The following is a 57,671-nucleotide window of genomic DNA, read 5'->3' on the forward strand; positions in this document are numbered from 1 at the left end:
CGATGCGAAAGCGCGCCTGGTGGCGCTGGGGGCCAAAGTGGCGGGCAGCGTGTCGAAGAAAACCGACCTGGTGATCGCCGGGGAAGCGGCGGGTTCGAAGCTGGCAAAAGCCCAGGAGCTCGGCATTGAGGTTATCGACGAAGCGGAAATGATGCGTCTGTTAGGAGAGTAACGTGGAGAAAGAACAGCTCGTTGAAATAGCCAATACGGAGATGCCGTTCGGTAAATACAAGGGCCGCAGGCTGATTGATTTGCCGGAGGAGTATCTGCTGTGGTTTGCCCGTAAGGATGAATTCCCGGCAGGGCGACTGGGCGAGCTGATGGCTATCACGTTACTGATCAAAACTGAGGGGCTGACCCAGCTGGTTCAGCCCCTGAAACGTCCTTAAGCCTTCGCGGCGCGGGTCTCTTCCTGCGCCAGCTTTTCGGTCTGGCGCTTGTAGCGACGCGCCAGCACCGCGCAGACCATCAGCTGGATCTGGTGGAAAATCATCAGCGGCAGCACCATCATCCCAATCACCGAGGTCGGGAACAAAATATTGGCCATCGGGATACCGTTTGCCAGGCTCTTTTTGGAACCGCAGAAGACAATGGTGATTTCATCCGCTTTGCTGAAGCCGCACCTGCGTGACACAAAGACGTTTACCGCAATCACAATCGCCAGCAGGACGATGCTGACCACCACGATAAACAGCAGCGAGCCTGCGCCCACCTTATGCCAGATCCCGTTCACAACCGCTTCGCTGAAGGCGGAATAGACCACCAGCAGAATCGACGACTGGTCGGTTTTTGAGATCCATTTCTTGTGCTTCGTCACGAACGCCCCGGTCCATGGACGGGATAGATGCCCCAGGACAAACGGCAGCAGCAGCTGCAGGCAAATTTTTCCAACCTGCTCGAGATTGCCTTCCGCGCCGTGCATGTTCATCAGCAGGCCCACCAGCAGCGGGGAAACGAAAATCCCTAACAGGCTGGATGCCGATGCCGAGCAAACCGCGGCCGCAACGTTTCCTCCCGCGAGAGAGGTAAAGGCAATGGCGGACTGCACGGTAGCCGGCAGAATACAGAGATACAGGAAACCGGTGTAGAGCGCCGGGTCGACGTTAACCGGCGCCCACCAGGCAAACAGCACTCCGAGGATTGGGAACAGAATGAACGTGCTGCACATCACCCAGAGATGCAGCCGCCAGTGGCTACCGCCGGCAATAATCGCTTCGCGCGAGAGCTTTGCGCCGTGCATAAAGAACAGCAGCGCGATGGCGGCCGTCGTCAGCCCTTCAAAAAACGGGACGAAGCCCCCGCGGGCGGGGAAGAACGAGGCCAGTAAAACGGTAACCACCAGGGTGAGCGTAAACGGATCAACAATACGAAATAGTTTCATAATGACTCCTGAAAACAGATGTCGCTATTGTGCTTTTTTCCATTTGAGAAATAAAATTGATTTATTGCATCCATTCATGAATAAAACAGATGAATTATTCCTTACGCCAGCTTCGTATTTTCGTCACCGTCGCTCACGCCCGCAGCTTTAGCCGGGCAGGGGAGATGATTGGCCTGAGCCAGTCGGCGGTCAGCCACAGCGTGAAAGAGCTTGAGAATCAGACCGGGGTGAAGTTGCTTGACCGCACAACCCGTGAAGTGGTGCTGACCGAAGCGGGGCAGCAGCTCGCCCTGCGTCTTGAACGATTGCTGGATGAGCTGAACAGCACGCTCAGAGACGTGGGGAGGCTGGGGCAGCAGCTTTCGGGGACCGTGCGCGTCGCGGCCAGCCAGACAATCTCTGCGCACCTTATCCCGCAATGTATTGCCGAGGGAAGTCATCGCTACCCGGACATTGATTTTGTCCTGCATGACAGGCCGCAGCAGTGGGTGCTGGAGAGCATCCGCCAGGGAGATGTGGATTTTGGTATTGTTATCGATCCCGGCCAGGCGAGCGATCTGGCGTGTGAAAGCGTACTTTCCGAGCCATTCTTGCTGCTCTGCCGTGACGACGACCCGCTGGCAGAGTTGCCGGAAGTCAGCTGGCAGTCCCTGCAGGGCGCGAACCTGGTTTTACAGGATTATGCCTCGGGCAGCCGTCCGCTGATTGATTCCGCGCTGGTGAATCAGGGCGTAAAGGCAACGATCGTGCAGGAGATTGGTCACCCGGCGACGCTTTTTCCCATGGTAGAAGCCGGCATTGGCATCAGCGTGTTGCCCGCCCTGGCGCTTCCCCTGCCGCAGGGAAGCCGGTTAGCCGTCAAGCGATTAACGCCCGTTGTTGAGCGAAAGCTGATGCTGGTGCGGCGAAAAAATCGCTCACTCTCGGGAGCGGCGCAGGCTATCTGGGAAGTGGTGCGTATCCAGGCACAACGATTAACCGAAGCCCGCATACGCGACCCACTGTTTAACGCATCAGAAGATTAGATGTAAATATCAATCTGATTATTGTCTGAAGGGGTATTCACACCTTCCACTTTGCCCAGCTTTTGATCCTGCTTCTTTTGGGCCTCTTCTGCCTGCTGGCGCTGCAGCGCGGCGAGCTGTGCCTGCAGCACTTTGAGCTGGGTCTGAATAAGTTCCTGCTGCTTTTTCTTCTCATCGGTGCTGACGGGACTGTTTGCCAGCTCTTTTAACTGCTGAGTCAGCTTTTTGATCTTGTCGAGAATGCGGGTGATTTGCGTAGCGATATCGTTACTGCTGGAAGTTCCACTCGCGCCGCTGGTTTGAATCTGTTGGGTTGAAGCCTGAATGGTCGTCATACTTTTTCCTCGCGTTATAAAACAGAGGTATCGGCACCAACGGGATTAGCTTGAGCAAAACTGCCATATCTGGCAGGGAGTTACATTGATACACAATCAGTAATGATGATGCGGTGAAAGCGTACTGGAAGGCGGAAGTAGACAAACTTCAGATAGCAAAAAGGCGCCTTTAGGGCGCCTTTCTACATTGGTGGGTCGTGCAGGATTCGAACCTGCGACCAATTGATTAAAAGTCAACTGCTCTACCAACTGAGCTAACGACCCGAAATGGTGGGCGATGACGGGCTCGAACCGCCGACCCCCTCCGTGTAAAGGAGATGCTCTACCAACTGAGCTAATCGCCCATTTCGGAACTGCTGCGATAAGGTGAGAATGGTGGGCGATGACGGGCTCGAACCGCCGACCCCCTCCGTGTAAAGGAGATGCTCTACCAACTGAGCTAATCGCCCAATCTCAATTCTTATCTACACTGCGGGTCTACCGAAGTAGATGGTGGGTGATGACGGGCTCGAACCGCCGACCCCCTCCGTGTAAAGGAGATGCTCTACCAACTGAGCTAATCACCCCCGCTGTGTGGAGTCGCATTATAGGGAGAGTTGAAAATGAGTCAACGCATTTTCTAAAGTTTTTATTCGTTCGTCGTAAAATTAAACAAAACGATCGCGAAACGGGCAATGACGCATGATTTCTAAACAAAAATCGCAATCTAGGTCACGATAAAGGGATCAACATTGAGGAATCCCCCCACAGTGATAGAATATTGCCCATCGTTTTTTCCCCAGGATTTGCCGATTGCCGGCATCTTTATAACGTAAGGCCATTTCATGAAAATCAAAACTCGCTTCGCGCCGAGCCCGACAGGCTATCTGCACGTCGGTGGTGCACGTACCGCTCTCTATTCCTGGCTTTTCGCACGCCACAACAAAGGTGAGTTCGTGCTGCGTATTGAAGACACCGATCTTGAGCGCTCCACGCCAGAAGCAATTGAAGCCATTATGGATGGGATGAACTGGCTGAATCTGGAATGGGATGAAGGTCCTTACTTCCAGACCAAACGCTTTGACCGCTATAACGCCGTCATTGATGAGATGCTGGTCGCGGGCACGGCGTATAAGTGCTACTGCTCTAAAGAGCGTCTGGATGAACTGCGTGAAGCGCAGATGGCGAACGGTGAAAAGCCGCGTTATGACGGCCGCTGCCGCCACGACCATAGCGAGCATGCTGCAGATGAGCCTTGCGTGGTGCGTTTTGCTAACCCGCAAGAGGGATCGGTAATCTTTGACGACCAGATCCGTGGCCCAATTGAATTCAGCAACCAGGAGCTGGACGATCTGATCATCCGTCGTACCGACGGTTCTCCAACCTACAACTTCTGCGTTGTGGTTGACGACTGGGATATGGAAATTACCCACGTTGTCCGTGGTGAAGACCATATCAACAATACGCCACGTCAGATCAACATCCTGAAGGCGCTGAACGCTCCTGTGCCAGTTTATGCGCACGTCTCCATGATCAACGGTGATGACGGGAAAAAACTGTCTAAACGTCACGGTGCGGTAAGCGTTATGCAGTATCGCGACGACGGCTATCTGCCGGAAGCGCTGCTGAACTATCTGGTGCGTCTGGGCTGGGCCCACGGTGACCAGGAGATCTTTAGCCGCGAAGAGATGATCGAACTATTCTCTCTGAGCTCTGTAAGCAAATCAGCGAGCGCCTTTAATACCGACAAGCTCCTGTGGCTGAACCATCACTACATCAACACCATGCAGCCAGAATATGTGGCGACGTATCTGCAGTGGCATATTGAGCAGGCAAATATTGATACCCGCACTGGCCCTGAGCTGGCGGACCTGGTGAAACTCCTCGGCGAGCGCTGCAAAACGCTGAAAGAGATTGCCGAAAGCTGCCGCTACTTCTATGAAGAGTTTGAAGAGTTCGACGCGGACGCCGCGAAGAAACACCTCCGTCCGGTTGCGCGTCAGCCGCTGGAAGTGGTGCGCGACAAGCTGGCGGCCCTTACCGAGTGGACCGCTGAGAATGTGCATCACGCCATTCAGGCGACGGCAGACGAACTGGAAGTCGGTATGGGTAAAGTCGGCATGCCACTGCGCGTTGCGGTGACCGGGGCGGGTCAGTCTCCGGCACTGGATGTGACGGTTCACGCCATCGGCAAGTCACGCAGCGTGGCGCGCATTAACAGGGCGCTGGACTTTATTGCTGAACGCGAAAACCAGCAGTAATTAGGCCTCAGATAAAAAACGGCAGGGTAACCTGCCGTTTTTTTTATGCCTTTTATTCCGTGAGACCGAGCCGCGTCAGAAAGCCGTGTATGCCTTCGCGTTTCAATAAGGCGTCCAGACGCCTCTGCTCTGGCTGAGTCATACTCTCCAGCGTCTCAATAATGCCCGGAGACAGGTTTGAAGAGGGTTCACTGTATGAAGCGGTGACCTCAGCGAGATGGTAAACCGCCTGACGGTTACGGATCGCCGGAAGGCTCATAATATGTTCCTTCACGCGCGCATCAATATGAATGAGCCGCGCGCGACCACCCTTCACGCCGTTGAGGCCTTCGGTTTTCCATCCCTGCTGGCGTATCCAGCGATTAACCGTTTGTCTGGCAACGCCCAAACTCTCCGCCAGCTCTTCCGTGGTCATTTTGCTGCGTAATTTTTTCATATCAGTTCTGATCGCGAATCCCTAAACGTTGCAACAAGCCGGTAATCCCTTCCCGCATTAACAGCGATGTCATCTGCTTCTGCTCTTCCGGCGTCATTTCATTGGCCAGCGTCAGGAGCAGCGTGTGGAGCGAACTATCATGACTGACGCCTTCTGGCAGTTCGGGCGTTTCACTTGCCCGACGTGCGCTGCGGATAAAGTCACGGACTTTTTCGTTCACATGTACCAGGCGAGCTTTCCCGCCCTGGACGCCTGGTTTTGGTGATGTAATCCAACCCTCTTTGCGTACCCATTTATTGATGGTCTGGCGGCTATAGCCAGTGAGGAGGGCTAACTCTTCTGGCGTCATTCGTTCCTTGATCATACAATTTCCTGAATATCAGTAGGGTTAATTAACGGCTCATTTTATAGCACCGTTTTACGTGAAAACGTGACAGGCTTAACTCCTGACTGCGAGCAGGCTCGCAAAGTGATTCATTTGCATGAATTTTCGGCGATTGAATTGCTGGGATTGATTTTGCCGTTGACACTCCGCGGTGGAATTCATATTATGCCGCCCGTCAACATGACAGCTTTACGATGGGGCTATAGCTCAGCTGGGAGAGCGCTTGCATGGCATGCAAGAGGTCAGCGGTTCGATCCCGCTTAGCTCCACCAAACTCTGAACCCAACAGAGTGCGGTCAGTAAAGTTACATGTGGGGCTATAGCTCAGCTGGGAGAGCGCTTGCATGGCATGCAAGAGGTCAGCGGTTCGATCCCGCTTAGCTCCACCAAAATTGTAAACCCTCGTCGAAAGACGAGGGTTTTTTTTATGTGTTTGTAACACTCGCCACCGTATTTTGTTATCAAAAAGAAGGTATTCCCGTACCTCACCTCAATCGACATCAATAAACCAGTCTAAAAATAGACTTGAACTTGATTCGCGCAATTAATAAACCTATTATCCATCCGGTCAATAATTCTCTCGGAAAATAACGCCCAGGTTAATGAATAGAAAAACTTACAATAATGTAAAGATATTTATGATTGCTCTGGCTTTATGCCTGATTGCGGTACCTGTCTCCCGTTATCTCTCTCCCCGCGCAATTGTTAATGGTCACGACGTTTATTTAGCATGGTTACCTTTAAGCGTAATGCTGGCGGTAATTCTGCTATTTGGGCGCAGGGCTATTCTTCCCATTTTGTTAGGTTTTACTGTCACTAATTTATTCTATGTAAATTTAGCACCGCTACAATATTCAGTATTACTGTTCTGTCAGACCTTTGCGTTGTTCGCGGCGTGCGGCCTTCTGCGCATCATGCTGGGTAAGCGTTGGCGCCACTCCATCCCTAACAAGCACATCGGATTGCGGATATTCTGGCTCGGTTTTATGGTGCCAATAGGGATTAAGCTGTCGATGTATTTGGCGGGCTATTTGTTTGATTTTCCGGTGACAATTTCGACCTTTTTCGGCGAAGGGACGGTAATTTATAACGTTGTGGATATACAAAGCCTGATATGTGCGGCATTGATTTTTACCATGATGTTCTATTACCCGTTAAGAATGATAATTAATCCTCGTTATGCAATAAATTTCTGGCGACGAAGCGTGAAGCCCGTGTTTTTTCACAAGAATTCATTATATATTTTTGCCTGGCTGGTGCTTTTAAGTTTCATTCTCGTCATTTTATGTGGTCCTTTTGAATCTCCCGTCATTGCGGGCTATTTGATGCCGCTGATTTTTATTCTTTTTACCTTAGCGATAAGCCGACTGACCTATGCGTTGATTTCTCTGCTGTGGGCTGTATCTGCGCTGCTGCTGTTGACCTACAACTACAACTTCCTTAACGGGGTGGAATCGGGCCATTCGCTCTCTTTTATTCTGTCAGTGCTTATCTCGTTCGCGATCTGCCTGCTTTACATGTCGCGTATTTACCAGCGCAGCGAGTGGCTTAAGCGAGGCTGGCAGGGCAGGGCGCTCACCGATCCGCTGACCGGATTGCCCAATATTCGTGCGCTGGAGGATTATCTTGAGATTCACCCGGATGCAAAAGTGAGCATTCTGCGTATGGATAACCTGGAATTTTTGAGCCGCCACTATGGGATCCTCATGCGGGTCCATTGCAAACGTACGATCGCCACGTCGCTGCAGCCTCTCCTGCAAAAAGATGAGACGCTCTTCCAGCTCCCCGGAAGCGAACTTGTGCTGGTATTACTGGGTCCGGGAACCGCTGAGCGCCTCCAGCATATGGTTGATCGGCTGAACAGCCGTAAGATTTTCTGGAACAACACCGGGCTGGATATTGAATTCGGTGCGTCCTGGGGAATGGTCGAAAACGGCGAAAAATTGCACCACACGCTGGGGCAACTGAGCTGGCTGGCCGAGCAATCCTGCGGAACAACAAACAACGTGCTTGCGCTCACGAATAGCCTCGAGGCGGCATCAGGGCAAACGACAGAACGTGTCCTGATGCTGGCGCGGATTAAGCATGCCCTGGAGGCGGGCCAGTTCCATTTATACGCGCAACCGATCCAGAAGGCGGACGGGAGCGGCTACTACGAAATTCTGGCGCGTATGGAGAGCGAGGGCGAGATCTTCACTCCTGACCGCTTTATTCCGTTGATTGCCCAGTTCAACCTTAGCCACCGGTTTGATATGTGCGTCATGGAGAAATTACTGCTGTGGCTGCGCGATCACCCTTCAACGCAGGCTGGCGTTCGTTTCTCCGTTAATCTGATGCCGCTTACGCTGATGCAAAAAGAGGTGGCGTCCGAGATTTGTGCGCTCTTTGAACGCTACGGCGTTGCGCCTCAGTCCGTCGTGATTGAGATTACCGAAGAGCAGGCCTTCTCAAATTCAGGCAGCAGCATCCACAATATTCAGCAACTGCGGGATTACGGTTTCCGGATTGCTATAGATGATTTTGGTACCGGCTACGCCAACTACGAGCGCCTCAGACGCCTGCAGGCAGACATCATTAAAATTGACGGCTGCTTTATTAAAGACATTTGTACCGATGATATGGATGCGATGATCGTGCAGTCGATGTGTAATCTGGCGAAGACGAAATCGCTGTGCGTCGTAGCGGAATACGTCGAAACACCGGCGCAGCGCGAGATGCTGCTTCGCTTCGGCGTGGATTACCTGCAGGGCTACCTGATAGGCAAACCCAAACCGCTGGAAGAATTGCGGGCATAAAAAAACCGGGAGCCAGGCTCCCGGTTTTTGTTTAACGCTAAACGTTAGAGTACCAGTGCCGCGATAGAAGCAGACAGGACGCTCACCAGCGTAGAGCCGTAAACCAGCTTCAGGCCAAAGCGAGAAACCACGTTGCCCTGTTCTTCGTTCAGACCTTTAATCGCGCCCGCGATAATCCCGATGGACGAGAAGTTCGCGAAGGAGACCAGGAACACGGACAGAATGCCTTCCGCGCGCGGAGAAAGCGTGCTGGCAATTTTCTGCAGATCCATCATCGCAACGAATTCGTTAGAAACCAGTTTGGTTGCCATGATACTGCCCACCTGCAGCGCTTCGTGAGCCGGAACACCCATCACCCAGGCAACCGGGTAGAAGATGTAGCCCAGAATACCCTGGAAGGAGATACCCAGCACCGCGGCGAACAGGGCGTTCAGTGCAGAAATCAGCGCAATGAAGCCGATCAGCATGGCGGCAACGATAATCGCTACTTTGAAGCCCGCCAGAATGTACTCACCCAGCATTTCGAAGAAGCTCTGGCCTTCGTGCAGGTTTGACATCTGAATGTTCTCTTCGCTTGCGTCAACGCGGTACGGGTTGATCAGCGACAGAACGATAAAGGTGCTGAACATGTTCAGAACCAGCGCTGCAACAACATACTTTGGCTCCAGCATGGTCATATACGCGCCCACGATAGACATGGAAACGGTAGACATTGCGGTTGCCGCCATGGTGTACATGCGGTTGCGGGACATTTTGCCGAGAATATCTTTATACGCGATGAAGTTCTCAGACTGACCGAGGATCAGGGAACTGACGGCGTTGAAGGATTCCAGCTTGCCCATGCCGTTCACTTTGGATAACAGGAAACCAATTCCACGAATAACGAACGGCAGAACGCGGATGTGCTGCAGGATACCGATCAGCGCGGAGATGAAGACGATAGGGCAGAGAACCTTCAGGAAGAAGAACGCCAGACCTTCGTCGTTCATTTTACCGAAGACAAAGTTGGTCCCTTCATTGGCGAATCCGAGCAGTTTTTCGAACATTTCGGAGAAGCCTTTCACGAAGCCGAGGCCTACGTTTGAGTTCAGGAAGAACCACGCAAGTAAAACTTCAATGACCAGCAGTTGGACAACATAACGGATACGAATTTTTTTGCGGTCTGTGCTGACCAGCAATGCAAGTGCAGTAACGACAACAAGTGCCAGGACAAAATGAAGGACGCGGTCCATATTTGCTCCAAATATGAGGCAGGTTTAATTTTCGTGCACATTCTATGTAACAAGCGAAAAGAAAACGAGATCGAGGACACACTATAGTTACATCCTGTGACGAGTCTCAAAAATAGTGATCCACAATACATTTTTGTTATGTTAGGTAAATGAGTGAAAAGTTAAGTTTGTGTGCTAGTCTTCACAAAAGCGCGCGCGATTTTAGTTTCTGTTAGATCGCCCCACTTACCCGCCCGTCTATCGTTCAAAGCTATCAGAGAAATCACTGTAAACATCACAAATGATCTTGATAATCATTCTCATTTTGATAGCATTAAACATAGCAAAGGCTATATTTCAGAGGCAGAAATGACAAACAGTCGCGTAGAGGGTAGCAGTGGCAGAGCCGCGCGCAAGTTGCGGTTCGCATTAATGGGACCTGCGTTCATCGCTGCCATTGGCTATATCGATCCAGGTAACTTTGCGACCAATATTCAGGCCGGGGCCAGCTTCGGCTATAAGCTGCTGTGGGTGGTCGTCTGGGCTAACCTGATGGCGATGCTGATTCAGATGCTCTCCGCAAAGCTGGGGATTGCCACAGGTAAAAACCTGGCAGAGCAAATTCGCGACCATTATCCGCGTCCGGCCGTCTGGCTCTACTGGGTCCAGGCGGAAATCATCGCCATGGCCACTGACCTCGCTGAATTTATCGGCGCAGCGATCGGCTTTAAGCTGATTCTGGGCGTGTCGCTGTTGCAGGGGGCGGTACTGACCGGGATTGCCACTTTCCTGATCCTGATGCTGCAGCGTCGGGGTCAAAAGCCGCTGGAGAAGGTTATCGGCGGTCTGCTGCTGTTTGTCGCGGCGGCCTATATCGTCGAGCTGATTTTCTCACAGCCGAATCTGGTGCAGCTCGGCAAAGGTATGGCAATCCCAAGCCTGCCAACCTCGGAAGCGGTGTTCCTGGCCGCCGGGGTATTGGGGGCGACTATCATGCCGCATGTGATTTACCTGCACTCCTCGCTGACCCAGCATCTCCACGGTGGAACGCGCAAAGAGCGTTACTCCGCCACCAAATGGGACGTGGCGATTGCCATGACCATCGCGGGGTTTGTCAATCTGGCGATGATGGCTACCGCAGCCGCCGCTTTCCACTTTAACGGCCACACCGGTATTGCCGATCTCGACCAGGCCTATCTCACGCTGGAGCCCTTACTGAGCCATGCTGCCGCCACGATATTTGGTCTCAGCCTGGTGGCTGCCGGTCTCTCTTCTACGGTAGTGGGCACGCTGGCAGGCCAGGTGGTGATGCAGGGGTTTGTCCGCTTCCATATTCCGCTGTGGGTTCGTCGCTCCGTCACCATGCTCCCGTCATTTATCGTGATTCTGATGGGGCTTGATCCTACGAGAATTCTGGTCATGAGCCAGGTGCTGCTGAGCTTTGGTATCGCGCTGGCGCTGGTGCCGCTGCTGATCTTTACCAGCAACAAAACCCTGATGGGCGAACTGGTTAACTCAACGCTGGTGAAACGGACCGGGTGGGCAATCGTGGTGGTGGTAGTGGCACTGAACCTGTGGCTGCTTATTGGCACCGCATTGGGGCTCTAAAAGAAAAAGGAGCCGGGAGGCTCCTTTTTGCATTAATGGTGACCGTGGCCATGACCGTGGCCGCGTCCTTTCCCGCCGCGATCCCAGCCGCCGCGACGGTCGTCACGATCGTTCCAGCCTTCACGGTAGCCGCGCTCATACGCGTTGTCTTTATACCAGCCGCGGTGTCTGCCGTTATCATGTTTCCACCAGCGGTCTCCGCGCCACTCATAGTGACGGTTCCAGTAGTCACGGTCGCGCCAGTAGCCACCGTCCCAGTATCTGCCGTAGTCGTCACGATCGCCAATTTGTAATTTTACTGATGGCAACAGGGTGATTTCGCCCGCATTGGCGATCAGCGGGGCTGAAGCCAGTAATACCGCTGCAAGAATCAGTGACCTGAACATACTCTTTCTCCTTCACGATCGGGGCCCTTGCGGGGCCTGTTAACGCAATATTACGAGTTGGTAAAGCCTCGTTTCATCGCCTCAACTCCGAATTCCTGAGCGAGAGCACTTTTTGCTAAAAGTGATTCTATTTTGAGCTGTTCAGGATCGTGTCAATACGGACAAGTTCTTCCGCAGAGAAATGGCGGTTTTCCAGCATCCCCACGGCATCATCAATCTGGGCCGTTTTACTTGCCCCAATCAGCACTGACGTCACGTTCTCATGGCGTAATACCCAGGCCAGCGCCATCTGGGACAGCTTCTGGCCGCGCTCTTCCGCCATGGCGTTCAGCTTTCTTACCTTCTGCAGCTTCTCTTCGGTGATCTGGTCAGGGTTCAGGAACTGACTGCCGCTTGCCGCGCGTGAGTCTGCCGGAATGCCGTTCAGATAGCGGTTGGTCAGTTGTCCACCGGCCAGCGGCGAGAAGGGAATGCAGCCGACCCCTTTTTCCTGCAGCACGTTTAGCAGCCCCTCTTCCGGCGCACGCTCAAAAAGGGAGTATTTCGGCTGATGGATTAGGCAGGGCGTACCGAGATCGTCAAGGATATCAATCGCCTTGCGAGCCAGTTCTGCAGGGTAGTTGGATAACCCGACGTACAGGGCTTTTCCCTGGCGCACCGTATGGTCAAGCGCTTTCATGGTTTCCAGCAGCGGCGTTTGTGGGTCAGGACGGTGATGATAGAAGATATCCACATACTCCAGCCCCATGCGCTTCAGGCTCTGATCCAGACTTGCCAGCAGATATTTGCGTGACCCCCAGTCGCCGTAAGGGCCATCCCACATGGTATAACCTGCTTTGGTAGAGACGATCAGCTCGTCGCGCCAGGGCAGGAAATCCTCCTGCAAAATACGGCCGAAATTACGTTCGGCCGATCCCGGTGGCGGGCCATAGTTGTTGGCAAGGTCGAAATGCGTAATGCCCAGATCGAACGCGCGCTGTAAAAGTTGACGGCTGTTTTCGATAAGCGTGGTGTCGCCAAAGTTATGCCACAGCCCAAGCGAGATGGCGGGCAACCTGAGTCCGCTTTGCCCGCAGCGACGATATTCCATTGTCCGATAACGATTTTTGTCCGGCTGATAACCCATTCTCATGACCTCTGGCGCTGAAGAAAAAATCAGTGTATGCGTTTACATTAACGCGAAAAAAAGCAGCATAGCGCAGCCTTTTTTGTAAAGCATTCTTTCCATGCTCTTCTTATCGCCAATTCTGGACAGTCATCACGCTTATTTAATACTCAAGGTGAGGTCAACATTAGAAGGATACCTGTTCATGCGTACCCCATACTGCGTCGCCGATTACCTGCTGGACCGTCTTACGGATTGTGGAGCCGATCATCTGTTTGGCGTGCCGGGCGACTATAACCTGCAGTTTCTCGACCATGTGATAGACAGCCCGGATATCTGTTGGGTGGGCTGTGCCAACGAGTTAAACGCCTCCTATGCCGCGGACGGATACGCCCGATGTAAGGGCTTTGCCGCGCTGCTGACGACATTTGGTGTAGGAGAATTAAGCGCCATGAACGGCATTGCGGGCAGTTACGCTGAGCACGTTCCGGTACTGCATATTGTGGGCGCGCCGGGTACGGCGTCACAGCAAAGAGGAGAGCTGCTGCACCATACGCTGGGCGACGGTGAGTTTCGTCATTTTTACCATATGAGCGAACCGATCACCGTTGCACAGGCGATCCTGACCGAACAAAACGCCTGTTACGAGATTGACCGGGTATTAACTACCATGCTCCGGGAGCGTCGTCCCGGCTATCTGATGCTGCCTGCGGATGTGGCAAAAAAAGCCGCCACGCCTCCTGTAAACGCTCTCACTCTCAAACACGCGCATGCCGATAGCGCCTGCCTGAAAGCGTTCCGGGATGCCGCTGAGAACAGGCTGGCCATGAGCAAGCGTACTGCGCTGCTGGCCGATTTCCTTGTCCTTCGCCACGGCCTGAAGCATGCCCTACAGAAGTGGGTCAAGGACGTGCCGATGGCACACGCCACCATGCTGATGGGTAAAGGCATATTTGACGAGCGTCACGCCGGTTTTTACGGCACCTACAGCGGTTCGGCGAGCGCCGGTGCGGTAAAAGAGGCGATTGAAGGGGCAGACACGGTGCTGTGCATCGGGACGCGATTTACCGATACCCTGACCGCCGGCTTCACGCATCAGCTAACCCCGTCACAAACAATTGAAGTTCAGCCTCATGCCTCACGCGTCGGTGACGTCTGGTTTACCGGCATCCCCATGCTTCAGGCAATCGAAACGCTGGTAGAGCTGTGTAAACAGCACGTGCACGATGCGCCGGCACCGTCGTCTCAAAGCACGATTGAATATCCGCAGCCGGATGGCTCGCTGACGCAGGAGAATTTCTGGAAAACGTTGCAGACGTTTATCCGCCCTGGAGACATCATCCTTGCGGATCAAGGCACCTCGGCCTTCGGCGCGATCGACCTTCGTCTTCCGGCTGATGTGAATTTTATCGTCCAGCCGCTGTGGGGATCGATCGGCTACACCCTGGCCGCAGCGTTTGGCGCGCAAACCGCCTGCCCAAACCGGCGCGTGATTGTGCTGACTGGGGATGGCGCAGCGCAGCTCACCATCCAGGAGCTTGGCTCGATGCTGCGCGATAAACAACACCCGATTATTCTGGTCCTTAACAACGAAGGGTACACGGTGGAAAGAGCGATCCACGGGCCGGAACAGCGATATAACGACATTGCGCTATGGAACTGGACGCAAATCCCGCAGGCCCTGAGCCTTGATCCTCAGGCCCAGTGCTGGCGGGTCAGTGAAGCGCAGCAGCTGGCAGATGTCCTTGAGAAAGTGGCGCACCACGAGCGGCTCTCGCTAATTGAGGTGATGCTGCCGAAAGCCGATATCCCGCCGCTGCTCGGGGCGATTACTAAAGCGCTGGAAGCGCGCAATAGCGCCTGATTACTTGTCGTTTCGCCAGGCCATCATCATCGGTTTGCCCGCCAGCAGGAGCCAGGCGGGCAACATCACGATACAGAGCAGGGGGAAAAGCGTCGAATCGGGTACCACCACCGCTGCCATAAACAGGCTGAGCCAGGCGTCGCGCGTGACCACCAGAACCAGCCCCAGAATAGAGCAGGAGACGGTAATGGCGGCAGGCACCGCATCGACGTGTTCGTGGAGCATCAGCCCCAGCGCTACGCCGACAAAGACCACCGGGAAGATGCGTCCACCGCGAAAACCGCAGGCTGCAGCCACCACCAGCGCGGCCAGCTTAATCACGGCAAACAGCAGATAGTCGGAGACGCTAAACACCTGGCTGAAGGCCAGCTGCTGCATCTCGTCCAGACCTTTGAACAACGTCACCGTCCCGCCGATTGCCCCTAAAATACCGAGGATCAAACCTCCTGCCCCCAGAACTAACACCGGGTGTTTGAGTTTATGCATCAGGCGGTGCAGGCGAGGAAGACACCATACCGCTACCATTCCCAGCGCGATGGCGATCGCGACGACGATGGCGCCGCTGAAAATATCGGCTATCTGCATCTGGCCGTAGTGGGGGAGAGAGAGTGAGAAGTGGGGATGGAAAAACAGGCTGGTCGTCAGCGCGCCGGCGGCTGCTGCCATCAGCGGCGCAAAGAGTTTATCCCACAGAGGGACGTCGTTATTGCTGCTGAGCGTCTGAGAAAAGATCAGTGCGGCAGCGACGGGCGTGCCGAAAAGGGCCCCGATAGTGCCTGCGGAGGCGAGGATGGTCCAGTCCAGCGCGCCGACGCGGGGCAAAATGCGTGAACCGAGGAAAACCGCCAGGCCAATATTCACCGCCATAATCGGATGCTCCGGCCCCAGGCTGACGCCGCCGGCCAGACCGATAATCAACGCAATGAGCAGCCCGGGCAGTGCCGAAGGGGGAACCGGGGCGCCAATCAGCGGTTCCTGCGCCGGATCGGGGCCGGCATGGCCGGGACTGAAACGGATCACCAGGCCTACCGCAATACCGGTTAACGTCAGCATCACAACGATCCAGGCAGGAGAATCAGCATTGCCCCCCAGTTTTGTCGGAAGGGCTGTCCATAACATGGCTTGCAGCACCGACGCGACTTTCATCACGACAATGAGCACCAGACTTGAGGCCACGCCAATAATTAGCGCCGGAATTGCCAGCAACAGCATGGTTCTGGCTCGCGGGTGGAGCATGATGATTTCCTTGTACAAAACGGTATTACGTTACTTTGCACATTAAGCTTTATGGCAATAGTGCAAAAGGTGCTGAAACGGTAAAGTTATTCTGTGACGAAGATCGATAATCCATGGGCATTCACCTTATGGCCGTTGTTGTTATCACGCCTTGAATTTACAGTGTCCCAAAGATTTATTCTGACTTTAGCGGAGCAGTAGAAGAATGACAAAGTATGCTTTGGTAGGTGATGTGGGCGGCACGAACGCGCGCCTCGCATTGTGCGATGTTAGTAGCGGTGAGATTTCCCGGGCGAAAACCTATTCCGGGCTGGATTATCCAAGCCTTGAGGCCGTTGTCCGCGTCTATCTGGAAGAGCATCAGGTGAGCGTTGAAGACGGCTGCATCGCGATTGCCTGCCCGATAACCGGCGACTGGGTCGCAATGACCAACCATACCTGGGCATTCTCCATCGCCGAGATGAAAAAAAACCTCGGTTTTTCGCATCTTGAAATCATCAATGATTTCACCGCGGTGTCCATGGCGATCCCAATGCTGAAGCCAGAGCATCTGATCCAGTTTGGCGGCGCTGAACCGGTCGAAGGCAAGCCGATTGCGGTGTATGGGGCCGGTACCGGCCTCGGCGTGTCGCATCTGGTGCATGTTGCTCAGCGCTGGGTGAGCCTGCCGGGTGAAGGTGGCCACGTAGATTTTGCGCCTAATAGCGAAGAAGAGGGGATTATCCTCGAAGAGTTACGCGCTGAGATCGGCCACGTCTCCGCCGAGCGCGTCCTTTCAGGTCCGGGGCTGGTGAATCTGTACCGCGCGATTGTGAAATCAGACGGTCGTCTGCCGGAAAACCTGCAGCCGAAAGACGTCACCGAACGCGCGCTGGCGGACAGCTGCATTGACTGCCGTCGTGCCCTGTCGCTGTTCTGCGTGATCATGGGACGTTTCGGCGGCAACCTGGCGCTGACGCTGGGCACCTTCGGTGGAGTCTATATCGCGGGCGGGATCGTACCGCGCTTCCTCGACTTCTTTAAAGCCTCGGGCTTCCGCGGCGGGTTTGAAGATAAAGGGCGTTTCAGAAGCTACGTGCAGGACATTCCGGTTTATCTGATCGTGCATGACAATCCAGGACTGCTGGGTTCCGGGGCCCATCTGCGTCAGGTTCTCGGTCAAATCCTCTGATGCAGAGCCCTCTCCCGCAGGAGAGGGCGTTTTCTTTACAGGTGCATCAGCTGACGAAACTCTTTTACCTTGCTGCGGCTTACCGGCACCTGAAAATCCAGATCCTTCAGACGCAAAATGTAGGTGTTGTTAAACCACGGTTCGATCTCGCGGATCTTATTTAAATTCACGCAAAACGACCGGTGGCAGCGGAAAAAGTGGGCAGCCGGGAGCTTGCTGCAGAATTCGGTAATGTTCATCGCCATCACGTACGATTCCCGCCGCGTATAGACAAATGTCATCTTTTCGTGCGCTTCGGCGTAATAGATATCGTTGACCGGCGTCACGATGATGCGCTCGTCTTTGACCAGATTAATGGTGTCGTTTTCGCGTACCGTTGGGGTGGCGCTAGCGGGAGCGGTCTGCTGCTGCCATGCGGCCTCCAGCTTTTGCAGCATGCTGACAATCCGCGACTCCTGATAAGGCTTAAGAATATAGTCAAACGCCTCCAGCTCGAAGGCCTCTACGGCGTGCTCTTTCCAGGCGGTAACGAAAACGATAAACGGCTTATGGGCAAACTGATTGATGTTTTGCGCCAGCAATACGCCATCCAGCGACGGGATATTGATATCCAGGAAAATCGCATCGACCCGGTTATGCTGCAAAAATTTCAGTACGTCCAGACCATCATCAAACGTGCCCACAATCTCCATCTGGCTGTGGGTTTTGATAAGCCAGGTGAGCTCCTGCTGAGCCAGGAATTCATCTTCTACGATGATAACTTTCATGGGTTACTCCACCTGGGGCAACAGTGATGTCGTCGTATGCGCGCGCGAGCGCTCATTCGGGACGTAAAAAGCAATTTCGGTACCCGGCTCAAGACGTTGAATATGCAGACCGTCGCCGTAAAGCAGCTTGACCCGGTGGTGCACGTTCAGCAGACCGATTTTATTCCCCGGCATCTCGTTAGACTCCACGCGCTCAATGACTTTTGGATCAATCCCGTGGCCGGTATCGCGCACGGCAATCCGCACCCGGTTGCCGCTTTCGGTGACGCTAATGGTGACGACGCCTTTGCCTTTACAGGGCTGAATACCGTGAACAATCGCGTTTTCAACCAGCGGCTGGATAAGCAGGCTCGGGATCTCGCAGTTGACCTCTTCATCAATATCGTAAATGACCGTGAGCTTATCGCCAAAGCGCGCCTGCTCAATCGCGATGTAGTCCTTGATCTGATAAAGCTCTTTTTTGATGTCGATCTGCTCGTCATCTTTCAGCTCGATGTTGTAGCGCAGATAGCGCGACAGGTTAAAAATCAGCTGGCGCGCGGTGTCCGGATTAAGGCGAATGGACGAGGAGATAGCGTTCAGCGCGTTAAACAGGAAATGGGGATTAATTTTACTCTGCAGCGCGCGCAGTTCTGCCTTATTTGCCATCTCGCGCAGCTGTTCCGCCCGCGAAACCTCAAGCTGGGTGGAGATAATCTGCGACAGGCCGATGGCCATCTCCTGCAGCGTGGAGGTGATCTGATGCGCGTGGCAGTAATAAATTTTCAGCGTGCCCGTCACGACGCCTTTCTCCCACAGCGGGATGACCAGCATCGAGTGAATTTCCGGCGTTCGGTGGGCTTCATCATTGTTTTTAATAATGATTTTACCGTAGTTAATCGCCTGTCTGGTGGTCGGGCTTATGGTGTCATCGTTGTCGCGATAGTTGTGCTCCCCGACGCCAACGTAGGCCAGCACGTGGTCAATATTGGTGATGGCGACGGCGTCAGCGTGGATGTCATGGCGAATGATCTCGCAGACCTGACGCAACGATTCCGCGTTAACGTGGCGGAAGAGAGGCAGCGTTTTGTTGGCGATATCCAGCGCCAGCTTGGCCTGACGGGCGGCGCTGGCCTCTTTTTCCCCTTCAACGCTTTGCACCAGCAGCACGATAAAACCGATGCACACGCTGCCCAGGATCATCGGAATACCGATTTTCGAGACGATATCCAGCCCCAGCGCGGTGGTGGGGGCCCAGACGACGACCAGGATCATGGTCAGCGTTTCGCACACCATGCCTGCGACGATCCCGGCACGCCAGCGCTGTTTTTTCGGGATTTTGCGGCTGATCCAGCCGGAAAGCACCCCGGCGATAATGCTGGTGATAAAGCACGGCACCGCCGTTACGCCACCGATATCAATCAGATAGCGGTGCGTCCCGGCAATCAGACCGGTGATGACGCCCACCCACGGACCAAACAAAATCCCGCCGGACATGACGGCGATAATGCGCACGTTAACCAGCGAACCTTCTACCGGCACGCCGGACCAGGTGCTGAACAGGGCGAACAGCGAAAAGATGGCGGTAACGGCCAGCAGCTCTTTTGGCGAGTGGGCTGATTTGTGCAACAGCTCGCGAAACAGGCGAATGCGAATGAGGAAGAACAGGCAAATCAGCATTAATGCCGCACGGTCAAAAACTGCCAGCAGCATATTGAATATTTCGTGCACGAGTAGACCTGGGAAAACGGGAAAGAACCATGATAAAAAACCTGGCGCGTATTGACCAGCTATCCGTCAGGTTTATCAAATGAGGAAAAACCATAATTTTGAAAGGGGATTATCTGGCGATGACCGAGGCGTCCTGTTTTTTTCTTACCGGCGCATCGTCAGGTAACTGGTTTGATATCATCCTGTTAAATAACAGCTATCAGACAGCCGTTCCCGAAACAGGGGCTTCCGCTTTTAGGCGCAGCCGAGTTCCGGTTTTTAGTCGATCGCTTTTTTTTATTTCCCTCTCGACAGCATGATTTTTTTCAGGTTATTTTCTAGTCATGCCACATCGGTGGCAGCGTCGCTCGGACGGTCCGGGCGCTAACGTTAATCTGAGGAATCTATGGCTGAATTCAGTCCTGAACGCCGTTTTACGCGTATCGATCGTCTCCCCCCTTATGTTTTCAATATCACTGCTGAACTGAAAATGGCTGCGCGTCGGCGCGGCGAAGATATTATCGATTTCAGCATGGGTAACCCTGACGGCCCAACGCCACCGCATATCGTTGAAAAGCTCTGCACGGTTGCCCAGCGCCCGGATACGCACGGCTACTCGACCTCTCGCGGTATTCCCAGGTTACGTCGCGCGATCTCGCGCTGGTATCAGGATCGCTATCAGGTTGATATCGATCCGGAAAGTGAAGCGATTGTCACCATCGGCTCGAAAGAGGGGCTGGCACACCTGATGCTGGCCACGCTGGATCATGGCGACACGGTGCTGGTCCCTAATCCAAGCTACCCGATTCATATCTACGGCGCGGTGATTGCCGGGGCGCAGGTCCGTTCTGTGCCGCTGGTGGAAGGTGTCGATTTCTTTAACGAACTGGAACGTGCGATTCGCGAAAGCTATCCGAAACCTAAGATGATGATCCTCGGTTTCCCGTCGAACCCAACGGCGCAGTGCGTGGAGCTTGATTTCTTCGAGAAAGTGGTTGCCCTGGCCAAGCGTTATGACGTGCTGGTGGTTCACGATTTAGCCTATGCAGATATCGTCTATGACGGCTGGAAAGCCCCGTCGATTATGCAGGTCCCGGGCGCGCGTGATGTGGCGGTAGAGTTCTTTACCCTGTCGAAAAGCTACAACATGGCGGGCTGGCGTATTGGCTTTATGGTGGGTAACAAAACGCTGGTGAGTGCCCTGGCGCGCATTAAGAGTTATCACGACTACGGTACCTTCACGCCGCTGCAGGTCGCCGCTATCGCTGCCCTGGAAGGCGACCAGCAGTGCGTCCACGAGATTGCCGCCCAGTATAAGCGCCGCCGCGACGTGCTGGTAAAGGGGTTGCATGAAGCGGGCTGGATGGTGGAAATGCCGAAGGCGTCTATGTACGTCTGGGCAAAAATTCCGGAGCCCTATGCGGCGATGGGATCGCTGGAGTTTGCTAAAAAGCTGCTTCAGGATGCAAAGGTGTGTGTCTCGCCTGGCATTGGATTCGGTGATTATGGCGACACCCATGTGCGATTTGCCCTGATTGAAAACAGCGACCGTATTCGTCAGGCGGTGAGGGGCATCAAGAGTATGTTCCGGGCCGACGGTCTTCTGACCTCAAAGAGCGTCGCTGAACATCCCGCGTCGTCATGACATAAAAAAACAGGAGCCGATGGCTCCTGTTTTTTTGACTGCATGTTCTTCACTAGATCATCAGGGCAAAGGTTCCGGCCCAGACTAAAACAATCACCGAAATGCCCATAAAGAAATATTTCACGTTTCATCGCTCCGCGTATCTTGTGGTACGCATTTAAAAACAGAGTCCACCTGATTATAGAGAACTGAAATCCGGTCAAAACGGAAATAAGAATTTTCCCGTTATGCCGTTAACTCCAGCTCAGAATTCTGTGCTTTCCTGTTGCCAGACGGCGCTAATGTACGCTTAAAAATGAGGGGTGACAAGAGGGATTTTTTTAAATAATTTCCGTCACTTACGAGTGTCGTGGAACGGCGACAGTTTGATTTCACTTCGCAATAAATTCACTTTGGGCGACGCATTAAAAGATAGTTACTCAGCGGGAAGACAGGTGATTGAAAAGGTTAGTTTCTTAGCGAAACTAACCTTCATGAAGGGCTAAATATAGAGCGAGGCTTCGCCAAGAGGGCGGGTTTTGAAACGACGATGCATCCACAGATACTGCTCTGGCGCGCGCATGATTTCAGTTTCGATGACTTTATTGATAAACGCTGCCGCTTCGCACTCGTTTTCCGGATAGTTAGCCATTTCAGGGGAGATGTGCAGGCGGTAGCCTGACTTATCTGCTTTTCTCACCATCGTCACGGTCAGCATAGAGGCACCAGACAGACGCGAAATGACAAAGGTGCCGTTAGTCGTAGCAACGTCTTTCACCGCAAAGAAAGGCGCAAAGCTGCTGCCTTTACGTCCATAATCCTGATCGGGTGCAAACCAGACGGCTTCTCCTTTCTTGAGAGCACCGACCATACCGCGCAGGTTATTACGGCTGATCATCGCCTTATTGGAACGCATACGGCCTCGCGTCTGCACCCATTCCATAAGCGCACTGTTGTGCGGTCTGTAGGTTGCCATCATTGGCTGGCAAAGCCCCATCACGCGGCCGCCCAGCTCCAGCGACATAAAGTGAACGCCGACGACCATCACGCCGCGTTTTTGCATCTGCGCGCGTTTAAGGTTATCCAGGCCTTCCACGTCAAACCATTTGCGGACACGTTCATCTGGCCAAAACCATGCCATGCCGGTTTCAAGCAGCGCCATGCCGATAGACTTGAAGTTTTCAGCGATGAGTTTCTCACGCTCCTCTGCATTGTACTGCGGAAAACAAAGCTCAATATTTTTACGCGCGATGGATTCGCGACGTTTCAGGAAAACGCGGGAAGCGCTGCCCAGTTTTGACCCCAGCAAGCGCAGGACAGGGTACGGAAGTTGAACCAGCAACCAGAGTACGCCAAGGCCAAACCATGTAAACCAGTAACGCGGGTGTAAAAACGCACGTTGAAATTTGGATTGAGACAAAATAGTAGAACCTATGTGAAGCCTGTAAAGGTAGCGCAGAGTTTGCGATACGACGTGCCGATAAGACCGTTCTTCAAGGTGATGGTTGCAGGCTTTACCGAACTTTACGGCGGCGTTGCCTGGCCACTGCTGATTTGGGCGGGCGGCGTAATGTAGCACCGTTATACGATATGTGCTATTACTCGTTTTTGATTAAAAAAGCGGCGATCCGGGAGGTGTTTGATTTTACACTGTATAAACTCCAGAAGGGAGAGCAGTTCTCATGCCTGAGAGGAGAACTGAAGTCTTTGCGCAAGGAGGAGTGGGCCGACAAAAGAGCAGCAGTGTTTATTTTCGGACCCGCATCTACATTTTATTTTCCTTCGAATAATAAATAAGAATTTTCTTTGTGAAAATTCTTATTTATTATTCATGTTATCAATCAATTCGTCACTCTTCTTCATTCATTAACCTCTGTCATTTATCTGCTTGCAATAACCTGTTGCCGTTCCTTCATCTTTTTTTAATATCATGTTGTGATGCAAATCAAAACAAGATGGTTTTATTAGCATCTCTCTGGCTGCGATCCTTCTTACGGTACAAATATTCGCTTTGCGTGAAAAAAGCAGTGTCTTTCCCTGAGCTGAACGGATAATCCGTAATAATATAATAGTGGAAAATTCTTAAGAAATTTCTCACTGCGGATAAATGATCTGTGTATTTGATTTTGCATCGATCATTATTCTAATATTGCGCATCAAGAACGATACCGTGAAGTTGGCGTAGCAAAAACAAAGAGGGATGATGAGATGGCTGACAGTTTTCAGAATGAGGTGCCTAAGGCACGTATTAACCTGAAGCTTGACCTGCATACAGGCGGGGCAAGCAAGAAAATGGAATTACCGCTGAAATTACTGGTTGCGGGTGATTTCAGTAATGGACAAGAGTCTGCTCAAATATCTGAGCGTGAGAAAGTTAACATCACGAAAAATAATTTCGACAGTGTTCTTTCTGAATACTCCCCAAAACTTAATCTAACCGTTAAAAATACGCTCTCTGATGATGGTGGTGAGGAAAATGTTCAGCTGACTTTCCAGAGCATGAAAGATTTCACGCCAGAGCAGGTGGCTGCTCAGATACCGCAGCTGAAGGCGATGTTGGCGATGCGCAACTTGCTTCGCGATCTGAAGGCCAATTTGCTGGATAACCAGACTTTCCGAAAAGAGCTGGAAAAAATCCTCCTGGACCAGTCCCTTAGTGCTGAACTGCGAAACGAACTATCCGCACTGGCATCAAGAAAATCGTAACCATCACGCTGTTTTAACGGATTAAACAAGGAATGCTCATGTCTGTACAAAATAATATTGCCGGTAGTGAAAGCGTGGTGCTGGAACGTCCTGCTGCGGGTGGGGTTTACGCCTCCCTGTTTGAGAAAATCAATCTCAATCCTGTCTCCGAGTTGAGCGCGTTAGACCTCTGGCAAGATGCGCAGGCGATGTCAGATGCAACCGCTGATGAGCGTCTGACTGCAGGTATGCAGGTTTTTCTGGAATGTCTGACCAAAGCAGGCGCGAAGGTCGAAAAACTGGATAAAAGCCTTATCGATCATCACATCGCTGAGCTCGATTACCAGATCAGCCGCCAGCTGGACGCGGTTATGCACCATGACGAGTTTCAGGCGGTCGAAAGCCTGTGGCGTGGGGTGAAATCACTGATTGATAAAACAGATTTTCGCCAGAACGTGAAAATTGAGCTTCTGAGTATGTCCAAAGAAGACCTGCGGCAGGACTTTGAAGATACTCCGGAAATCATCCAGAGTGGTCTGTATAAACACACCTACATTGATGAATATGATACTCCAGGCGGCGAGCCGATTGCGGCACTGATTTCCGCTTACGAGTTTGATGCTTCAGCGCAGGATGTCGCTCTGCTTCGCAACATCTCCAAAGTATCCGCTGCTGCACATATGCCGTTTATCGGCTCAGCAGGCCCGAAATTCTTCCTTAAAGAGTCCATGGAAGACGTCGCGGCGATTAAAGATATTGGTAATTATTTTGACCGCGCAGAGTACATCAAGTGGAAATCGTTCCGCGATACTGATGACGCTCGCTACATCGGCCTGGTCATGCCGCGCGTATTGGGACGTTTGCCGTATGGCCCGGACACCGTTCCGGTTCGCAGCTTCAACTATGTCGAAGAAGTCAAAGGTCCCGATCACGACAAATACCTGTGGACCAATGCATCGTTTGCCTTCGCGTCCAACATGGTGCGCAGCTTTATCAATAATGGCTGGTGTGTACAAATCCGTGGCCCGCAGGCTGGTGGTGCGGTTCAGGACCTGCCTATCCATCTGTACGATCTCGGTACAGGTAATCAGGTAAAAATCCCGAGTGAAGTGATGATTCCTGAAACCCGTGAATTCGAATTCGCGAATCTGGGATTCATTCCTTTGTCCTACTACAAAAACCGCGACTACGCGTGCTTCTTCTCAGCCAACTCCACTCAGAAACCGGCGCTGTATGACACCGCTGATGCGACGGCTAACAGCCGCATCAACGCCCGTCTTCCGTACATCTTCCTGCTGTCGCGTATCGCCCATTACCTGAAGCTGATTCAGCGCGAGAACATCGGTACCACCAAAGACCGCCGACTGCTGGAGCTGGAGCTGAACACGTGGGTCCGCAGTCTGGTGACCGAAATGACCGATCCGGGCGACGAGTTGCAGGCTTCTCACCCGCTGCGCGACGCGAAGGTGGTAGTGGAAGACATCGAAGACAACCCGGGCTTCTTCCGCGTGAAGCTGTACGCCGTGCCGCACTTCCAGGTGGAGGGCATGGACGTCAATCTGTCGCTGGTTTCCCAGATGCCGAAAGCGAAATCGTAAGGCGAGAGGAAATCAGGGATGAAAATTTACCGCCCGCTTTGGGAGGATGGGGCCGCTCTGGCCCCGCAACAGTTCCAGCAGCAGGTTCGCTGGAATGAGCACGTTGCCGACATGGTCGCCCGGATGGGTATTTCTCATCCCTGGGGCGTGGTTGCGGCAGAATTTGATGATGCTGCACTGGCGCTCTCTCGCCTGAATGCCATCCGTCTGGTGGTACGCTTTCAGGACGGTACTCTTGTGGATACCGACCTGGCAGATACGCTTCCTCCGGTCTGTGACTTGTCTGTTGCAGCCGGCAGTGAATCTGTTGAGGTGGTTGTCGCACTACCGCTGCTGAGTGCCAGTGGTGGCAACCTGGATAACGGCCAGGACAGTGAGCGTCCGCGTCGCTGGAAAGCGGAGCGTGTGGTAGTGCAGGAACTGGCCGGGTATGAAAGCGGGGAGTTGGCCATTCTGCGTAATGCGCTAACCTTGCGTCTATCCAGTCAGGAAAACACGGCATACCTGACCTGTCCGGTGGTCCGTTTGGTGCGTAATACGCAGGGGCAGTGGAGCCGGGATCCGGCTTTCATTCCGCCAATGCTTTCCATTTCTGCAAGCCCGCCGCTGACCATCGAACTGGGTGACCTGCTGGTTCGTCTGCAGGCCCGCCGCCGTCGCCTGATGACCATGCGTCGTGAAAGCAATGAGCGGATGGCCGACTTTGCGGTCGCGGATGTGTCTCTGTTCTGGCTGCTGAATGCCCTGAACAGCGCCGAGCCGGTGCTGACGGAACTGCTGGAGACACCGGCTCGTCACCCGGAATTGCTGTACCGCGAACTGACTCGTCTCGCTGGCAGCCTGCTGACCTTCTCACTGGAGCACGACGCCGGGGACATTCCTGCTTATCAGCACGATGCACCGGAACGGGTATTCCCGCCGCTGCTGGCACTGCTCGATAAACTACTGGAAGCGAGCCTGCCGTCGAGGGTGGTGAGTATTCACCTGGAGCATCAGGACCAGATCTGGAGAGGTGCCCTGCACGATGCGCGTCTGCGCGAAGGTGCTGACTTCTACCTATCCGTACGCTCCTCTATGCCGAACCATGAGCTTCAGACGAAATTCCCGCAGCTGTGTAAGGCGGGCAGCTTTGAAGATGTTTCGGATGTGGTGAATGTGGCTCTGAGCGGGATGGTTATCAAGCCGCTGACCCATGTGCCGGCCGCTATCCCGTTACGCCTTGAGAACCAGTATTTCTCGCTGGATCTGAGTAGTGGGGCAGCGCGGGCGATGCTGGAAGCGGGAAGCTGCACCTTCTATACCCCGCGCTCACTGGGGGATGTGAAACTTGAACTCTTTGCGGTGCTGCGCACATGAATACATCAGAAATAAGTCAAATTGAGCGTATTTTCTACCCCAGCTGGCTGATGGCCAGCCAGCTGCGGGGCGGACAGGAGGTTCGTGACGGGGAAGGTCTCTATCGTCGGGCCTGCCGTCTGGTGCAGGAGGCAAAAGCGGCGCTCACGGAGGCAGGTTACAGCGACATCAGCCGTGACCATATGGTGTATACCCTGTGTGCACTGCTCGATGAGAGCGTGATGAATCGGGGAACCACCGATGATGGCTACCTGACCTGGCGCCGGGACCCGCTGCAGGCACACTTCTTTGGCACCCTCAATGCCGGTGAGGAACTGTGGGAAAGGATCCGAAGCCTGCTGAAAGAAACTGCGCCTGATACCGCTGTCCTGACCTGTATGTATCGGACTTTGCAACTGGGGTTCGTCGGTCAGTATCGCGCTCAGGATGATGAGCGTCGGGAAGATATTGCTCGCGCTCTCGCAGAACGGGTGCCCACCTTCACGCTGGCACAAGACGCCCCCATCGTTTCCCGCGCATCGAGCCTGCGCAGCGGCCGTCGCTGGTACTGGCTGAGCTGGGTTGTGGCTGTCGCCGCCCTGGTTGCGCTCTGGTTCTTCCTTTCGTCTTCGCTTACCGAGCTGGTAAGCCAGATCGTCAGGCCGGAGTAAGCGATGCGGGATACGTACCGAAGTCTGTTAACTGCCCTGGGTACCGTACTGGCGCTGTGGCTCATTCTGGGATTCTGGCCCCTGTCCTCAGGTAGTCGTGTGGCAATCAGCCTGCTGGTTGTTCTGGTGTCCGGGGTGATGTTATGGCGACAGCGTCAGGCTACTCAGGCACGGGCGGCCGCTGTACGGGATATTGTGGATGAAAACCTACCGTCGGAAGATTTTCAGGGGGCGGTGATCCTCGCATGTGGCGACAACACTCCGTTGTTTGCGTCCGGCTTCCATCACCGGGAAACCCGGCAAGGTTGGTATCTGCGGGTGAAGGATGCGGAACAGCTTCCCCTCTTTGCGCAGCACCTGAGTTTGATGCGTCCAGCCCTGGCGTCGCAAATCTCCGTCATGCTGGCGGCGGTACCTGAACAGCACACTTCCGGCGATGATTTTACCCAGTTCCTGCGGGGCTGGCAGCGGGCTGTCGTGCAGTGCCGTGCGGCATTTGGCACGATCCCACCGCTGTGGACCGTGACCTGGGTATCGTCTCCTGTGGCCTGCGCGGAAGCTGAACCCGTCTGGTTTAGCACAGTCAGCCCGCGAAGCGGCATTCAGGTGTATCAGCCCGGTCAGGGCAATGTGTCACTGACAGAGTGGATCCGGGAGAGTGGATCTGACGGGCGTCTTTCGCGTCTGAGTCAGGGGCTGTGGCTGGACAGCCTACTTGCGTGGCAGAACAGCGCAGTCAATGACCTGCTGTCGGTGCGCCAGGGCGAACTGCCGGTGATGAAGCCTTGTGTACAGGGCATGTGCATAGTGCCGGTGAGCGGTATCGAGGGCAATCTCTGGCAGCAGCACATCACTACCGTGACGGCGCTGCCACCAGATACCGTTGTGACCACCGAACCACTACCGTTGCCTGAACTGCTGCTGCCGGCGCTGCCGCGCCGACGGGGCGTCAGCCGCAGAATGGTGTTCTGGCGTTACGCCGGGTTTCTGGGCGGGATTTTTCTGGCACTTGCCATGCTGGCATCTTGGATGAACAACCAGCGTCTCATCCGTAATGTGGGCGATCACCTTGAGTTGTATCACCAACTGACGGGAAAGCCTGTGGCACCGAAACTGCGCGCACAGCAGCGCCTCAGAGCCGATGGCGCATTGCTGAACGACTGGGCGCGTCGCGGGGAGCCACTGCGTTATCGCCTGGGTTTGTATCAGGGGCTGCGCCTGGTGCCGCCTGTTGAGGCCGCCGTCAGCGACTGGGCCCCACCGCCGCCGCCGCCACCGGTCATCAAGAAAATCATTCTGGGTCCGAAAACCCTTCGTCTTGACAGCATGTCACTGTTCGATTCCGGCAAGTCGGCGCTGAAAGCCGGTTCGACCAAAATGCTTGTGAATTCTCTGGTCGGCGTGAAGGCGAAGCCCGGCTGGCTGATTGTCGTGTCAGGGCATACCGATAACACCGGCAATCCGCAACTAAACCAGACGTTGTCTCTGAAACGTGCCGAAGCGGTGCGCAGCTGGATGCGTGACACCGGCGACGTGCCGGAAAGCTGTTTTGCGGTGCAGGGCTATGGCGAAAGCCGCCCTGTCGCAACCAACGACACCCCGGAAGGGCGTGCGCTTAACCGCCGTGTCGAAATCAGTCTGGTACCGCAGGCAAGTGCCTGTCTGATACCCGGCAAACACATGGCGCCATCGCAGGATGATGGCGTCTCAGAAAATAAAACGGAGTAATTAACATGGCAATTCCTGTTTATCTTTGGCTGAAGGACGACGGCGGCGCGGACATCAAAGGGTCTGTTGACGTTCAGGATCGTGAAGGCAGCATCGAAGTGGTTGCACAGGAGCATAACCTGTACATCCCGACCGACAACAATACCGGCAAGCTGACCGGCACCCGCATCCACACGCCGTTCCTGTTCACGAAGGAAATCGATTCCTCCAGCCCGTACCTGTACAAGGCGGTGACCACGGGTCAGACCCTAAAATCCGCTGAGTTCAAGTGGTACAAAATCAACGACGCGGGCCAGGAAGTGGAGTACTTCAACACCAAACTGGAAAACGTGAAGGTAGTGAAAGTGAATCCTGAAATGTATGACATCAAGGATCCTTCTAAAGAGAAGCACAACCACCTTGAACGCGTTGAACTGCGTTACGAAAAAATCACCTGGACCTACAAAGACGGCAACATCATTCATTCCGACTCCTGGAACGAACGCGCCACGGCGTAATCCTGATGCGGGCAGGTTTTCCTGTCCGCATTTTTTTTCTGAATGCCTGAGATGCGGGCACTCAGCAAAGAAAAAACAATCTGCCTGCCTGACCTTATGCGCTTTGGTGAACAGCGAGGGGCGGTAGCGTGCCCAGGAACCGACAAAGAGAGAATCTCATGGAAAATCCAGCCATCCTGTTACGTCGTCTGAACCCTTACTGTGCCCGTGCGATGGAAGGCGCGGCGTCGCTCTGCCAGACCCGCGCCCATGCGGAAATTTTGCCGGAGCACTGGCTGCTGAAGCTGCTGGAGCAGGGGGAAGGCGACCTGACGGTGCTGGCGCGTCGCTACGAGTGGGATATGGATGGCATCTGGCAGGATTTGCTTGGCTGGCTCGACAGACAACCTCGCTCCGTGCGCCATCGCCCCCAGCTGTCTGATGCCATTCAGACGCTGATGCAGGAAGCCTGGATGATTGCCTCCCTTAACAGCGAAGAGCACATTCGCAGCGTCCATCTGCTGATGGCCCTGGTGGAAAAACCAAAACTGGCACGTTGTGACGGCCTTTGGCCGTTGTTAACGCTTGCTCAAAGCCAGCTGGAGCGCCTGCGGCCTTTGCTGGATGCACAATCGGATGAACGTCTGGAAATGCAGCGTGAAGCAGAACTGGCGCAGAGCCACGGTGGTGAGGTGGCATTTGTCGGGCGTCCGGCTGGTGTGGAAATGAAAGAGGGGGAACTGAGCCCTGCGCTGCAGAACGCACTGGATAAATTCACCCTCGATGTCACTGCCAAAGCGAAGGAAGGGAAGATCGATCCTGTGTTTGGCCGCGACACAGAAATCCGCCAGATGGTGGACATCCTTTCTCGTCGCCGCAAAAACAACCCGATTATGGTCGGCGAGCCGGGCGTGGGGAAAACCGCACTGGTTGAAGGCCTGGCGCTGCGTATTGCCGAGGGTAATGTGCCTGAATCCCTGAAAACGGTCACTCTCCGTACCCTTGACCTGGGCCTGCTGCAGGCCGGTGCAGGCGTGAAAGGCGAGTTCGAACAGCGGCTGAAAAACGTTATCGATGCGGTGCAGCAATCACCGCTCCCGGTCCTGCTATTTATTGATGAAGCGCATACTATCATCGGCGCGGGCAATCAGGCGGGTGGTGCAGATGCGGCCAACCTGCTGAAACCGGCGCTGGCGCGTGGCGAGCTGCGTACTATTGCGGCCACCACATGGTCCGAATATAAACAATACTTCGAGCGCGACGCCGCTCTGGAGCGCCGTTTCCAGATGGTAAAAGTGGATGAGCCGGACGATGACACCGCCTGCCTGATGCTCCGTGGTCTGAAATCCCGCTATGCCGAGCACCATAATGTGCATATTACCGACGATGCGGTTCGTGCGGCAGTTACTCTTTCGCGTCGTTATCTGACCGGACGTCAGCTTCCTGATAAAGCGGTCGATCTGCTGGACACCGCTGCCGCTCGCGTGCGTATGAGTCTCGACACGGTACCGGAACAGCTAACCCGACTTCGCGCGAGTATCGCTGCGCTCGACATGGAGAAGCAGGCGTTACTGGAAGATATCGCCATTGGCAATCAGTGTCATGCCGAGCGTTTGAGCGAGATTGAGCAGGAAGAGGTGCGCCAGATAGTGACACTCGACGAACTGGAAACCCAGTACGGTCAGGAGATGAAACTCACCGAGCAGCTACGCGAAAGCCGTCAGGATATATCACGCCAGCGTGAGGCTCACAGGCTGCAACAGGAGCTTAACGAGATGCAGCGCAGCAACCCGCTGATCTCCCTGGATGTGGATGTCCGCACCGTTGCCAACGTTATTGCCGACTGGACAGGCGTGCCGTTGTCATCACTGATGAAGGACGAGCAGACCGAACTACTGTCTCTGGAAAATGAAATCGGTAAACGTGTGGTTGGGCAGGATGTGGCGCTTGAGGCTATCGCCCGACGCCTGCGTGCGGCAAAAACAGGCCTTACGTCCGAAAACGGTCCGTTGGGCGTATTCCTGTTGGTAGGACCGAGCGGAGTGGGGAAAACCGAAACAGCGCTTGCGCTGGCCGAGGTCATGTACGGCGGCGAGAAGTCACTCATTACGATTAACCTTTCTGAATACCAGGAACCGCACACGGTTTCCCAGCTGAAAGGCTCGCCGCCGGGCTACGTGGGTTACGGCCAGGGCGGTATCCTCACCGAAGCTGTGCGCAAGCGTCCGTACAGCGTGGTGCTGCTGGATGAAGTGGAAAAAGCGCACCGTGACGTGATGAACCTCTTCTATCAGGTCTTCGACCGCGGATTTATGCGCGACGGCGAAGGGCGCGAAATCGACTTCCGCAACACCGTCATCCTGATGACCTCTAACCTCGGAAGCGACCACCTAATGCAGTTGCTGGATGAAAAACCGGAAGCCACGGAAGCTGACCTACACGAACTGCTGCGCCCAATCCTGCGCGATCATTTCCAGCCCGCGCTGCTCGCACGCTTCCAGACGGTCATTTACCGTCCGCTGGCTGAAGCAGCCATGCGTACCATTGTGGAAATGAAACTGTCACAGGTTAGCAAGCGCCTGCATCGACACTACGGCCTGACCACGCACATTGATGAGAGCCTGTATGACGCCCTGACTGCCGCCTGCCTGCTACCGGACACCGGCGCACGCAACGTCGACAGCCTGCTGAACCAGCAAATCCTGCCGGTGCTGAGCCAGCAGCTGCTCACGCACATGGCCGCGAAGCAGAAGCCACACAGCCTGACGCTGGGCTGGGATGACGAAGAAGGGATTGTGCTGGCGTTTGATTAATTGGTTTATCTAAAGGGTAGCAATTATGGACAGCGCAAAAGAGATTGCCAAAGATATGCTTGAGGCCATTCATATCGATGGGTCTGGGTTTATCGGTGCTGTGGCGAAAGGTGTTATTTCCTTACCCATCAGCCTTGCCTATCTTGGCTATGATTTTATAGATACGGAACACCGCAGAGAGAATCAGGATGATAAATTTCGGTTAGCAGCACTGGTTAAAAAAGTAACTTTTAACGATGAGGTTATTTATAAGGTTATTAAACCATTTATAGATGATTTTGTTTCTCATGTAGACATGCATAAAATTTCAAATTTTTCAAGAAATATATCTGGAAGTGTTATAGGTAAAATGATGTTCTCGCAGTTTACGGGGGTTAACCTCGGAAGGGCGATTATATCTCAAGGAGTTGGTGCCTTTTTTTCTGGTTCTGTTGCTGGTGGTGTATTGGGAGTTGGCGCTGAAGCATCAAGATCTATTTATACATCACGGTACTTGCGTGAAAGAAACTCCATAATGTATGAGAAATTAAACAGTATGGGTGATTTTGATCTTTTTTATTATATTGTTGAGGACATTGTTAGGCCTTATGAGACGGCTTGTGAAATTGCAAAGATAAATTCTGAAGAGTTTAATAATGTCTGCGAATACTTCTTTGGAGGTTTATGAATATAAAAGATTTTATACTTATGATTGTTTCACGGATCGTAGCCAGTATCGGGATGACGCTAGGAACTATTAGTATGATTTACTCTTTGTACTGTTTCTTTTTTTCAGCCAATCCTTACCGCTTTATTCTAGGTGGGGCAAGTATAGTAGCCTTTCTCATAGCTTATGGACTTTATAAATTCGCCTTGAAATACATTTATGATGAATGGGAACATTATAGATAGTATTCATTATATTTGTTGAGTTTGGTTCTATTTAATATCATTCTAACCCAGGACAGGAATTACAGAAATGGAAAATATATTTAAAATGACAGAGGGTATCCTTAATCGCTATAAACTGGATATTCCTTCCTGCCCTTATCCATTGGATGTGGAACGTTTTGATGGTTTAGAACAAATGAGTGCTCTCTATCATTACACTATTCGTTTTACCAGTTCACATCCGGATCTTACGGCTGAAATGATGTTAAGTAAAACCGCTACGCTGAGCATGGGGGTGGGGAAACTATTAGATTCTGTTGTCGGTAAAATTGTTCATGGTGTGGTGACAAATTTCCGACGCTTGGCCGGTTCACGCGATCAGGTTACGTATGAAATTATTCTGGAACCTTTTATATCCTTACTGGATAAGCAGTTTCGTACTCACCGTTTCTTCGTCAACAAATCAGTGCCGGAAGTGGTAGAGCAAATTCTTGGCGAGCATGGTTTGAAGGGGTGGGAATATGAATTCACGCTTAAACAAACCTACCCAAAACGGGAACAGATAAATCAGTACCAGGAAAGTGACCTCGCGTTTATCGAACGTCTGCTGGCTGAGGTGGGGATTTTTTACTTCTTCACCCTGCAACCGGATACCCAGACTGAAGTGGTGCACTTTGCGGATAAGCAGAGCGCCTGGACATTCGGTAAAAAACTGCCACTTAACAGCCCTTCGGGCACCAATGACAATGCCGTTGACTCGGTATGGGATATCCACGTCTGGAATAACGTGGTGGAACGTTCGGTCACCGCCAGCGACTATAACCATCGCGAAGCGCAGAATATTCTGACGTCCGTCCCGGCAGACATGACCCGGGGCGACGGTGACGGTATCACTTATGGTGATGTGTATCACTATCGTCCGCGTCACCTCGAGCGGGGTGACAAAATTACCCCTGCAACCGAAACCGGTAACTTCTGGGCTCGTCTGGAGCATGAACGTTTTTTGTCCGCCCAGACTACAGTGACCGGCAGCAGTACGGACCATACCCTGGGCCCGGCGCAGGTTCTTACCATTACCGAAACCGCTATCTCGCCGACACTACCCTGTGAAACGGAGAATGGTGTTGTTATTATCCGCACTGGCTACTACGGCAGCCGTAAGAATGCCTTGAAAGTGACATGGGTAGCGATGCCGTACTACGAGAACCGCTGCTGGCGTCCTGCGGCCAAAAAGCGCCCGGTGGTCAGCGGTACCCTAATGGCGCGCGTGACTAGTGCGAAAGATAACGACATCTACGCCTGGCAGGATGCATCCGGCATGTACCGGGTGAAGTTTGATGCCGACCGTGATGACAAAAAGCAAGGCATGGAAAGCATGCCAGTGCGCTTTGCCAAGCCTTATGGTGGGGACAAATACGGATTCCACTTCCCGCTGATCCAGGGTACTGAAGTCGCCATTGCCTTCCATGAAGGAGATCCGGATCGTCCCTATATTGCCCATGCTATGCACGACTCCCGCCACGTTGATCATGTGACTGAAGCTAACAGCACACGTAATGTTATCCGCACAGCTGGACTTAACAAACTGCGGATGGAAGACAAACGCGGCGAGGAACACATCAAACTTAGTACAGAGTATGGCGGCAAAACCCAACTCAATTTAGGCCACAATGTAGACGCTTCTCGCACACTTCGTGGCGAAGGTGCTGAGTTACGCACCGATAAATGGGTGGTCGTTCGTGGCGGAGCCGGTGTATTCATTAGTGCAGACAAACAACCATCCGCTAGTGACAAAATGCTTTCCATGAAAGCGGCTGTAGCACAGCTTGAAAATGCGTTAAGTATCGCGAGAAGCCTTTCAGATGCGGCAGAAAGTGCTCAGGCGTATCCGGCGGATATCCAGAGCCAGAAAATGCTGACGGATGCACTGACGGAACTGGCACAGCCGGGGATGGTATTGAATGCACCGCAAGGCGTTAGCATCAGCAGCCCGGAAGGTGTACGTGTTTCCTCGGGAAGTGCCAGCGTGGGGATCGTCGCGCAAAATAATGTAGATATCAGTGTGATGAAGCGCTTCACGGTGGCGGCAGGTGAAGCTATCAGTATGCTGGCCCGTCAGGCGGGTATGAAGCTGTTTGCGGCGAAGGGCAAAGTCGAAATCCAGGCGCAGGATGATGCGCTGGAGGCCATAGCCAAGAAAGACATTACGGTAACGAGCGCCGAAGGCAAAATTAAAATCACAGCAGCAACGGAACTGGTCGTTAACTGTGGTGGTGCCTATATCAAGTTAAGCAACGGGAATATTGAGTTAGGCTGTCCCGGTAATATCTTACTGAAATGTGCCAATGTTCAGAAAATGGGAGCAGCCTCGCTGAACACACCTGCTCCTGAATTTCCAAAAGGGTATGGTGGAATTTACTCTCTGACTGATGAAGAAGGGAAAATCATCGCTCACACTGAATATAAAGTGACGACAGCCGACGGGCAGGTATTCCATGGAATTTCAGATGATAATGGCAAAACACTGCCAATTTATACCTCAATGCCCGGCAAATTAAAAATTGAGATCCTTGGGACCGGTAATTCAGCTACAGGGAGTGAAGAAGCATGAGTGATTATCATGCATGGGAAGCCAGTGAGTGCGAACATTTTACTGATGTGAATGTCACAGAGAAAACAGTTATCTGTAAGCGTAAGCCTGTGCCAGGAATCACCCTTACTATTGGGATATTTTTTGATGGTACTGGGAATAATGCGTTTAATACCCAGAATCGCATTCTGGAGTCCTGTTCTCATCTTGATGTTGGAATGAAGCCAGAAGACGCGGAAACCTGTGCTAAAAAACTGGGAATAAAAATTGATAATGCTGGAAGTTATATTGGGTATTATTCTAACATCCACTGGCTTAATACACTTTACGCCACAAATGACGAGGTGGTTGAGGGACAAACAGCTTATCAACGAGCAGTCTATGTACAGGGGATCGGTACCGATAAAGGTAATAGCGATAGCTCGATAAGTATGGGGACAGGGGGGTGGTTTTATGGTGTAGTTGATAAATCTGATGAAGGTGTAGGTCTTATTGCTGAACAAATTTCGAAATTCCTGGCTCTTAACCAAGGGCTCAATTTTGCAATTGAGAAAATCCAGTTTGATGTTTTTGGATTTAGTCGCGGTGCGGCAGCGGCTCGCCACTTTGTTAACCGTGTAAGGAACAACGATAAAGCCATACAGCAGGCCATAACGAAAGGGCTCGGTGGACGAAATCAGCATGGGAAACCTGCAGGTGAAACCCGCTTTCTGGGGTTATTTGATACCGTGTGCGCGGTAGGTACAGTAAGTAATCTATTTGATGTTCATAGTGGTGTGAATCCCGGCGTTGAGCTGGATCTGCCTCCAGATATTGCACAGAAAGTCTTTCAGATCACGGCAATGCATGAGTGCCGCTACAACTTTAGCCTTAACAGCATTAAGGAATCGTGGCCGGAACTGGCTCTGCCGGGAGCACATTCCGATATCGGCGGTGGCTATAATCCGAAGGAAAAGGAATATCTTTTTCTGACACAGCCCCAAAATGAAACTGTCAGTGAAAGTATTCCTTCTGAAGTGACTGATATCTACCGGCGTTCAGCGGCTGAAATACCTGACTTAAAGAGTCTGCCAGCGTTAAGTGCGATCATTCCGAGTGGTGAAATAAAGACAGAAACTTGGTACGACTATCTTGTTAACGAGGATAAAAAACGTGGTGGCATCACACAAAAACGTGTTGGGGCGGCAGTCACTATTGAGAGGGTAGTGACTAATGACTGGAGCAAAGTTAGTTTACGGGTGATGCTGGATGCAGCTCAGGAAGCTGGAGGGCTATTTAATGAGATTCTCCCAAAAGATGAGAATTTCTCTTTACCGCCTGAGCTGGAAGCTTTATGTCAAAAAGCAATTGACCAAGGGAAGGCTATGAGAAATGGTGGTGTGCTGATGCCTTTTATCTCACCAGAATTACAATTAATTGGAAAATATATTCACTGCTCCGCTCACTGGAATCCTGTGGTTGTAAAAGATGTCTGGCTGGACGGGAATAAAGTAAAAACCATCTACGGGGCAGTGAAATCATCTGATTTGTTATTTTATATCAATCGTCCAAATCCGGGTTGGCTTCGAGCTGTCTGGAATATGCAGGGAGGTAAATCATGAAATCAATCGGCAGAATAATTTCGATCTTATTTCTCTTAGGCTCTGTTAATGCCTGTGCTAGTGAGAAATCTAACAGCCTCAAAACTCCCTGGGATAAGTGGTATTTCGCTTTTACTACACCAAAAGCTTTACCAGCACAGGTTACATTGTTAAAACTGTTGGATGTTGATGGTTATGCATCGACGTATTGGACAATCGATCAGCCACAAGGGATCAGTGTAGGTAAATGGAGTGAACGTAATTCTGCGGGGAACACCCAGTTTAATAAAGCCGACAGATTGCCACAGATAATGATATTTTGTTGGGACTCAATCATCGATAAAAAAACATATCAGTCAACTTTATTTTTTACGCATGATACATGGGCTAAAATGATTAGCCCTTACCCAGATGTTTTAGAGCCTGGGAAAAATGCATATCGGCAAACGATGTTAATAGGATTAGCACCGGAAGGAAAAGTACGGGTCTGGTTGAGACAATATGGTCATTCTGACATCCCATTAAATGATGCAAAAATAACGACTGTTTCAGGTAAAGACCTTGACATGTGCAAAGGTGAAACGAACTTTCCTAATGGATATGAATATAGCGAGGGTATAAAGAAATTTATAAATGGTAAACATTACCCTTATGGCTCATGGTGAACCAACATCTTTAAAAAATGGTAGTGCGCTAAATATCCGCGAATCATTCAAGCCTCGGTTGGGGGCGGGTTGTCTGAAATATGCAGTGAGGGAAATCATGGAAACTATCACCAGAATAACTTCGGTTTTAGTACTTGTGGGTTTTGCTAACGCCTGTGTCAGTGAACAACCTAGCAGTCTTAAAACCCCGTGGGACAAATGGTACTTTGCCTTTACTACACCGAAAGCTTTACCAGCACAGGTTACATTGTTAAAACTGTTGGATGTTGATGGTTATGCATCGACATATCGGACTATCGATCAGCCGCAAGGAATCAGTGTAGGTAAATGGAGTGAACGTAACTCTGCGGGGAACACCCAGTTTAATAAAGCCGACAGGTTGCCACAGATAATGATATTTTGTTGGGACTCAATCATCGATAAAAAAACATATCAGTCAACTTTATTTTTTACGCATGATACATGGGATAAAATGATTAGCCCTTACCCTGATGTTTTAGAACCTGGGAAAAATGCATATCGGCAAACGATGTTAATAGGGTTAGCACCGGAAGGAAAAGTACGGGTCTGGTTGAGACAATATGGCCATTCAGATATCCCATTAAATGATACAAAAATAACGACCGTTTCAGGTAAAGACCTTGATATGTGTAAAGGGGTAACCAAAAGCGATTTTAGTTATGGTTATGATGAAGATATCTTAGGGTTTATAAAAAACAAAAAATATCCTTATGGGTCATGGTGAAGATCATCTTTAAAAGACGGTAGTGCGCTAAATATCCGCGAATCTTTTAAACCTCAGTTGGGGGCGCGTTGCCTGAAATATGCAGTGAGGGAAATAATGAAATCAATAGCCAGACAAATTTCGTTTTTATTACTTGCGGGTTCTGTTAGTGCCTGTGCCAGTGAACAACCTAACAGTCTTAAAACGCCCTGGGACAAATGGTACTTTGCCTTTACTACCCCAAAAGCTTTACCAGCACAGGTTACATTGTTAAAACTGTTGGATGTTGATGGTTATGCATCGACATATCGGACTATCGATCAGCCACAAGGGATTAGTGTAGGTAAATGGAGTGAACGTAATTCTGCGGGGAACACCCAGTTTAATAAAGCCGACAGATTGCCACAGATAATGATATTTTGTTGGGACTCAATCATCGATAAAAAAACATATCAGTCAACTTTATTTTTCTCTCAAAATACATGGGATAAAATGATTACTCCTTATCCTGATGTATTAGAGCCTGGGAAGAATGCATATCGACAAACGATGTTAATAGGATTGGCGCCGGAAGGAAAAGTACGGGTCTGGTTGAGGCAATATGGCCATTCGGACATCTCATTGAATGATACAAAAATAACGACTGTTTCAGGCAAAAACCTTGATATGTGCAAAGGAGTGACAGGGCACCCTAATGGGTATGTTTACTATGGAGATACTCCTGATTTTATCAAAGATAAGACATACCCTTATGGTAATTGGTAATCGTTGTAAATAGTAATAGTTAATGATGTTCATCATTAACTATTAATGATCTATCATGCTTTTGTGAAGGGTGTTTTTATGAAACCATTTTACGTATTAATGTTGTTTTTTATCTCCGCTTTGTGTTTTTCTGAAACTATCACTATAGACCCAACATCAACTACTAAAGCAGACGATGCAAACTCAATGGCTAATGTTTATCGTTTGGGCATGGGTGTTCCTAAGGATATGAAAAAAGCATTTGAACTCTATCAGGTTGCTGCTGAACTCGGAAACACGGATGCTCAGGTCGATTTAGGCGATATGTATTATTCTGGCGAAGAAACCCCTCAGAGTTACGAAAAGGCCAATTACTGGTATGAGAAGGCTTCGAAAAACAACAGCGCTAAAGCTCAGATGTATTTAGGTTACGCATACCTTTATGGTGAGGGCGTCGCTGTGGATTATGATAAAGCCAAAAATTTTCTCGAGCTTGCAGTTAATCAAGGCGAGCCTTCAGCCATGTATCATTTAGGTACGATGTATTTTAATGGTAAAGGAATTGCTGTAAATAGAAGTAAGGCCATCCCACTATTCCAAAAAAGCTGCTCTGCAGGTGATTCTAATGCGTGCAATAAGTTAAAAAAATTAATTTTTAGAAATAATGTTTTACCTGCTTAAAGAAATGAATATCAGGAAATGAAAAAGGGAGATTCGTATGTCTAAAGGTTTTGTATTGATTGGTGATAAAACCACTCATGGCGGCCAGGTCATTTCTGCCTCATCAACAATGGTAGTAAATGGAAAAAATGTTGCCCTCGTGGGTGATAAGGTCAGTTGCCCAATAGTGGGGCATGGCATTAATGCCATTATTGAAGGATCGCCTGAATGGACCTCTGACGGTAAAGCCGTGGTTGTGGATGGTTGCCACTGTGAGTGCGGTTGTCAGGTGATCTCCAGTGCACCGGATTGTGTAATAGGATAAGTAATGAGCTGGGAGCGTCAGAAATCAACAATATCGACTAAGCCTGAAGAACCTTCATTCATCCTGTGGATGATGTTGGGGGCTTTCGCGCTGGTCGGTTGTGTACTGCTGTTTGTCCTGCATGCCAATAAACTGGCCGGGCCACTTCAAACATTTAATCTTTGGGCTGTCACCGCAGGCCCTGCAGTTCTCTGGTTTTTCTTTCTGTGTCTGCGTGGCTGGATCTATAACAATGCTTTTGACAGACACGAATTTGAAACCAATGAGGCAGAGTATGCGCAACAACAGTGGATGGAGTGGTCTGGACGCAATATCGCAGTATTGCATAGTGGCATCATGCTGCCTGCAAATCTGACACCTCAAAATTTTATTGCAGCCCCGCCAACGCTGCAGCAGAACACATCTCTAACTCAACGAATTTGTCTGCCAGTTCATGAGACCCATTTTTCTTTTCTGCTCGCAGGGTTAGGTCCAGTTCTTGCAAAGTTGCCTTCAGATTTAATACCAGCCGTCACGCTGCTGACAGATTCTCACGATGATCTTCAGGTATTGCAGGATGCATTTGCCCATGCCTGGCAGGCAGTCATTCTGGATCGTTCTGTTCCACAGTTGACCGTTCGTACGTCAAAGACCTTCCTCTCACTTGATGAGCGAATTAAATCACCAACGCTGGATATGGACTTAATCCTGATTCACCAGACGCAGGGGCGGGACGCGTACAGTGATGCCCTGGCCGTCCTATTGTTGACCTCTGATGATGTCGCCACAAAAAATAATCTTTCGCTGAATGCACGTCTTTTGCGTCCAATGGCTCTTGATATGGCGATTTCAGAAAAATCGCTGGATACATTTTTCTCGACACAAACTCAGGCTTGTGCCACTTCCAGTATTGTCGGCGACAGAGTGGAATGGGGTAAGGCATTTTCTGATTTACTCGCAGTGACACAGGATTATGGCGGTCACTGGAAACCAGAACAACTCCACTGGCTGGAAAAATATGCCGGGCTCAGCGGCCCCTTTTCTCCATGGATAATGGCAGCCGTCGCCAGCGATATCGTGAACATACAAAAAGCAGACTGTCTGATGCTTTCTACAGATGGTGAGCAGGAATTTATTAATACAGTGCAAACAGGGAACCGAAACGATGACCACGGGTGATTCAGCATGGCGCGGAGTCTGGGGAAGACTGGGCTTCTCCGCGCTTTTAGCAGGCGGAATTGCCTGGTGTATCTGGCACTTTGGCGATCAAATGGGGCTGCATACTCCGTTACTTAAAGGGTTGGTCATTGCCGGTGCCCTGATTTTATTGATGCTGTTGCGCCATGGCAAAACCATTACACTTGCCATCAAACAGGGCTGGCATCGCTTTCAGTCAAAACGCAAAAATGTTCTGCCCGTCGATGAGGGACGTGTTGAGCAGACTGCCCCCCGTAACGTTACCGTCGACACCATCCGTGACGCCATGCGTAACCTCTACGGCCGGCGCTGGGGACGTAAAACCCGCATCCTGCTAATAACCGGTACGGCCGCAGAAGTGGAGCAACTGACTCCGGGTCTGACGGCGCAGCTCTGGCAGGAGGACCGCGGCACGCTGTTGCTGTGGGGCGGTGACCTCAATACGCCAGCGGACAGTGCCTGGCTGACCGCGCTGCGCAAACTGCGCCGTCGCCCGGTAGATGGGCTGGTGTGGGTCACCTCGGCCTTTGACCAGCTCTCAGCACCAGGGCTGGAGCCGCCATTGCCGGTGCCGTCTGAAAGCGCCATGGATGCCCTGTCTCGCGCCATCAGCGCGCGTATGGAAACGATTGGCTGGAAACTTCCTCTCTACGTCTGGTCCCTGCACCCGCGCGCCGGTAAGCCGGAAGGGCGCATTTCGCAGGCGACCGGTTGTCTGTTGCCTGCCGGGTGTCATACCGAAGGGCTGGCAGAGCAGCTCTCCGCCCTGACACCGGATTTGATATCACAGGGTTTGCAGCAGACCTGCGGTGAAGTGAAACATAACTTCCTGCTGACGCTTGCCGACCAGCTGATTCGTGAACCGGAAAGCGTGACCGCACCGCTGTCGGTGATGCTCAATCCGTACCGCCCGCTGCCGCTGGCTGGTGTGGTTTTCAGTCAGTCCTCTGCCGGTGCCGAACGTGCCGTGACGCACCACTGGGGCATGGATAAGCGCTGGGATATTCTGCCTGAATCTGTCCGGATGCTTCCTGCTGGACTGCGTCCGCGCAAGCCGGGCGTTCCCTGGCGCAAAGTGTTTGCGTCGGTTGTCGCCCTGTCGATGGTGGGCTGTGCTGCGTGGATGAGCATCGCGTATGTCACCAACCGCAGCCAGATTGACGGTGCGAATGCCCAGGCCGCTCTCGCTGCCCGTCAAAACCAGCCGCTGGAACAGCGCCTGCACGCGCTGTCTGGACTTCAGAAAATGCTGGCCCGACTGCAGTACCGTTCAGAAAACGGCGTGCCGTGGTACGAGAAGGCCGGACTGAGCCAGAATAACGCCCTGCTGGCCGCACTCTGGCCACGTTATCAGAACAGCGCACTACCGTTGTTGCGGGATGCGGCTGCGGACCATCTGCAGACTCAGCTCAGTGCCTTCAATGCGCTGCCGCCGGGCAGCCCGCTGCGTGAGCAGATGGCAAAAACCACCTGGGAGCAGCTCAAGCTCTACCTGATGCTGGCGCGTCCGGAACATATGGACGCCGCCTGGTTCAGTTCGGCGCTTCTTCGTGACTGGCCAAAACGTGATGGTGTGAAAGACGGCGTCTGGCAGGGCGTAGCACCGTCGCTGCTGTCGTTCTATGGCGCGCAGCTCGCTGTGCACCCGGAATGGAAGCTGCGTGCGGATGAGAGCATGGTCAGCCAGGCGCGTTCCCTGCTGGTACGCCTGATGGGCGTGCGTAACAGTGAATCGACCCTGTACCAGAAGATGCTCTCCAAGGTGGCTCATCTGTATGTCGATATGCGCCTTGAAGATATGACTGGCGATACTGATGCATCCCGTCTGTTCAGCACCACGGAAATTGTACCTGGCATGTTCACACGCCAGGCCTGGGAGCAGGCCGTCCAGCCCGCCATTGACAAGGTGGTGAAAGCGCGCCGGGATGAGCTCGACTGGGTGCTCACTGACAGCAAGCAGGTGAATAAACAGAATGAGACCTCACCGGAAGCGCTGAAAAAACGCCTGACGGAGCGTTATTTCGCGGACTTTGGCGGGGCCTGGCTGGAGTTTCTGAACAGCCTGCGCTGGAACCAGGCGCCCACGCTGTCGGATTCTATTGACCAGTTGACCCTAATGGCCGACGTGCGTCAGTCACCGCTGGTGGCGCTGATGAATACCCTGAATGTACAGGGTCGTACCGGGCAGACAGGCGAAGCCATTTCGGATTCGCTGGTTAAATCAGCGAAAAACCTGCTCGGTGGTGACAACAAAGATGCCATTGACCAGAGCGTCGGTGTTCACGGCCCGCTGGATGCGACCTTTGGTCCTGTGCTGGCGCTGATGGACAAGAACCGCACGGGGGCACAGGAGCTAAGTTTGCAGTCGTTCCTGACCCGTATCACACAGGTGCGTCTGCGTTTGCAGCAGGTAACGAATGCTGCGGACCCACAGGCTATGACCCAGACCATCGCCCAGACAGTATTCCAGGGCAAAGCGGTAGACCTGACTGAAACTCGTGACTACGGCAGCCTGATTGCCGCCGGTCTGGGTCAGGAGTGGAGCGGATTTGGGCGGACAGTTTTTGTGAGTCCGATGGAGCAGGCCTGGCAGCAGGTGCTTACCCCAGCGGCCAATAGCCTCAACGCCCAGTGGCAGCAGGCGGTGGTTGCTGAGTGGAACAGTGCCTTCGGCGGACGCTATCCGTTTAACAATTCTAGCAGTGATGTATCCCTGCCGCTGCTGGCTAAATACCTCAATGCAGATTCCGGGCGTATTGCCCAGTTCCTGCAGAACCGCCTCAAAGGCGTGCTGCACAAAGAAGGCAATCACTGGGTGCCAGACAGCATCAACTCGCAGGGGCTGGCCTTTAACCCTGCATTCATGAATGCCATTAACACCCTGAGTTATATCTCCGATATCGCCTTCACTGAAGGCAATGCAGGGATGAACTTCGAACTTCGTCCGGGGACTGCCGATGGGGTGATGCAGACCAACATGATCATCGACAGCCAGAAGCTGACTTATGTTAACCAGCTCCCGGCATGGAAGCGCTTCACCTGGCCTGCTGATACTGAAGCTCCGGGGGCGAACCTGAGTTGGATAAGCACGCAGGCGGGCACCCGCCAGTACGCTGATATCCCAGGTGCATGGGGCTGGATCCGCCTGCTCGATAAAGCCGTCGTCAGTGCTTACCCGGGCGTCGGCAGCAGCTACAGCTTGAGCTGGAAAGCACAGGATGGTCGCACCCTCAATTATACCCTTCGTACCGAAGCTGGAGAGGGGCCGCTGGCACTGCTGAAGCTGCGCAATTTCCGTCTACCGGAAACCATCTTCAGTACCTCCGGTGCAACACTATCAGACCAGGTTATCAGTGCAGGAAATGCTACAGAGGACGTATATTGATGAGCACGCTCTATGCCTTACTTAATGCCTGCCAGGCTGATCAGGGGCCACTGCTTGCCGCCACCCGTGAGCGTGTGGCGCAGTGGGACAGCTGGCTGCAGCCGCTGTCTGGGGCGTCACCCGCTGGCGAAGACCCAGGTTATGACGACGATTTCCAGCAGATTCGCGAGGAAATTAATAAGCTCTCTGGCGCCAACATCGAGCTTATTTGCCTGCATGCAGAAAAGATTTTAACCACCGTTGCGAAAGATATCCGTGTCGCAACCTGGTACTGCTGGGCGAAGCTGCACCGCGAAGGTGAGCAGGGGCTGGGTGAAGGACTTGAACTGCTGGCCGGTCTGCTGGAGCGCTTTGGTACACAACTGCACCCGCAACGTGATCGCAGCCGTAAGGCGGCGCTGGAATGGCTGGCAGGATCGCGCATGACTGACTCTCTTTCCCTGTACCCGGAAGTTGTTAGGGAAGAAGCGATGCGTACCACCGGAGCGCTGCTGCTGATAGCCGGGCTTACTGAAAACGAACCAGATGTAATCCGTCCGGAACTCAATGCGCTGTACGGTGCCCTGGAAAGTCGTTTGCAGAAAGCCGGGGGGATGGATGCGGTGGTACCGCAGAACGCCAGAACCAGCGAAACCCCTTCATCTGTCAGCCATAGCGATGCCCCGGCCATCGGGCGAATCACTTCAGGCCAGGATTTGCTGTCCCAAGCCCGCATACTCACCGAATACTTGCGCGAGCAGCCTGACGGCTGGTTGTCAGCGCATCATCTGATGAAAAGCCTGCGCCATGACACCCTCCGGGCCATCCCGGCTCCGGATGCGCAGGGGCGTACACGCATCGAGCCGCCAAGAGCGGATCAGCGCGCGTTACTCAAACGCCTCTACTTGCAACAGAACTGGGCTGAAATGCTGGAAACGGCCGACAGCACCTTTTCCCGCGGTGCCAATCACCTGTGGCTTGATTTGCAGTGGTATATCCACCAGGCGCTGACGAAATCAGGGCAGGACACCCTGGCTGACATTATTGCTGCCGATCTGAAAGGGCTGTTGTCGCGCCTGTCCGGGCTGGAGACGCTGGCTTTCAGTGACGGCACGCCGTTTGCGGACGAAGTGACTCTGAACTGGATCCAGCAGAGTGTGCTGGACACCGTCGGCGGGTGGGGCAATGAGACCCCAGCCGCTCCGAGCACCGCCGGTAACGATGACATTCTGGCGCTGGAGCCGGAAGCCGTGGCGCTGGCCGACAGTGAAGGCCCGGATGTCGCGCTGGGCTGGTTACAGACCCGGCCGGGTATGACCACCGATCGTCAGAAGTGGCTGTTGCGTCTGCTGATGGGGCGCATTGCTGAACAGTACGGCAAAAATGACCTGGCGGTGCACCTGTTTGCAGAGCTGGGTGATCGTGCCAGAGAAGTGACCCTCAGCAACTGGGAACCTGAGCTGTTGTTCGAGGTACAGGCCCGCCATCTGAAACTCCTGCGCCTGAAAGCCGGTCGCAGTGAGGCTGATAAGGCCCGCCTTACGCCGGTAATGGACCAGTTACTTGCCGGACTGATCGCCGTCGATCCTGCTCGTGCCGCCGTGCTTTGCGGTTAAATCCACAGGAACAGAAATAAATGGAAGATTTGACCCTGCGCTATTTCGATGCAGAAATGCGCTACCTCCGTGAAGCGGCCAAAGAATTTGCCCGAACCCACCCGGACCGGGCCGCGATGCTTGACCTGGATAAGGCCGGCACACCCGATCCGTATGTTGAACGCCTGTTTGAAGGCTTTGCTTTCTCGATGGGGCGGCTGCGTGAAAAGATTGACGACGATCTGCCGGAACTTACCGAAGGTCTGGTCAGTATGCTCTGGCCTCACTACCTGCGTACCATTCCGTCGCTCTCGGTGGTGGCGTTCACGCCTGTGCTTCAGGCCGTGAAGATGGCGGAAGTCATGCCCGCGGGTCTGGAAGTGTACTCCCGCCCGGTAGGGCCGAAGAACACGGTCTGCCGTTACCGCACCACCCGCGATGTGATGCTCAATCCGCTGAACATCTCAGGGGTAACCATGACCACTGAGCCTGACGGGCGTTCGCTGCTGCGGATGCGTTTTGCCTGTAGCACACAGGCGGACTGGTCCCATGCGGACCTCAGCCACCTGAGCCTCTATCTCGGCGCAGATGCGCCAGTCAGCAGCCAGCTACACCTGATGCTGACCAGGCGGCAAGCCGCCCTGTATATGCGTCTGCCAGGGCAGACTGACCGTATTCGCCTGGACGGGTACTTTTCGCCGGGAGGATTTGCGGAGGAAGACGGGCTGTGGCCGAAGGGGGATACTGCCTTCAGCGGCTACCAGCTGCTGCTGGAGTATTTCACCTTCCGCGACAATTTTATGTTCGTCCACCTCAACGGTCTGGACGGGATTACGCCGCCTGCGGGAGTAGAGTACTTCGACATCGAAGTCGTGTTCAGTACGCTGTGGCCATCAGACCTGCCGGTCACCGATGACGCGGTTCGTCTGCACTGCGTGCCGGTGATTAACCTGTTCACGCTGGAAGCTGACCCGCTCACCATTACGGGGCTTGAAAGTGAGTACCTGCTGCGCCCTAAACGGCTGCAGGACGGACATACCGAGATTTATGCTGTGGATTCGGTCATAGGCTCAAACCGGACCGGTGACGCGGAGTATGTACCGTTCAGCAGCTTCCGTCACAAGGGCGGTATGATGCGTCGTCACGCCCCGCCACGCTATTACCACACCCGCGTTAAGCGGGGCGTTACCGGGCTGTATGACACCTGGCTGATTCTCGGTGGTCACCAGTGGGAGGATGACAGGCTGTTTGAGCGTGAAGCCGTTTCGCTGCAAATTACCGGCACCAACGGTCAGTTACCGCGCCGGGCGCTGCAGAGCACGCTGCTTGACCGCTGTGAGCAGGTGGTGCAGACGCCACTGACGGTGAAAAACCTCTGCAAACCCACGCTGCCGGTTTACCCGCCAGCAGAAGACCGTTTTCACTGGCGGGTACTGAGCCACCTCGGCTCTGGGTTCCTGAACATGATGAGCACCGCCGAAGTGCTGCGCGGCACGCTGGCACTCTATAACTGGCAGGAGGATGAACTGAACACCCGCCGTCTGGAGGCGATTCAGCATGTGGAGCACCACCGCCTGCAGCGTTTTGAGCAGGGCTACCTGTTGCGGGGGCTGGATATCGAAGTGACCATCGACAGCAACGGCTTCACCGGTGAGGGCGATATTCACCTGTTCGGTGAAATGCTCAACCGGTTCTTTGCGCTGTATGCCGATATGAACCTGTTTAACCAGCTCACCCTCATTGTTCAGCCAGAAGGAAAATGCATCCGGTGGAAAGAGAATCACAGTCCGCGTCTGCCCGGCTGATAGCGCAACTGGGGGACCGGCTACCATATATCAACTTTTACCGCTTCTGCCAGCTGCTGGAGCAAAGCCAGCCGGATAAACCGGTCACTGGCAGCACCTGGCAGGTACGACATGAACCGGTACGCTTCCGGCCCCATCCAGGCATGGGATTTCCGGCATCTGAAATCAAAGGAATTGAGCAGTCTGAACATTCCCATCTGCCGCCGAATGTGCGCATCACTTTTATGGGGCTCTACGGCGTGGAGTCCCCTCTGCCGACGCACTATATCGATGACATTACCCAGCGGCGGGAAGGGTATGAGGCCACCGCGGATTTCCTCGATATTTTCAACCACCGGTTGATTGCTCAGTACTATCGCATATGGCGTAAATACTCGTACCCGGCGACCTTTGAAGAGGGTGGGAAGGATAAAATCTCGCAGTACCTGTTGGGGCTGGCGGGACTCGGCATTGACGGCTGTGCACAAAACATTGCCACCCCGGCCTCACGCTTTCTGGCGCTGCTGCCGGTCATGTTGCTGCCCGGACGTACCGCAGAGGGTATGACCTCACTGGTGCGCCTGCTGGCACCCAATACACTGGCGAAAATCTGGCACCATGACAAACGCCGCGTGCCTGTGAAGAAACCTTTGGTTATGAGCGTCAGCCAGCCAGTCACCCTGACAAACCGTCCGGTGATGGGTAACTATGCCACCGACGTAAACAGCCAGGTGCTGATGCGCCTGACAACCACTGACTCAACTGAAGTGCTGGGCTGGTTACCGGGCGGGGAGCTTCACTCGGACCTTATGACGCTGCTGTATGTGTATCTTGGAACTCGCCTGGATGTCCGCCTGCAGCTATCCGTCGACCGTAGCCTGCTGCCGGACGTGACAATGAACATTAAGCCCGATGCCGGAGCCGGGCAGCTGGGCCGCACCGCCGTGATGCGGCCGCTGAATGCAGCGAACACCGTCACGCACTCCAAAACCATAACCATCAATCTTGGCCGCTATGAGCGGGTACAGGAAAATATTCACCGCAGGGAGACCGATGAAGATGGCGATTATCGCTGGTAAATTTCCTCTGGCAGCTCTGGCCGTAGGTATCACACTGATACTTGCTGGCTGTGGGCTGACTCAAAAAGTCACAGATGGCACCGTTGCTGTGACCAAATCGATTTTTTATAAGCAAATAAAGACCCTGCATCTGGATATTCGTGCCCGTGAGGCCGTTAACAGCAATGCTGGCGGCGTGGCACTGTCGACGGTGGTGCGCATCTACCAGCTTAAGGATCGCAAAACGTTCGACAGTACTGACTATCCGTCACTGTTTAAAGAGGACAGTCAGGTCATCAAAGCAGACCTGCTGGTGGAGAAAGATATCCTCCTGCAGCCGGGCGGGGCGGTCACGGTCGATATACCAATGGAGGAAAATGCGCAGTACGTGGCGGTGGCAGGGATGTTTATGTCACCGGACCAGGACAACAATACCTGGCGTGTGGTAATGAGCCGCGATGACCTCGATCCGGATAAGGCACGCGTCATTGAGGCGGGGAACAACCGCCTGACCCTGAAGGCGCTGAAAGATGAATGAGACGCCCCGTTCCTCGCTTTACGAGACGCTATTTGGCAATTTTACCGGTGGGTTCGATCTGCATCAGGTCAGCGAAGAAAATCAGGTCATCCTTTCGGTTCTGGACAACATGCAGCGCGTTCTCAACTGTCGCGCCGGCACGTTGGCGCACCTGCCTGATTACGGGCTGCCCGATATGACAAAAATCCTGCAGGGCATGCCGGGAACGGCCCATGAGTTCATGGGCACATTGTCTGCCGTCCTGCTCAAGTATGAACCGCGCCTGAAAAAGATAGACGTTGTTCTGCTGGAGCAGAACATTCCCGGCGAGCTGCGCTATGCCATTGACGCTGAACTTAAAGGGATTGGCCTGGTGCGCTATGGGACTGAGTTTATGCCCGAAGGACGGGTCCTGTTGCGGCATCTCAGGCAACAGCAGTATCTCGACACAACACCTCGTATATAAGGTCAGTTAACACCATGTCAGTAAAATCACAGTTCCTGAAGAAGTTGCAGGCGCGACAACCTTCACCTGTTCCCGCAGTTAGCAAGAGTCAAGCCGATATTGCAGAGTTTCGCATGCGAATGGCTCAGCTTCAGGAGCAAATGGACGCGTGGCTGACAGATACCGGACTGAATGCAGAGCCACTGACGGTATACGTTCCTGACCTGCTGGTGGAGGGCGGGGCTTTTGATATTTCCGGTATTGTCCTGCGTTATGGTAACCGGGCGGTTAAGTTTATGCCGATATTTCTGTATGGACAGGGAGTTGCAGGCTGTGTCGAGGTGACTTTTTTTTCCGGGTACAGCGCGATTTCTCAAGGACGCCTGTTCATGCGGGTGGGGAGTGTATATGACTGGATCTTTATTCCCCCTGATACATCACCTCAGTCAGGACAACTATTTGATGAAGGTGTTTTTTTCGGCCTGATTTTAGCGCTGCTGCCCTAGCAATAACATTCATTCCTTTATTAGTCATTGCGTTTCTACACGCAAAATTGCTTTACACATCAACTGACGATATTAACCGACACGGATATGCAGGCCCTGCAGAATGACCAAACATATAACGTTAAAAACCGGCGGCGACCCGCGTACGCTGCCAGATTATGCCGCCCTCCGCGATGAACTCAGTAAGCTTACACATCCTGCTCGCCCTGATGTGAACTGGCAATATGTCCAAAGACTCTGTCTCTCAATGTTTGAACAGAACGGTGTGGAGTTGCAGACAGCAGCCTGGTACACCCTTGCTCGTACTCACCTGTCTGGATTAGCTGGCCTGAATGAAGGGCTGGCGATTCTGGAGGCCCTGATTAGCCACCAGTGGGACACCTTATGGCCGAAGACGCAACACGCTCGTTTGGAAATCCTTAGCGGCCTGAGCCAGCGCCTGCAGCAGCGCATGCGTATGCTTCCATTCAACAGCAGCCATCTTAGTGAGCTTTATCGTGCGGAAGCGTTACTTACCAGCCTGAGCGCGGTGCTCCAGCGCCTTGAGCTTAAACACCTTAGCCAGTTCGATACGTTACGAACGTTGATACGTTCAAGTGCTGAACGGCTGGAAAGCAGTAATGACAAGTCCGATTTGAATGTGAACATGAAGCCCGATAGCGAATCGACTCTGGAGAAAGCCGAACCGATCGAAGAAGTGAAATGGGTATATGTTGTGCATCAGGAAAATCAGCCGAATGGGGAGGATCGTACGACAGCCCCCGTGCCTGTCAGACAGTGGAAGCCCTTTATTACCGGGATGTGTTCCACACTGGTGGTGTGCTTCGCTGTGGCGTGGGGATGGGCTTCTTTGTCCAGACCCGACCCCCTGGCGACTCAGGCTTTTGCCTCTCTGGCTCCGTTACCTGAAGTGCTCACGCCTGTGCAGCAAGACGCGTTAACACTGCGAGGTACTTTACCGTCCACGTTTATCACAGACACGCAGCAGCAGCTTGCCCGCCTGGATAAACTGCCTCCTGACTGGAATCTTTCCTACAGCCTTCAGCTGTTAAAGCAGCTCCAGACATTATGGCCGGAGGAGGCGAAACCGCTCACAATGCAGTGGCAGCAAAAATTTAACGCGGCAGCGTTACCTGTCGACGCAATGAACAGCTGGTATCAGGGAATGATGACGCTTCAGCAACTGAGTCATCGGCTGAGTAGTCTGGACGAGCAAAAAGGAAAATACATCACGGTAAGCGAGCTTAAATCGGTAGTTTTTTCGACTATACAGTCATTTAACCAGACGATACCGGCTGAAGAACAACTCAGGCGCCTGTCACAGCATCCAGCAGGAGATGCGCTTCCTGAAGCAGAAAAGACTCAACTGGAGTTGCGTCTTAAACAGCTGGCAACGCGTTACGCTCAAATAAAACAGGATTCTTCTGCTCAGTGAATTCTGGCGGTAGACAGACGAATGTGCTGGAAAAAGCGGGAGGGTAAAGTGTCCCCTGCAGGAATCGAACCTGCAACTAGCCCTTAGGAGGGGCTCGTTATATCCATTTAACTAAGGGGACGAGGCGGCACGAGTATAGCCTTATTTACACTTTGCGTTAAGCGCATCGCCGCCTGACTGCTCAAAGAGTCACCATTCAGGTCGATTTTTTTGTCGATTTATCATCATTTTCCCGTGCCTTAAGCTCAGCTTTGCGTTTGTTCGACATGTCGTTACGAATTTGGGCATGGCTTAAAAGCGCGAAGATAAACGTTCCGCCGCAAATGTTTCCTGCCAGCGTCGGAAGGGCAAACGGCCAGAAGAAATCGCTCCAGTGAAGCGTACCGTTAAAGACCAGATACAGGATTTCAACGGTACCGACCACAATATGCGTGGTGTCCGCCAGCGCAATCAGCCAGGTCATCAATATGATCACCACAATTTTGGCGCTTCCCGCTGAAGGAAACATCCAGACCATCGTGGCGATAATCCAGCCAGAGATGATGGCGTTTGAGAACATCTCGACCGGCGTGTTTTTCATTACGTCCATGCCGATTTTCACAAACGCATCCCGGGTGGGTTCATCAAAGATCGGCATATATTCAAACGCCCATGCCGCGATGCCCGTGCCGATGATATTACCCAGCAGGACCACGCTCCAGAGCCGCATCAATAAGCCGAAATTACCGAGTGTGGGGTTTTGCATCACCGGCAGAACGGCGGTCACCGTGTTCTCGGTAAACAGCTGCTGGCGGGCCATGATGACAATAATAAAGCCGAATGTATAGCCGAGGTTTTCAAGTAAAAATCCACCGGGTACGCCTTCCAGCTGCACATGAAATATCCCTTTCGCAAGCAGAGATGCGCCCATTGAGAGTCCGGCAGCAATGGCTGACCAGAGGAGGGCCATCGCGTCGCGCTCCATCTCTTTTTCACCATCCTGGCGTATATGCTCGTGGATGGCCATTGCGCGGGAGGGGAGGCGATCTTCATCAATTTCTATCTTCTCGCCGCGCGCTTTCTCCTCGCTTTCAATTTCAAGCTCCTCAGTGCTCTCGCCAATTTTTTCTTCGCCTACATCTTTCATATCTGCTCCCGGAGGTTGATCTTTCTGTTAAGCGTAGCGGCTTTTATCGGGATGCCTGTGGGGATGCTCTTAAATTGGCGGCAATGACAACAAAGGTGATACATCTCTTTCAAAGTCATTATAAAATTGCCAGCGAAACGAATTCCAAAAGACAGGCTATGCTGAGATCAGAGTCACGGTGGTTACTGCCCGTAATTGTGCTCATAGACATCGGTAAACGTGCTGTTACAATCGCTTGCACGTTTACAGACGGAGCGTCAACGGCTCCGTTACGGATGGCAATCAACGATAGCCATACTGAACAGGGAGATATTTATGAAACTTCGGCTGTCGGCGCTTGCGCTTGGCGCGACGATGCTTGTGGGCTGCGCCAGCTCCGGTGAGCAAACGGGACGCTCCGATCCTCTCGAAGGATTTAACCGCTCAATGTATAGCTTCAACTACAACGTACTGGACCCGTATGTGGTTCGTCCGGTGGCAGTAGCATGGCGCGATTATGTTCCACAACCTGCGCGTAACGGGTTAAGTAACTTTACCAGCAACCTCGAAGAGCCTGCGGTAATGGTGAACTACTTCCTGCAGGGCGACCCGTATCAGGGGATGGTCCACTTTACCCGCTTCTTCCTGAACTCCATTCTGGGTATGGGTGGCTTTATTGATGTTGCAGGTATGGCTAACCAGAAACTGCAGCGTGAACAGCCACACCGTTTCGGCAGCACGATGGGACACTATGGAGTCGGGTATGGTCCGTACGTGCATTTACCGTTCTACGGTAGTTTCACCCTCCGTGATGATGGCGGCGATATGGTGGATACGCTGTATCCGGTTCTGTCGTGGCTGACCTGGCCGCTGTCGGTGGGTAAATGGACAGTAGAAGGGATTGAAACCCGCGCGCAACTGCTCGACTCCGATGGTCTGCTGCGCCAGTCTTCTGACCCGTACATTATGGTGCGTGAAGCGTACTTCCAGAATCATGACTTTATTGCCAACGGCGGCAAGCTGAAGCCGGAAGAGAATCCAAACGCGAAGGCGATCGAAAACGAACTAAAAGATATCGATTCGGAGTAAATAAAAAAGGTGAGCAATGCTCACCTTTTTTGATTCCAGCGCGATTAGAACGCGTAGTTGAAGTTCGTACCGAACAGCCAGGCTTTACCTTCAGAGGTAAACTCGTACGGACCTTCCTTGAACGTTACTTTCTGACCGTGCATATAAGATACGCCCGCATCGATGGATGCATTCTCGTTCAACGCATAGGTCGCACCAGCACTTAACCAGAAGCGGTCCTGATCCGGAATGGAAATGGAACGTTTGTCTGCCGGAACCGGGCTGTCGTCAAATGCGATACCGGAGCGGAAAGTCCAGTTTTTATCGTAGTAGTAGGTGGTACCCAACGCTATACGATAGGCATCGTGGAAGCTTTCGTCCTTATAGAACAGCGTTTGACCATTGGTTCCGGTCGCTTTCAGCTCCTGGAACTGGCTCCAGCTGGTATAGGCCAGGCTATAGTGAATAGCCCATTGTGGTGCAACGCGGTTGTAACCGGAGACTTCCCACATTTCTGGCAAATGCAGCGACAGTGAACCCGGAACGGTCTGGTTGGACGTTCCCCAAGGAATGGTAGTGCCCGCACCTGGAACCAGATTGTTCACAGGCGTCAGGATGCCGCTCTTGTAATCGCCGTCGAAGTCAATTTTCACTTCGGAACGATAGGTCAGGCCCCAACGGTTGTTTTTGTCCAGCTCGTACAGGATACCGGCGTTCCAGCCATAGCCCCACTCATCACCTTCAAGACTGGCAATTTTATTGCTGTTTTTAGGCAGGCGAGCAGTCTGTTCCCCGGAATAACGTTCAATCTTGGCGTCGGCGTAGACGGCATCAAAGCCCAGGCCAAAACTCCAGTTATCGTTCAGGCGATACGCACCGCTCAGGTTGAGGTTCAGCGTAGTAAGATCGGTTTTACCGCCGTATTCACCAGCCGGGTAGTTGTTATTGAACTCGGTAGCCAGGCCGTAGTTAGACGTTACGGATGCACCCCAGCCAAACTGTTCGTTGATAGGTGCAACGAAGTGCAGGTTTGGGATCCATGCTGTTGGGGCAATATTGTCCGCTTTAAGGCTCGCACCCGTGTAAGGCGACTTACCAGAAACGTTGACATCAGGATCGATATAAACCGCACCGGCAGAGAAAGTAGGACGATCGAACATCATGATTAACGCGGGGTTACGACTCGCGTTACCCGCATCATCAGCGATAGCGCCTTCCCCGGAATACGCACGGCCAAGGCCAGAGGAAGAAAATTCGTTTAACTGAAAGCCCGCTGACCAGGCGGAAGTGGAGACGAGTGCCACTGCGACTGCCAGCGCAGTCTTGTTGAACAGGGTTTTCTGGCTCATGACCATAACCTCATTGAGTTATTTTTATTCAATAATTGTTACATACCGTAACAGGAGCGCGAAGTGTAGGGTCTGAGGTATGACAGACAAATCAGACCAGTGGCCAGAGTATAGGTCTGACCAGCCGGAATGTTGCAAGTTTGTTTATTAATATTTTCAAACATGTTTCGTGAAACGAGATCTGGTTGGCAAAATTGTGACCATCACGACTCACCCAAAAGGGTGGTTTTTGTTTTAGATCATTTTTAAGTGTGATATTGGTCACTTATCCGATTTTGCGCCATTAACGGCTGGAGAGCGCCCGCTCCGGGGCGTAAAATATCAGCATCGTGTCTATCTCGCGCGCTGCGCGAATACAGAGGAAATTGAGCTATGAGTAAATGCAGTGCTGATGAAACCCCGGTTTGCTGCTGTATGGATGTTGGGACTATCATGGACAACACCGATTGCACCGCCTCTTACAGCCGTGTATTCACCAACCGTGCCGAAGCGGAAGAGACCCTGACCGCGCTGAGCAAGCGTGCGCGTGACGTTGAATCCGATCCGTGTGAAATCAAGTCTACCTTTACCGAAGTGGAAGGCGGCGTGAAGCTGGACATCGACTTTATCTTCGCCTGCGAAGCAGAAACGCTGATTTTCCAGCTGGGCCTGCGTTAATTTCTGTGGCCTGAAGCCTTCACCCCGACCCTCTCCCACGGGAGAGGGTGCAAACACTAAAAACGGTAACCTGTGGGTTACCGTTTTGCTTTTTCCTTGGGGGCATTTTCTTTTTCTTCTCTGTGTTTTAGCTCGCACTTTTTCGTTTCCCCGATTGGCTGAATGTAAAAAAATGGTTAAGACTATTATCAGGTCAGACCACTTTATGTTTGCGAAAATTTTTTACAGGGGAGTGTTATGAGTCAGGCATTACCGCTTATTACCCGTCAGGGCGATCGCATTGCCATAGTCAGTGGATTGCGCACGCCATTTGCGCGTCAGGCAACGGCGTTTCATGGCATACCGGCCGTCGACCTGGGGAAAATGGTAGTGGGGGAGATGCTGGCTCGCAGCGAAATTCCGCCTGAGGTCATCGAACTGCTGGTATTCGGTCAGGTCGTGCAGATGCCTGAAGCCCCCAATATTGCGCGTGAAATCGTCCTCGGTACCGGGATGAACGTGCATACCGATGCCTACAGCGTCAGCCGCGCCTGCGCAACCAGCTTCCAGGCTGTGGCTAACGTCGCTGAAAGCCTGATGGCGGGCACTATTCGCGCCGGGATTGCGGGTGGAGCGGACTCCTCTTCGGTGCTGCCAATTGGGGTCAGTAAAAAGCTGGCTCGCATCCTGGTGGATGCCAATAAAGCCCGCACGACGGGGCAGAAACTCAAACTCTTCTCGCGTTTACGCCTGCGCGACCTTATGCCTGTACCACCTGCCGTAGCGGAATACTCCACTGGCCTGCGCATGGGCGATACCGCCGAGCAGATGGCAAAAACGTACGGCATTACGCGTGAACAGCAGGATGCCCTGGCGCATCGTTCACATCAGCTTGCGGCAAAAGCCTGGTC

At 52.8% G+C, this 57,671-nt stretch carries 51 protein-coding genes and 7 tRNA genes (2 of these 58 cut by a window edge); 39 read left to right on the forward strand and 19 right to left on the reverse strand.

Translation table 11 applies throughout. The features are described from left to right. Both ligA and USF70_RS10740 read left to right on the forward strand, forming a co-directional pair. On the forward strand, positions 1 to 172 hold the final stretch of the coding sequence (ligA, locus tag USF70_RS10735) for an NAD-dependent DNA ligase LigA (RefSeq protein ID WP_320735622.1). It extends 1,844 nt beyond the left edge of the window; only the last 172 of its 2,016 coding nucleotides appear in the window; its start codon lies off the left edge, out of view; the stop codon is at positions 170 to 172. Position 173: 1 nt separating this feature from the next. Then, positions 174 to 389 carry a DUF3820 family protein gene (locus USF70_RS10740; protein WP_003861328.1) on the forward strand — a complete coding sequence of 72 codons (216 nt, stop codon included), beginning with the start codon at positions 174 to 176 and terminating at the stop codon, positions 387 to 389. Here USF70_RS10740 and USF70_RS10745 read toward each other — a convergent pair. Continuing rightward, positions 386 to 1,381: a bile acid:sodium symporter family protein gene (locus USF70_RS10745; RefSeq protein ID WP_320735623.1), complete on the reverse strand. Its 996-nt coding sequence runs from the start codon at positions 1,379 to 1,381 to the stop codon at positions 386 to 388. The two genes, USF70_RS10740 and USF70_RS10745, sit on opposite strands and share 4 nt — an antisense overlap. 89 nt (positions 1,382 to 1,470) lie before the next feature. On the opposite strand from USF70_RS10745, the gene USF70_RS10750 reads away from it, so the two are divergent. Then, positions 1,471 to 2,406: a LysR family transcriptional regulator gene (locus tag USF70_RS10750; protein WP_320735624.1), complete on the forward strand. Its 936-nt coding sequence runs from the start codon at positions 1,471 to 1,473 to the stop codon at positions 2,404 to 2,406. Here USF70_RS10750 and USF70_RS10755 read toward each other — a convergent pair. From USF70_RS10755 to USF70_RS10775, 5 genes are all read right to left on the reverse strand, one after another. Next, entirely contained in the window at positions 2,403 to 2,741 is a 339-nt protein-coding gene (locus USF70_RS10755) for a FlxA-like family protein (protein WP_320735625.1), read from the reverse strand. The genes USF70_RS10750 and USF70_RS10755 overlap by 4 nt on opposite strands. Before the next feature lie 188 nt (positions 2,742 to 2,929). Then, positions 2,930 to 3,005 (reverse strand) — tRNA-Lys (locus tag USF70_RS10760). A 4-nt stretch (positions 3,006 to 3,009) separates the two neighbouring features. Then, positions 3,010 to 3,085, reverse strand: a tRNA-Val gene (locus tag USF70_RS10765). A 29-nt stretch (positions 3,086 to 3,114) separates the two neighbouring features. Then, positions 3,115 to 3,190 (reverse strand) — tRNA-Val (locus USF70_RS10770). 41 nt (positions 3,191 to 3,231) lie between these two features. Continuing rightward, positions 3,232 to 3,307 (reverse strand) — tRNA-Val (locus USF70_RS10775). 258 nt (positions 3,308 to 3,565) lie between these two features. Between USF70_RS10775 and gltX the strand changes: the two genes are divergently transcribed. Next, on the forward strand, positions 3,566 to 4,981 hold the full coding sequence (gltX, locus tag USF70_RS10780) for a glutamate--tRNA ligase (RefSeq protein WP_087823074.1): 1,416 nt from the start codon (positions 3,566 to 3,568) through the stop codon (positions 4,979 to 4,981). A 52-nt stretch (positions 4,982 to 5,033) separates the two neighbouring features. Here the strand turns inward: gltX and USF70_RS10785 are convergent, their stop codons facing one another. Beyond that, the gene (locus USF70_RS10785) at positions 5,034 to 5,417 is read right to left on the reverse strand and encodes a YfeC-like transcriptional regulator (protein ID WP_033146144.1); all 384 of its coding nucleotides are present in this window, start codon (positions 5,415 to 5,417) and stop codon (positions 5,034 to 5,036) included. A 1-nt stretch (position 5,418) separates the two neighbouring features. Beyond that, positions 5,419 to 5,781, reverse strand: a complete 363-nt coding sequence (locus USF70_RS10790) for a YfeC-like transcriptional regulator (RefSeq protein ID WP_039263693.1) — start codon at positions 5,779 to 5,781, stop codon at positions 5,419 to 5,421. Positions 5,782 to 5,998: 217 nt separating this feature from the next. On the opposite strand from USF70_RS10790, the gene USF70_RS10795 reads away from it, so the two are divergent. The 3 genes from USF70_RS10795 (at position 5,999) to USF70_RS10805 (ending at position 8,597) form a co-directional block, all read left to right on the forward strand. Then, positions 5,999 to 6,074, forward strand: a tRNA-Ala gene (locus USF70_RS10795). Between the two features lie 41 nt (positions 6,075 to 6,115). Then, a tRNA-Ala gene (locus USF70_RS10800) sits at positions 6,116 to 6,191 on the forward strand. A 213-nt stretch (positions 6,192 to 6,404) separates the two neighbouring features. Beyond that, positions 6,405 to 8,597 carry an EAL domain-containing protein gene (locus USF70_RS10805; RefSeq protein ID WP_320735626.1) on the forward strand — a complete coding sequence of 731 codons (2,193 nt, stop codon included), beginning with the start codon at positions 6,405 to 6,407 and terminating at the stop codon, positions 8,595 to 8,597. Positions 8,598 to 8,641: 44 nt separating this feature from the next. Here USF70_RS10805 and USF70_RS10810 read toward each other — a convergent pair whose 3' ends face one another. Next, a complete protein-coding gene (locus USF70_RS10810; RefSeq protein WP_008501591.1) occupies positions 8,642 to 9,829 on the reverse strand; it encodes a NupC/NupG family nucleoside CNT transporter in 1,188 nt (395 codons plus the stop codon). A gap of 348 nt (positions 9,830 to 10,177) precedes the next feature. On the opposite strand from USF70_RS10810, the gene USF70_RS10815 reads away from it, so the two are divergent. Continuing rightward, positions 10,178 to 11,416, forward strand: a complete 1,239-nt coding sequence (locus USF70_RS10815) for an Nramp family divalent metal transporter (protein WP_033146141.1) — start codon at positions 10,178 to 10,180, stop codon at positions 11,414 to 11,416. Between the two features lie 32 nt (positions 11,417 to 11,448). On the opposite strand, the gene USF70_RS10820 is transcribed toward USF70_RS10815, so the two are convergent. Together USF70_RS10820 and mgrA are read right to left on the reverse strand one after the other, a co-directional pair. After that, on the reverse strand, positions 11,449 to 11,802 hold the full coding sequence (locus USF70_RS10820) for a DUF2502 domain-containing protein (RefSeq protein ID WP_023308717.1): 354 nt from the start codon (positions 11,800 to 11,802) through the stop codon (positions 11,449 to 11,451). Positions 11,803 to 11,929: 127 nt separating this feature from the next. After that, positions 11,930 to 12,928 (reverse strand): L-glyceraldehyde 3-phosphate reductase, encoded by a 999-nt coding sequence (mgrA, locus tag USF70_RS10825; RefSeq protein ID WP_167818376.1) that lies wholly within the window; start codon positions 12,926 to 12,928, stop codon positions 11,930 to 11,932. Positions 12,929 to 13,112: 184 nt separating this feature from the next. On the opposite strand from mgrA, the gene ipdC reads away from it, so the two are divergent. Next, positions 13,113 to 14,771, forward strand: a complete 1,659-nt coding sequence (ipdC, locus tag USF70_RS10830) for an indolepyruvate decarboxylase (RefSeq protein WP_232937481.1) — start codon at positions 13,113 to 13,115, stop codon at positions 14,769 to 14,771. Here the strand turns inward: ipdC and USF70_RS10835 are convergent, their stop codons facing one another. Continuing rightward, on the reverse strand, positions 14,772 to 16,007 hold the full coding sequence (locus tag USF70_RS10835) for an ion channel protein (RefSeq protein WP_232937483.1): 1,236 nt from the start codon (positions 16,005 to 16,007) through the stop codon (positions 14,772 to 14,774). It abuts the gene before it with no gap. Between the two features lie 205 nt (positions 16,008 to 16,212). Between USF70_RS10835 and glk the strand changes: the two genes are divergently transcribed. Continuing rightward, positions 16,213 to 17,178 carry a glucokinase gene (gene glk / locus USF70_RS10840; RefSeq protein ID WP_023308713.1) on the forward strand — a complete coding sequence of 322 codons (966 nt, stop codon included), beginning with the start codon at positions 16,213 to 16,215 and terminating at the stop codon, positions 17,176 to 17,178. A 35-nt stretch (positions 17,179 to 17,213) separates the two neighbouring features. Here glk and USF70_RS10845 read toward each other — a convergent pair whose 3' ends face one another. After that, complete coding sequence (locus USF70_RS10845) at positions 17,214 to 17,945, reverse strand: LytR/AlgR family response regulator transcription factor (RefSeq protein WP_033146137.1); 732 nt, start codon at positions 17,943 to 17,945, stop codon at positions 17,214 to 17,216. A gap of 3 nt (positions 17,946 to 17,948) precedes the next feature. After that, positions 17,949 to 19,655 (reverse strand): sensor histidine kinase, encoded by a 1,707-nt coding sequence (locus tag USF70_RS10850; RefSeq protein ID WP_320735627.1) that lies wholly within the window; start codon positions 19,653 to 19,655, stop codon positions 17,949 to 17,951. 385 nt (positions 19,656 to 20,040) lie between these two features. On the opposite strand from USF70_RS10850, the gene alaC reads away from it, so the two are divergent. After that, positions 20,041 to 21,279 carry an alanine transaminase gene (gene alaC / locus USF70_RS10855; protein ID WP_023308710.1) on the forward strand — a complete coding sequence of 413 codons (1,239 nt, stop codon included), beginning with the start codon at positions 20,041 to 20,043 and terminating at the stop codon, positions 21,277 to 21,279. 52 nt (positions 21,280 to 21,331) lie between these two features. On the opposite strand, the gene ypdK is transcribed toward alaC, so the two are convergent. Together ypdK and lpxP are read right to left on the reverse strand one after the other, a co-directional pair. Continuing rightward, complete coding sequence (gene ypdK / locus USF70_RS10860; RefSeq protein ID WP_099458937.1) at positions 21,332 to 21,403, reverse strand: membrane protein YpdK; 72 nt, start codon at positions 21,401 to 21,403, stop codon at positions 21,332 to 21,334. Between the two features lie 357 nt (positions 21,404 to 21,760). Beyond that, a complete protein-coding gene (gene lpxP / locus USF70_RS10865; RefSeq protein WP_024907634.1) occupies positions 21,761 to 22,681 on the reverse strand; it encodes a kdo(2)-lipid IV(A) palmitoleoyltransferase in 921 nt (306 codons plus the stop codon). A gap of 12 nt (positions 22,682 to 22,693) precedes the next feature. On the opposite strand from lpxP, the gene USF70_RS10870 reads away from it, so the two are divergent. The 25 genes from USF70_RS10870 to USF70_RS10990 all read left to right on the forward strand — a co-directional run bounded on the left by USF70_RS10870 (position 22,694) and on the right by USF70_RS10990 (position 52,602). Continuing rightward, positions 22,694 to 22,834 (forward strand): hypothetical protein, encoded by a 141-nt coding sequence (locus USF70_RS10870; protein WP_162531704.1) that lies wholly within the window; start codon positions 22,694 to 22,696, stop codon positions 22,832 to 22,834. Between the two features lie 632 nt (positions 22,835 to 23,466). Next, positions 23,467 to 23,964 carry a type VI secretion system contractile sheath small subunit gene (tssB, locus tag USF70_RS10875; RefSeq protein ID WP_033146135.1) on the forward strand — a complete coding sequence of 166 codons (498 nt, stop codon included), beginning with the start codon at positions 23,467 to 23,469 and terminating at the stop codon, positions 23,962 to 23,964. A 32-nt stretch (positions 23,965 to 23,996) separates the two neighbouring features. Continuing rightward, complete coding sequence (tssC, locus tag USF70_RS10880) at positions 23,997 to 25,541, forward strand: type VI secretion system contractile sheath large subunit (RefSeq protein WP_033146134.1); 1,545 nt, start codon at positions 23,997 to 23,999, stop codon at positions 25,539 to 25,541. Positions 25,542 to 25,559: 18 nt separating this feature from the next. Then, the gene (gene tssK / locus USF70_RS10885) at positions 25,560 to 26,897 is read left to right on the forward strand and encodes a type VI secretion system baseplate subunit TssK (RefSeq protein WP_232937487.1); all 1,338 of its coding nucleotides are present in this window, start codon (positions 25,560 to 25,562) and stop codon (positions 26,895 to 26,897) included. Beyond that, on the forward strand, positions 26,894 to 27,547 hold the full coding sequence (gene tssL, locus USF70_RS10890) for a type VI secretion system protein TssL, short form (protein ID WP_232937489.1): 654 nt from the start codon (positions 26,894 to 26,896) through the stop codon (positions 27,545 to 27,547). Before tssK ends, tssL begins: the two co-directional genes overlap by 4 nt. A 3-nt stretch (positions 27,548 to 27,550) precedes the next feature. Beyond that, a complete protein-coding gene (locus tag USF70_RS10895; protein WP_320735628.1) occupies positions 27,551 to 29,275 on the forward strand; it encodes an OmpA family protein in 1,725 nt (574 codons plus the stop codon). Between the two features lie 5 nt (positions 29,276 to 29,280). Then, positions 29,281 to 29,772 carry a type VI secretion system effector Hcp gene (hcp, locus tag USF70_RS10900; protein WP_023325816.1) on the forward strand — a complete coding sequence of 164 codons (492 nt, stop codon included), beginning with the start codon at positions 29,281 to 29,283 and terminating at the stop codon, positions 29,770 to 29,772. A 158-nt stretch (positions 29,773 to 29,930) separates the two neighbouring features. Then, complete coding sequence (gene tssH / locus USF70_RS10905) at positions 29,931 to 32,564, forward strand: type VI secretion system ATPase TssH (protein WP_320735629.1); 2,634 nt, start codon at positions 29,931 to 29,933, stop codon at positions 32,562 to 32,564. A gap of 25 nt (positions 32,565 to 32,589) precedes the next feature. After that, complete coding sequence (locus USF70_RS10910) at positions 32,590 to 33,231, forward strand: hypothetical protein (protein WP_033146130.1); 642 nt, start codon at positions 32,590 to 32,592, stop codon at positions 33,229 to 33,231. A gap of 291 nt (positions 33,232 to 33,522) precedes the next feature. Then, positions 33,523 to 36,045 (forward strand): DUF2345 domain-containing protein, encoded by a 2,523-nt coding sequence (locus USF70_RS10915; RefSeq protein ID WP_214538590.1) that lies wholly within the window; start codon positions 33,523 to 33,525, stop codon positions 36,043 to 36,045. Continuing rightward, complete coding sequence (locus USF70_RS10920; protein ID WP_033146128.1) at positions 36,042 to 37,625, forward strand: T6SS phospholipase effector Tle1-like catalytic domain-containing protein; 1,584 nt, start codon at positions 36,042 to 36,044, stop codon at positions 37,623 to 37,625. Before USF70_RS10915 ends, USF70_RS10920 begins: the two co-directional genes overlap by 4 nt. Continuing rightward, positions 37,622 to 38,269, forward strand: coding sequence for a DUF2931 family protein (locus tag USF70_RS10925; protein WP_033146127.1), 648 nt, complete (start codon positions 37,622 to 37,624; stop codon positions 38,267 to 38,269). The genes USF70_RS10920 and USF70_RS10925 overlap by 4 nt, the downstream gene beginning before the upstream one ends. Further along, on the forward strand, positions 38,238 to 39,014 hold the full coding sequence (locus USF70_RS10930; RefSeq protein ID WP_223998005.1) for a DUF2931 family protein: 777 nt from the start codon (positions 38,238 to 38,240) through the stop codon (positions 39,012 to 39,014). The genes USF70_RS10925 and USF70_RS10930 overlap by 32 nt, the downstream gene beginning before the upstream one ends. Positions 39,015 to 39,110: 96 nt before the next feature. Next, positions 39,111 to 39,758 (forward strand): DUF2931 family protein, encoded by a 648-nt coding sequence (locus USF70_RS10935; protein WP_071993588.1) that lies wholly within the window; start codon positions 39,111 to 39,113, stop codon positions 39,756 to 39,758. Between the two features lie 78 nt (positions 39,759 to 39,836). After that, positions 39,837 to 40,418, forward strand: a complete 582-nt coding sequence (locus USF70_RS10940; RefSeq protein WP_167818384.1) for a tetratricopeptide repeat protein — start codon at positions 39,837 to 39,839, stop codon at positions 40,416 to 40,418. A 37-nt stretch (positions 40,419 to 40,455) separates the two neighbouring features. Further along, positions 40,456 to 40,722, forward strand: coding sequence for a PAAR domain-containing protein (locus tag USF70_RS10945; protein WP_071993586.1), 267 nt, complete (start codon positions 40,456 to 40,458; stop codon positions 40,720 to 40,722). 3 nt (positions 40,723 to 40,725) lie between these two features. Continuing rightward, the gene (locus USF70_RS10950) at positions 40,726 to 41,880 is read left to right on the forward strand and encodes a hypothetical protein (protein ID WP_033146126.1); all 1,155 of its coding nucleotides are present in this window, start codon (positions 40,726 to 40,728) and stop codon (positions 41,878 to 41,880) included. Then, positions 41,867 to 45,283 carry an ImcF-related family protein gene (locus USF70_RS10955; RefSeq protein ID WP_033146125.1) on the forward strand — a complete coding sequence of 1,139 codons (3,417 nt, stop codon included), beginning with the start codon at positions 41,867 to 41,869 and terminating at the stop codon, positions 45,281 to 45,283. The genes USF70_RS10950 and USF70_RS10955 overlap by 14 nt, the downstream gene beginning before the upstream one ends. Continuing rightward, a complete protein-coding gene (tssA, locus tag USF70_RS10960; protein WP_033146124.1) occupies positions 45,283 to 46,878 on the forward strand; it encodes a type VI secretion system protein TssA in 1,596 nt (531 codons plus the stop codon). The genes USF70_RS10955 and tssA overlap by 1 nt, the downstream gene beginning before the upstream one ends. 20 nt (positions 46,879 to 46,898) lie before the next feature. Then, positions 46,899 to 48,662 (forward strand): type VI secretion system baseplate subunit TssF, encoded by a 1,764-nt coding sequence (tssF, locus tag USF70_RS10965; protein WP_214538588.1) that lies wholly within the window; start codon positions 46,899 to 46,901, stop codon positions 48,660 to 48,662. Further along, complete coding sequence (gene tssG, locus USF70_RS10970) at positions 48,617 to 49,720, forward strand: type VI secretion system baseplate subunit TssG (RefSeq protein WP_033146122.1); 1,104 nt, start codon at positions 48,617 to 48,619, stop codon at positions 49,718 to 49,720. Before tssF ends, tssG begins: the two co-directional genes overlap by 46 nt. After that, positions 49,701 to 50,237, forward strand: coding sequence for a type VI secretion system lipoprotein TssJ (gene tssJ / locus USF70_RS10975; RefSeq protein WP_072196542.1), 537 nt, complete (start codon positions 49,701 to 49,703; stop codon positions 50,235 to 50,237). Before tssG ends, tssJ begins: the two co-directional genes overlap by 20 nt. Beyond that, positions 50,230 to 50,682, forward strand: coding sequence for a type VI secretion system baseplate subunit TssE (gene tssE / locus USF70_RS10980; protein ID WP_033146120.1), 453 nt, complete (start codon positions 50,230 to 50,232; stop codon positions 50,680 to 50,682). The genes tssJ and tssE overlap by 8 nt, the downstream gene beginning before the upstream one ends. Before the next feature lie 14 nt (positions 50,683 to 50,696). Next, positions 50,697 to 51,167 (forward strand): hypothetical protein, encoded by a 471-nt coding sequence (locus USF70_RS10985; protein WP_033146119.1) that lies wholly within the window; start codon positions 50,697 to 50,699, stop codon positions 51,165 to 51,167. A 103-nt stretch (positions 51,168 to 51,270) separates the two neighbouring features. Next, positions 51,271 to 52,602, forward strand: a complete 1,332-nt coding sequence (locus USF70_RS10990) for a VasL domain-containing protein (protein ID WP_033146118.1) — start codon at positions 51,271 to 51,273, stop codon at positions 52,600 to 52,602. Positions 52,603 to 52,651: 49 nt separating this feature from the next. Here USF70_RS10990 and USF70_RS10995 read toward each other — a convergent pair. Both USF70_RS10995 and USF70_RS11000 read right to left on the reverse strand, forming a co-directional pair. Then, a tRNA-Arg gene (locus USF70_RS10995) sits at positions 52,652 to 52,723 on the reverse strand. A 75-nt stretch (positions 52,724 to 52,798) separates the two neighbouring features. Then, on the reverse strand, positions 52,799 to 53,728 hold the full coding sequence (locus USF70_RS11000; protein ID WP_167818389.1) for a formate/nitrite transporter family protein: 930 nt from the start codon (positions 53,726 to 53,728) through the stop codon (positions 52,799 to 52,801). 315 nt (positions 53,729 to 54,043) lie between these two features. Between USF70_RS11000 and mlaA the strand changes: the two genes are divergently transcribed. Beyond that, positions 54,044 to 54,796: a phospholipid-binding lipoprotein MlaA gene (gene mlaA / locus USF70_RS11005; RefSeq protein ID WP_023312585.1), complete on the forward strand. Its 753-nt coding sequence runs from the start codon at positions 54,044 to 54,046 to the stop codon at positions 54,794 to 54,796. Between the two features lie 44 nt (positions 54,797 to 54,840). On the opposite strand, the gene fadL is transcribed toward mlaA, so the two are convergent. Further along, positions 54,841 to 56,124, reverse strand: coding sequence for a long-chain fatty acid transporter FadL (gene fadL, locus USF70_RS11010; RefSeq protein WP_064672903.1), 1,284 nt, complete (start codon positions 56,122 to 56,124; stop codon positions 54,841 to 54,843). A gap of 372 nt (positions 56,125 to 56,496) precedes the next feature. Between fadL and USF70_RS11015 the strand changes: the two genes are divergently transcribed. Then, positions 56,497 to 56,781 (forward strand): YfcZ/YiiS family protein, encoded by a 285-nt coding sequence (locus tag USF70_RS11015; protein ID WP_045888684.1) that lies wholly within the window; start codon positions 56,497 to 56,499, stop codon positions 56,779 to 56,781. A gap of 237 nt (positions 56,782 to 57,018) precedes the next feature. Beyond that, a protein-coding gene (fadI, locus tag USF70_RS11020; RefSeq protein WP_320735630.1) for an acetyl-CoA C-acyltransferase FadI crosses the window boundary here: on the forward strand, positions 57,019 to 57,671 show its 5' end (the start). The gene runs 658 nt beyond the window's last position; the window shows 653 of its 1,311 coding nt (coding positions 1–653); its start codon is at positions 57,019 to 57,021; the stop codon falls past the right edge of the window.

It is taken from the genome of Enterobacter sp. 237C8 (assembly GCF_034106865.1).
In the GTDB taxonomy this organism is placed as follows: Bacteria; Pseudomonadota; Gammaproteobacteria; order Enterobacterales; family Enterobacteriaceae; genus Enterobacter; species Enterobacter asburiae_B.

What these genes read in the sequence shown, in the direction of transcription:
- tssA (WP_033146124.1), top strand. Translation starts at nt 45,283, where the DNA reads ATGAGCACGCTCTATGCCTTACTTAATGCCTGCCAGGCTGATCAGGGG.
- ipdC (WP_232937481.1), top strand. Translation starts at nt 13,113, where the DNA reads ATGCGTACCCCATACTGCGTCGCCGATTACCTGCTGGACCGTCTTACG.
- tssH (WP_320735629.1), top strand. Translation starts at nt 29,931, where the DNA reads ATGGAAAATCCAGCCATCCTGTTACGTCGTCTGAACCCTTACTGTGCC.
- USF70_RS11000 (WP_167818389.1), bottom strand. Translation starts at nt 53,728, where the DNA reads ATGAAAGATGTAGGCGAAGAAAAAATTGGCGAGAGCACTGAGGAGCTT.
- USF70_RS10790 (WP_039263693.1), bottom strand. Translation starts at nt 5,781, where the DNA reads ATGATCAAGGAACGAATGACGCCAGAAGAGTTAGCCCTCCTCACTGGC.
- USF70_RS10950 (WP_033146126.1), top strand. Translation starts at nt 40,726, where the DNA reads ATGAGCTGGGAGCGTCAGAAATCAACAATATCGACTAAGCCTGAAGAA.
- hcp (WP_023325816.1), top strand. Translation starts at nt 29,281, where the DNA reads ATGGCAATTCCTGTTTATCTTTGGCTGAAGGACGACGGCGGCGCGGAC.
- glk (WP_023308713.1), top strand. Translation starts at nt 16,213, where the DNA reads ATGACAAAGTATGCTTTGGTAGGTGATGTGGGCGGCACGAACGCGCGC.
- USF70_RS10810 (WP_008501591.1), bottom strand. Translation starts at nt 9,829, where the DNA reads ATGGACCGCGTCCTTCATTTTGTCCTGGCACTTGTTGTCGTTACTGCA.
- tssF (WP_214538588.1), top strand. Translation starts at nt 46,899, where the DNA reads ATGGAAGATTTGACCCTGCGCTATTTCGATGCAGAAATGCGCTACCTC.
- USF70_RS10895 (WP_320735628.1), top strand. Translation starts at nt 27,551, where the DNA reads ATGCGGGATACGTACCGAAGTCTGTTAACTGCCCTGGGTACCGTACTG.
- tssJ (WP_072196542.1), top strand. Translation starts at nt 49,701, where the DNA reads ATGGCGATTATCGCTGGTAAATTTCCTCTGGCAGCTCTGGCCGTAGGT.
- alaC (WP_023308710.1), top strand. Translation starts at nt 20,041, where the DNA reads ATGGCTGAATTCAGTCCTGAACGCCGTTTTACGCGTATCGATCGTCTC.
- USF70_RS10935 (WP_071993588.1), top strand. Translation starts at nt 39,111, where the DNA reads ATGAAATCAATAGCCAGACAAATTTCGTTTTTATTACTTGCGGGTTCT.
- USF70_RS10990 (WP_033146118.1), top strand. Translation starts at nt 51,271, where the DNA reads ATGACCAAACATATAACGTTAAAAACCGGCGGCGACCCGCGTACGCTG.
- USF70_RS10930 (WP_223998005.1), top strand. Translation starts at nt 38,238, where the DNA reads ATGGTAAACATTACCCTTATGGCTCATGGTGAACCAACATCTTTAAAA.
- tssK (WP_232937487.1), top strand. Translation starts at nt 25,560, where the DNA reads ATGAAAATTTACCGCCCGCTTTGGGAGGATGGGGCCGCTCTGGCCCCG.
- USF70_RS10755 (WP_320735625.1), bottom strand. Translation starts at nt 2,741, where the DNA reads ATGACGACCATTCAGGCTTCAACCCAACAGATTCAAACCAGCGGCGCG.
- USF70_RS10785 (WP_033146144.1), bottom strand. Translation starts at nt 5,417, where the DNA reads ATGAAAAAATTACGCAGCAAAATGACCACGGAAGAGCTGGCGGAGAGT.
- USF70_RS10910 (WP_033146130.1), top strand. Translation starts at nt 32,590, where the DNA reads ATGGACAGCGCAAAAGAGATTGCCAAAGATATGCTTGAGGCCATTCAT.
- USF70_RS10820 (WP_023308717.1), bottom strand. Translation starts at nt 11,802, where the DNA reads ATGTTCAGGTCACTGATTCTTGCAGCGGTATTACTGGCTTCAGCCCCG.
- mlaA (WP_023312585.1), top strand. Translation starts at nt 54,044, where the DNA reads ATGAAACTTCGGCTGTCGGCGCTTGCGCTTGGCGCGACGATGCTTGTG.
- USF70_RS10955 (WP_033146125.1), top strand. Translation starts at nt 41,867, where the DNA reads ATGACCACGGGTGATTCAGCATGGCGCGGAGTCTGGGGAAGACTGGGC.
- USF70_RS10940 (WP_167818384.1), top strand. Translation starts at nt 39,837, where the DNA reads ATGAAACCATTTTACGTATTAATGTTGTTTTTTATCTCCGCTTTGTGT.
- USF70_RS10835 (WP_232937483.1), bottom strand. Translation starts at nt 16,007, where the DNA reads ATGCTCCACCCGCGAGCCAGAACCATGCTGTTGCTGGCAATTCCGGCG.
- USF70_RS10805 (WP_320735626.1), top strand. Translation starts at nt 6,405, where the DNA reads ATGAATAGAAAAACTTACAATAATGTAAAGATATTTATGATTGCTCTG.
- tssG (WP_033146122.1), top strand. Translation starts at nt 48,617, where the DNA reads ATGCATCCGGTGGAAAGAGAATCACAGTCCGCGTCTGCCCGGCTGATA.
- USF70_RS10815 (WP_033146141.1), top strand. Translation starts at nt 10,178, where the DNA reads ATGACAAACAGTCGCGTAGAGGGTAGCAGTGGCAGAGCCGCGCGCAAG.
- tssL (WP_232937489.1), top strand. Translation starts at nt 26,894, where the DNA reads ATGAATACATCAGAAATAAGTCAAATTGAGCGTATTTTCTACCCCAGC.
- USF70_RS10925 (WP_033146127.1), top strand. Translation starts at nt 37,622, where the DNA reads ATGAAATCAATCGGCAGAATAATTTCGATCTTATTTCTCTTAGGCTCT.
- USF70_RS10985 (WP_033146119.1), top strand. Translation starts at nt 50,697, where the DNA reads ATGTCAGTAAAATCACAGTTCCTGAAGAAGTTGCAGGCGCGACAACCT.
- tssE (WP_033146120.1), top strand. Translation starts at nt 50,230, where the DNA reads ATGAATGAGACGCCCCGTTCCTCGCTTTACGAGACGCTATTTGGCAAT.
- USF70_RS10845 (WP_033146137.1), bottom strand. Translation starts at nt 17,945, where the DNA reads ATGAAAGTTATCATCGTAGAAGATGAATTCCTGGCTCAGCAGGAGCTC.
- tssB (WP_033146135.1), top strand. Translation starts at nt 23,467, where the DNA reads ATGGCTGACAGTTTTCAGAATGAGGTGCCTAAGGCACGTATTAACCTG.
- USF70_RS10920 (WP_033146128.1), top strand. Translation starts at nt 36,042, where the DNA reads ATGAGTGATTATCATGCATGGGAAGCCAGTGAGTGCGAACATTTTACT.
- USF70_RS11015 (WP_045888684.1), top strand. Translation starts at nt 56,497, where the DNA reads ATGAGTAAATGCAGTGCTGATGAAACCCCGGTTTGCTGCTGTATGGAT.
- gltX (WP_087823074.1), top strand. Translation starts at nt 3,566, where the DNA reads ATGAAAATCAAAACTCGCTTCGCGCCGAGCCCGACAGGCTATCTGCAC.
- USF70_RS10745 (WP_320735623.1), bottom strand. Translation starts at nt 1,381, where the DNA reads ATGAAACTATTTCGTATTGTTGATCCGTTTACGCTCACCCTGGTGGTT.
- mgrA (WP_167818376.1), bottom strand. Translation starts at nt 12,928, where the DNA reads ATGGGTTATCAGCCGGACAAAAATCGTTATCGGACAATGGAATATCGT.
- USF70_RS10750 (WP_320735624.1), top strand. Translation starts at nt 1,471, where the DNA reads ATGAATTATTCCTTACGCCAGCTTCGTATTTTCGTCACCGTCGCTCAC.
- tssC (WP_033146134.1), top strand. Translation starts at nt 23,997, where the DNA reads ATGCTCATGTCTGTACAAAATAATATTGCCGGTAGTGAAAGCGTGGTG.
- USF70_RS10915 (WP_214538590.1), top strand. Translation starts at nt 33,523, where the DNA reads ATGGAAAATATATTTAAAATGACAGAGGGTATCCTTAATCGCTATAAA.
- USF70_RS10945 (WP_071993586.1), top strand. Translation starts at nt 40,456, where the DNA reads ATGTCTAAAGGTTTTGTATTGATTGGTGATAAAACCACTCATGGCGGC.
- fadL (WP_064672903.1), bottom strand. Translation starts at nt 56,124, where the DNA reads ATGAGCCAGAAAACCCTGTTCAACAAGACTGCGCTGGCAGTCGCAGTG.